This window comes from Acidobacteriota bacterium (assembly GCA_016195325.1).
Classification (GTDB): Bacteria; Acidobacteriota; Polarisedimenticolia; order JACPZX01; family JACPZX01; genus JACPZX01.
In genome coordinates this window covers 57672-115342 of the sequence record JACPZX010000018.1, presented here as the reverse complement: position 1 = coordinate 115342, position 57671 = coordinate 57672, and the positions used below count along the sequence as shown (strand labels likewise).

Sequence of the window (57671 nt, the reverse complement as noted above, 5' to 3'; positions counted from 1 at the left end):
GCCGAGCCGAGGCTGATCCGGCTGGAGGTCCGGGACAAGAAGACCGGCTCCATCACCGTGGCCGTCAATCTCCCGGTCGCGTTCGCGGAGGCGCTTCTCGGCTCGCTGTCGCAAATCGATCGGGGCCGCGTGACGGACGAGCTCCGCGTGCGCCACATCGATCTCGACAACCTGATGAAGTCGCTCAAGTCCCTGGGGCGGCAGACCCTCGTCGAGGTCGAGACCGAGGAGGCCAGGATCAAGGTCTGGCTCGAGTAAACCTCACCCCCCGCACTCCTTGCGCCCGGTCGCGATCGAATCCCTGACGAGCTTGTCGTGACTCGAGCCCGGCGCGAGCTTCAAGAACGCCTCCAGGTGGGGAATCGCCTCGCACCACCGGCCTGACGCGATGAGAAGTTTCGCGAGAGCGAAGCGGACGTCCGCGATCTGGGGGCCGAGGCGCACCGCGTCCGTGAGCGCCTCTTCGGACTCGGCGGAGCGGTGGAGCCGTGCCAGAACGGGCGCGCGATTGAACTCAGGCTCCCATCTCAGCGGGCTCAGCGCGCGGGCGCGGTCGAATTGCTCCAGAGCGTCGGAATCCCGTCCGAGCGCCTGCAGGGTCGACCCGAGGCCCATCCGGGACGCGAAGTAGTTCGGATCGATCGCGAGGGCCGCCCTGTACGAGTCGGCCGCCCCGGCCGCGTCGCCCATCGCGAGGCGAGCCGCCCCATCGCCGTCGTGGGCTTCCAGAAATGAGGGCGCGAAAGCGATCGAGGAGGCGAAGAGCTTCTGCGCCTCCGCCGACCGGCCGGCGAGCAGGGACTGGAACCCGCGGACGCAAGCCGCCTCGGCCCGTCGGGCGCGGACCTTCGCGAGATGGCCGACCATCGCCGCGCCCCCGACCATCAGCGCGATCCCCGCCGCGGCGACGGGCGCGCTCCAACGTCGGCGCCGCGGCGACGCCGGCGCCGGCGGATCGGACGGCGAGCCGGGCTCAGGCGCCTTCGCACGGAGCGTCTCGAACCCTCCGGTTCGCGCGTAGAGCGTGACGAGAACCACCGCGGGAAGAAGCTCGATGGCGAGGTGGGCCGCGAGCTCGTACGCCCACCGGTAGATCGAGGATTCCCACGGCGCGTAATGGCGGCCGGCGAAGGCCGTGAGGGCGTTCGCGTACGTGTTTTCGACGGTGACGAGGAGCGCGACGATCTGGAAGACGTACAGCCCCGCCAGGGTCAGCGCCGTGGCACGGGCGCGGCGCCGCACGCCGAGCCCCGGGTAGGCGATGACGAAGGCGAGGGAAAGGACGAGGTAGAACTGAAGGAGATCCGCCGAGTAGGACGTCGCGGGCAGGCCGTCGTCACGCAGCGCGCTGAATGCGTCGATGCGGCTACCGGCCGCGACCAGCGAGGTGACGCGATCTCCGGCCTCCATCAATCTCAGCGCGGCGTCGGCGACCGCGGTCACCGCCGCGCTGTAGGCCGGCTGCACGAATCCCCACACGAAATACAGCACCGGGACGAGCGCGGCCAGCTTGAAGAGGAAGAATGCGAGCCTACCCGCGAGACTTCCTGATCGCGAGCTCGGCCCAGAGGATCCAGCCGGCCATGGCGAGGATGATGACGAGGCTTTGCCAGACATGATAGTGAAAGCTCTCGAAGAGATCGGGATGGCGGGCGCCGATGTAATACAGGCTGACGATGCGTCCGACGTTGATGGTCTGAACGAACGGGATTCCGAGCGCGACGCCGAGGAGCTTGTGCCCGCGGGGGCTCGGGAACGCGAGGACCGCGGAGACAAAAATCGCGAGGACGTAGGCGCCGTTGCACCCCTTGAGGATGTTGATGGCGGGCGCGTTGGGCGACTCGATCACCGTGCCGTCCACGTGGGAATCGAAACCCAGGCCGCGGATGAACACGTTGCTGACGCGCGCGAGGCCCTCGGTCATCGGAAGGACCAGGTGCGAGTCGATCCATCCCACCTGGAACAGGATCGAAAAGACTCCGATCCACGCGCCGAACGAGAGGAGAAAGACGACGATGCGCCGGTTCGACCCCGGCCGGGCGGCGGGCGCCGCCGCGGGCAGTGCTCTCACCTCGGGCTCCTCCCCGTCCGCCGCCTCCATCGGGATACCGGAGCGGCCGATGCGGGCGCCAGTATAATGCGCGTTTCCCGGGAGGGTGGCTCGCGATGACAACCGCTTCGGCTCCGGCGCGGATCGATCTCGCCGGGGGAACCCTCGACATCTGGCCGCTCAACCTCCTTGTGGACCGGGCGACGACGGTGAACGTGGCCATCGATCGGCGCGCGTGGGCGCGGATCACCTCGATCCCCGGACGCGAGCATCGTCTTCGAGCGATCGACATCAGCGTGGAGGCGGCGCTCGACGTCGCCGGCCGCGCCGGACTCGCGCGTTCGGAGCGTTCCCGGCTCCCGCTGCACGAGGCCATCGTCCGTCACCAGGCTCCCACGACCGCGCTGAGCGTCGAGACCGAGAGCGCGGTCCCCGCAGGCTCGGGGCTCGGCGGCTCGTCGGCTCTCGCGGTGGCGCTTCTCGCCGCGACCGCCGCCCACGCGGGGCTCGAAGTCGATCGCGCGCGCCTGGGGCCGCTCGCCCGCGACATCGAGGCCGGCGTTCTCGAGATTCCGACCGGGACGCAGGACCACCTCGCCGCGATCCACGGCGGCGTCACCGCGATCCGCTACGAGCCGGGGGAGACCCGCCGCGTGCCCCTGGCCGTCGAGGCGCGGGATCTCGAATCGAGAGGCGTTCTCGCCTACCTGGGCGCCTCGCGGGCATCGGCCCGCGCCAACTGGGACATGGTGAGGCGGGCGCTCGACGGGGACGCGGCGACCCGGCGGGGTCTTCGCGCCATCGCGGACATCGCCCGGTCGATGGAGGGGGCGCTCGTCCGCGGCGATCTCGACGAGGCGGCGCGCCTCCTCGCCGCCGAGTGGAACGAGCGGCGGGGCCTCTCTCCGGAAGTGTCCACGCCCGACACCGACTGCGCTCTGGAGGTCGCCCGGCGCGCGGGGGCCGCCGGCGGGAAGATCTGCGGCGCGGGCGGCGGCGGGTGCCTCTTCGTCATGGGGCCTCCGGGCGCCCGGGCGGGAATCGCCGCGGCGCTCGAAGGGGAGGGGTTCCGAATCGTCGATTTTCACGTGGACAGCCGTGGGCTCTCGGTCGAGTCTTCCCCTCATCCGTCGCATCCGTAGCGCGGGCCTCGCGGCGGTGATCGTCGTCGCCGCCCTCGAGCTCGTCGTGGTCCTCCGCGGCCTCACCCCGGCCGGCCTCGCGGTCCCGCCGCGCGAGTCCTTCCAGCACGGGATGGTCCTCGGGCTCTTCTCCCGGACCGACCCGGAGCTCATCGGACGCGCCCTCGCGGAGCTGCGGGAGATGGGAGTCGACTCCGTCTCGATCGCCATCCCCTGGGCGACCCCCGACGCACGATCGATCCGCATCGCGCCGCGGCCGGACATGACGCCCGGCGACGCCTCCCTGCGGCTCGCCATCCGGGAGGCGCACCGCGCGGGAATGCGCGTCCTCCTCCTCCCGCTGATCTACGTCGACCGGGCGGACGAGGCGGACTGGCGCGGCACGCTGGCGCCCCCCGACTGGGGCGCGTGGTTCACCGCCTACGATCGGATGATCATCAGGTACGCGGCGCTCGCGGCGTCGGAGAAGGTCGAGTACTTCAGCGTGGGGTCGGAGCTCTGCTCCACCGAAGGGCGGCGGGACGACTGGCGGGTGCTGATCGCGAAGGTGCGGCGCGTCTATCGCGGTCTCGTGACGTACTCCGCCAACTGGGATCACCGCGACGAGATCACGTTCGGCGAGTCTCTCGATTTTCTGGGGATGAACGCGTACTTCCCGCTTTCCGCGAACCCCGACGCCACGCTCGAGGACCTGGCGATGGCCTGGACGCCCATCCGCGAGGAGGTCGAGCGCTGGCGCTCGAACCTCGGCCTGAAGGTCGTGGTGACGGAAGTCGGATACCCGTCCCGCCGCGGTGCCGCGTTGAACCCCTGGGCGTACGACGCGCCCGGCGCCGCGGACCCCGGCGTCCAGGGGCGCTGCTACGCCGCTTTTGCGCGCGCGTGGACGGGCTATCCGGCGCTCGCGGGCGTATATTTCTACATGTGGTGGGGAGATGGTGGTCCGGACGATACGGGCTATACTCCCCGGGGCAAGCCGGCGGCGGCGGTGCTGTCGCGGTGGTACCACGAGAGCCGGATCGGAGAGAAGCCATGAGCCTTCGTCGATCGTCCCCGTCGCGCCGCGTCGCTCCCTTCGCGTTGCTCTTCCTGCTGGCCGGCGCCCTCGCGGCCTCTCCGGCGCTCGCCGACAAGCTCATCCTCTTCAAGAACGGCAAGTCGATGCGGGCGAAGACCGCCAAGGAAGACGACAAGGGGTGGACGCGCCTCGAGCTCGAAGGCGGGCTGATGGGTGTGAAGACGAGCGAGATCGCCGCGATCCAGGACGCGATGGGCGGATCGGGCGCCCGCGTCGAGGCCCCGCCGAATCAGGCCTCCGGAGGCGGAGGTGGAGCGGGAGGCGGCTTCGTCTCGGGCGGCTACGTCGGCGCGGACACTCCGGCCGAAGCACCACCTCCTCCCGAGGACTATCAGCCGCCGCCTCCCGATCCGGGGCAGAACCAGTACCGCGGAAACCCGGGACTCCAGGGGAACACCCCGGCGCAGAGATCCATGGGAGGGCTCCCCGGATCGCCGCTAGGCCGGGGCTTCAGGGGGAACCAGAACGGGACGGCGCCTGGAGGCCTCAACGGTGGACGCTTCGGCGCCGGGCAGGGGCCCGGGGGCCTCTCGCGACCCGCGTTCGGCGGCCAGCAGCCGCAGCAGCCACCCCAGAACAACAACGGTGACCAGTAGCGCGCCGCCGCGCCTCGTCGTCGGTCTGACAGGTCCCAACGCAGCCGGCAAGGGGGAGGCGGCTCGCTGTCTCGTCGCGCGCGGATTCGCCTACCACTCGCTCTCCGACATTCTCCGTGAAGCCGTCGCATCCCGCGCCCTTCCGCCCACGCGGGAAAACCTCATCCAGATGGGGAACGAGATGCGGCGGGCCGGCGGCGCCTCGGTCCTCGCCGAGCGGGCGCTCGAGCGCCTGACGGGACGCGACGTCGTCGACTCCATCCGGAACCCTTCCGAGGTCACCGCGCTCCGCCGGGATCCCGCGTTCATCCTCCTCGCGGTCGACGCCCCGATCGAGGTTCGGTTCGAGCGGTCGAGGCGCCGGTCGCGGCCCGGGGACGGTCAGACTCTCGCGGAGTTCGCGGAGAAGGAGCAGAGGGAGCGGGGAAGCGACCCGGCGGCGCAGCAGATCCACCTGACGTTCGGGATGGCCGACCTCTCGGTGAGCAATCAGGGGACGATCGCGGATCTCGAGCGCGCGATCGTGGCGGCGCTGGGCGATCGTCTCTGACGGCTCGCGCCTCCCGCGCGACGCCGGCCCCCCGCGACATATCCGTTAGAGCCAGTCCCCTTCCGCCGGGGGAGCGCTCCGCCGCCGGCGCGGAAGGAACAGCCCCAGGAGGATCATCCCGGCGACGAAGCCTCCCACGTGGGCCGACCACGCGACGCCGCTCCGGCCCCCGGCGAGCGACGACGTGACCTGCACGACGAACCAGAGGCCGAGGACGACGAACGCGGGGAGCCTCACGAAGTAGACGAAGATGAAGGGAACGAGCGTCAGGATGCGCGCCTGCGGGAAGAGCAGGAAGTAGGCGCCGAGCACGCCGGCGATCGCTCCGCTCGCCCCGATCATCGGCAGCGTCGACCGCGGAAGCGCCGCGATCTGGGCCGCCGCGGCCGCGAGACCGCAGGTGAGATAGAAGACGAGGAACCGCCCCCGTCCCATCGCGTCCTCGACGTTGTTCCCGAAAATCCAGAGGAAGAGCATGTTGCCCGCGATGTGCAGCAGATCGCCGTGCAGGAACATCGACGTGAAGAACGACGCGAGCGTGAGCCCCTCGCCTCCGGGGGCGTGGCCGGCGGCGCCCGTGACGAACCCCGGCACGAGGCCGAACCGGAGCGCGACTTCCTGTTCCCGATGCGGCGGAAGCGAGAGCTGATAGGCGAACACGAGCACGTTCACGATGATGAGCCCGGCCGTCATGAACGGCGCCGATCGCGCCTTGATGTCGTCCTTGAGGGGGATCATCCCGATCCACACTAGCATCGCGGCGCGCGCGCCGGCCCGAGACTCGGTGGTGGTCAAGATTGCGGCGGGGGAGCGTGCGGGATGAGCCCGGGTACCCGATCGGGCGTCGGCGCCACCTGCTCCCAATCGACCTCGGCGCCGACCGAACGGGTGGGCGAACGAGCCCGAGGCCGAGCGCGATTGGTTCACGCGCGGAGGCCGACTCCCCAACCGCAATCTTGACCACCACCCGAGGCTCCGGATTCTTGACGCGCCGTCGGAAGGGCCTTTATAGTGGCCCGCCCGGCCCCTGCCCGAGCCTGGATTGAGATCGATTCCGCACCGCCACGATTCCCGAGGGAGCTCCAGATGAGCCAGCGGCCAGCCCGATCCCGATCGTGCGGCGTTCCGGGGGGCCGGCGATGACGCCGGCGCCCCGAAGCGGCCGCGTCGAAGGCGGAGGAGGAGAGTCCCTCCCTCCGTACACGCGCACTCCACGCTTCTCCGCCGCCGCCGGAGCCGCGGCGTCGGCGCGGGCGGACGCCCTCGTCGTCTACGCCATCCAGGGCGCTCACAGGATCGAGGGGGTGGAGCCCGGAAAGCTTCGCGCGAGCCTCGAGGCGCTGCTCAAGAGCGAGGGGTTCCGCGCGAGGCGGGGCACGACGCTGCTCTTCCACACGGCGGGGCTCTTCCCCGCGAAGCGCGTCATCGTCGCGGGGCTGGGTCGGCGGGAGGATCTCGATCTCGACGCGCTGCGTGCGGCCGCCGCCGCAGCGGCGCGGCGCGCCGACCAGGCGTCGGCGGCCCGGATCACCTTCGCTCCGCCGCCTGAGGTCCCGGGAGTCGGGACGCGCGAGCGCGTGAGGGCGGTCGTCGACGGGTGCCTTCTGGGAGTCTACCGGCTCCGCAAGTACTTCACCGGCGAGAAGGCGCAGGAGGACGGGTCGCTTCGGGACGCGGAGATCCGCGTGCCTGCCCGCGAGCTCGAGGCCGCGCTCGAGGGGGTCAGGGAATCCTCGGCGTTCTGCGCCTCGACGAACCTCGCGCGCGACCTCGTCAACGAGCCGGCCATCGTGATCACCCCGATCCGGATCGCCGCCATCGCCTCCTCTCTCGCGAAGAAGGCCGGCATCGAGTGCCGCGTTCACGACGAGAGGCAGCTCGAGAAGCTGGGCATGGGGGCGTTCCTCGGCGTCTCCCGGGGCAGCCACCAGCCGCCGCGCCTCATCCACCTCGTCCACCGTCCCCGCGGGAAGCCGCTCCGCAAGGTGGCGCTCATCGGCAAGGGGATCACCTTCGACAGCGGGGGCCTCTCGCTCAAGACCTCGAGCGGGATGGAGACGATGAAGCTCGACAAGGCGGGCGCGGTCGCGGTCCTCGCCACGATGCTGGCCCTTCCCGCCTTGAAGACGCGCGCCGAGGTGCACGGCTTCATGGGGATGACGGAGAACATGCCCGGGGGATCGGCGATCAAGCCCGGCGACGTCCTCCGCACGACGGGCGGCAAGACGATCGAGGTCCTCAACACCGACGCCGAAGGCAGGCTGGTCCTGGCCGATCTCCTCGCGCACGCGGAGAGCCAGAAGTTCGACGAGGTCATCGATCTCGCGACGCTGACGGGGGCGTGCATGGTGGCGCTGGGCCCCCTCGCGGGCGGGCTCTTCTCGAACGACGACGCGCTGGCGTCGCGGCTCATGAAGGCCTCGGCGGCCTCGGGCGAGAAGCTCTGGCGGCTTCCGCTGTACGAGGAGTACACCGACCAGCTCCAGAGCGAGATCGCCGACGTGCGCAACACCGCCGATCGCTACGGCAGCGCGATCACCGCCGCCCTCTTTCTGCGCGAGTTCATCGGTCCGAAGACTCCATGGGCGCATCTCGACATCGCCGGGCCGGCCTTCCTCGAGACCGCCTCGCACCCGTACATGCGGCGCGGCGCGACCGGGATGGGAGTGCGGACGCTGCTCGAGTACCTGTCCACGTACTCCTGAAGGGGGGGCGGGGGCGATGGGAGTTCACGAGCACAGGGCCTCGGCGCCGCACTCCGTGGGGTGCGCCGTGCTCACGATTTCCGACACGCGCACTCCCGACACCGACGAGTCCGGCCGCCTGATCCGCTCCATGCTCGAGGAGCGCGGCCACCGGGTGGTGCACACCGCCATCCTCCCGGACGACGCGGGCACTGTCGAGGGGGCGCTCCGGACGCTCCTCGCGCGCGACGACGTGCAGGCGATCCTCCTGAACGGCGGGACGGGCATCTCGCCGCGCGACCGGACCTTCGAGGCGATCGCGGCGCTCCTCGAGCGTCGGCTCGACGGGTTCGGAGAGATCTTCCGGCAGCTCTCCTACCGTGAGATCGGAGCGGCCGCCATGCTGAGCCGCGCGGTGGCGGGACTGGCCCGGGGGCGGGTGCTATTCTCGATGCCGGGTTCGACGCGGGCCGTGAGGCTGGCCATGGAGTCCCTCATCCTCCCCGAGATCGGCCACGTCGTCGGCGAGGCGGGAAAGCCGGAGCGAGCATGATGCGGGAGTGCCGGAGATGAGCAGCCGATCGTTCAGCCCGCTGCGCGTCATCCCTGGGAACGACGCGCGGACCGCGGAGGCGCAGGTCCCCGCGCACGCGCTGGCGGACACCTTCGGCCGGAGCATCCGGTACCTTCGCGTCTCGGTGACGGACCGGTGCAACATGCGGTGCGTCTACTGCATGCCGCACGGGATGGACTGGCTGCCGCGCCACGAGATCCTGTCGTACGAGGAGATCCTGAGGCTGGTCCGCATCTTCGCCGGGCTCGGCGTCACGCGCGTCCGCGTGACGGGAGGGGAGCCCCTGGTCCGCGCCGGGGTTCCGGATCTCGTGCGAGCCCTCGCCGCCATCCCCGGCCTCGACGATCTCGCGCTCTCGACGAACGGGCTGCTCCTCAAAGAGCACGCCGAAGCGCTCCGCGGCGCGGGGCTCCGCCGGGTCAACGTGAGCATCGACTCGCTCGATCCGGGGAAGTTCCGCGAGATCACCCAGGGGGGGGATCTGCGCAAGGTCCTCGGCGGGATCGACGCGGCGATCGCGGCCGGGCTCTCTCCGGTCAAGGTCAACGTCGTCGCGACGCGCGGGGTGAACGACGTCGAGGCCGCCGACTTCGGCCGGCTGACGATGGACCGGGCCGTCATCGTCCGGTTCATCGAGATCATGCCGCTGGGAGACTCGGCGGGATACCAGGACGCGAACTTCGTCTCGGCCGACGAGATCCTCGAGCGCCTGGCGGCCGTCGCCCCGCTGACCCCGTGCGACGACGTGGTCGGTTCGGGCCCGGCGCGCTACTACCGCTACGAGGGGGCGCGCGGCGCGATCGGGATGATCACGCCGATGAGCCACACCTTCTGCGAGAAGTGCAACCGCGTCCGGCTGACCTCGGTCGGGCACCTGAGGCTGTGCCTCTTCGGGGACCAGGAGGTCGATCTGCGCACCCCCATGCGCGGCGGCGCGAGCGACGAGGATCTGTCGCGGCTGATCCTTTACGGGATGACGATCAAGCCCGAGAGCCATCATCTCGTCCGGGGCGAGCCCGGGTGCGGGCTCAGAGCGCTCTCGCAGGTCGGGGGCTAGCGCGCGCGCCGCGGGCGTCCCTCGATCACCACGTACGTCTCAAGCTGCGGCCTCACGCGGCATCCCGCGAGCCGGCTCTCTCCGACCATCTCGGCCATCTCGGCGACCTTGAATGCGGCCCGGACGGAATCCGAGAAGAGCCTCAGCATCTCCCCCCGATAGAAGCGTCCGTGGCGCCGGATGTGGGCCTCGATGCGAGACGGGCCCGGCCGCCTGAGATCCCGCATGAAGACGCGCCCGCCCGGCGCCAGGACCCGGGCGATCTCGTCGAAGAGAGGCACGGGATCGGGGAGGTGGTGCAGGAGGGAGTTCGAGACGACCAGGTCGTACGCGCCGCGGCGGAAGGGGATCCGGCGCGCGCTTCCCGTGCGGACGCGGACGCGGCGGCCGAGCCTGGCGCCCCGAATTCGCTCGCGCGCGGCCCGCAGCATCTCCTCGGAGAGGTCGATGCCCGTCACCGTGACGTCGGGGCGCCGCAAGGCGATCTTGACGGGGATGGCCGCAGTTCCGGTGCCTATGTCCAGGATGCGGGCGCCGGGCCGGGCGAAGCGGACCGCCGCTCTCACGAACCCGTCGTCCATGCGATCGAGGTGGGCGGTCGCGACGCCGTCGAGATACGCGGCGACCTCCCCCGAGCCGTCCATCACCTCGGGCTCGAGGATGCGCCGCCCCGCGAACCGCGCCTCCTGGACCGTCCGTGGATCGATGGTGATGCGTCTGGCCATGCCCGGCCCTCGTCCGGCCCGCCGCTTTCGTCGCGCGGCGGGCTCGTTCCTCGCGTCTCGGGGCCGCGGACTATAGCAGAGCCGCCCGCCGCCGTCAGATCTCACGTAAGTCCGCGCTCCGCCTTGACTTTGGCGCGAGCGTCGCGGTATATGCTACACGTTCGTCGCGCGCGAGGACCGCGGCCCGAGCGAGCGGCGCCCCCACCATGAGCTCACTTCTCAACACGCGACTTTCGATCGACGCGACGGCCTACGTCGCCCCCGGGGCCACCCTGGTCGGAGAGGTTTCGGTCGGCGCGCGCGCGAGCGTCTGGTTCGGCGCCGTCCTCCGCGGCGATCTGGCGCCCGTCCACATCGGCGACGAGTCGAACGTCCAGGACAACGCGATCCTCCACGTCGAGGTCGACGGGCCGGCCCGCCTGGGACGCCGCGTCACGGTCGGTCACGGCGCCATCGTGCACGCCGCCGACGTGGGCGACGACTGCCTCATCGGCATCGGCGCCATCGTGCTCTCGGGCGCCAGGATCGGGCGCGGCTGCATCATCGGCGCCGGGGCCGTGGTGAAGGAAGGGTTCGAGATCCCCCCCGGCTCGGTCGTCTTCGGGGTCCCCGGGAAGGTCGTGCGGCCGGTGACGGCGGACGAGGCGAAGCGGATTGACGGGAACTGGAGGGCGTACGTCGCGTACGCCGAGGCCTACCGGTCCGGGCGGATGAACGGGAGCCCCGAGAGCGCCGCGCGATGAGCCGCGTCGACTGGGCTCCCCTCGTCGACAGGATCTCGCGCGCCCGTAGCATCGTCCTCACGACGCACATCAACGCCGACGGCGACGGGCTGGGCTGCGAGATCGCTCTCTCCCAGGCGATCGCCGCGAAGGGGATCACGGTCTCCGTGATCAACAACGAGGCCGTTCCGGCGCGATTCCGCTTCCTCAGGGGTTCGGACACGGTCGAAGCGTTCACGTCGGACGCCCACGCGCCGGTGATCGCGGGCGCCGACCTGATCGTCGTCATCGACAACAGCAGCGTGGAGCGCCTCGCGCGGCTCCGCCCGGCGGTCGAGTCGAGCCGGGCGTTGCGCGCGTGCATCGATCACCACTCGCTGATCAACCCCTACTGGACGATCAACTGCGTGGACGTCGAGGCGTGCGCCAGCGGCGAGCTCGTCCACGAGCTCATTCGCCGGCTCGACGTGGCCGTGACCCCCGCCATCGCGACGGCCCTCTACGTGTCGGTCATCAGCGACACGGGCTACTTCCGGTTTGCCAAGACGACGGCGGAATCTCACCGGCTCGCGGCCGCGCTCATCGAGATCGGCGGCCTGTCCCCCTCGGCCCTCCACACCGAGCTGTACGAGAGGCTTTCGCTCGCCATCAGCGTGCTGACCGGGCTCGCGATGCGCAGCCTGACGCTCGAGACGGGAGGACGGGTCGCGTGGATGCAACTCCGGCGCGACGACGTCGTGGCGTGCGGCGGTGAGGCGGAGGACACCGGCGATCTCGCCAACCTCGCGCTGGCCATCGACGGCGTGGCCATCGGCCTCCTCTTCCGCGAGATGGGCGGCGGCGAGACGAAGGTGAGCCTGAGGTCGAAGGGGTCGCTCGACGTGCACCGGGTCGCGTCGGCTCTCGGCGGGGGGGGGCACCGCAACGCGGCCGGCGTCCTCATGAAGGCCCCCCTCGATCGGGTGATCGAGATCGTGCTCGGCCGCGTCGCGGAGATCCTTCCGGGGGCGGTCCCCGTCGCGATCCGGGGAGGGGAGGGGCGGTGAAGATCGGCCTGCTCCTTTCGGGCTGCGGCATGTACGACGGCAGCGAGGCCGCCGAGGCGATCCTCTCGCTCCTGGCGCTCGATCGCGCCGGCGCGCGCGCGGTCTGCGTCGCCCCGGGCGTCGATCAGATGCACGTCGTCGATCACCTGAGCGGGGAGGAGGTCGAGGGGGAGCGCCGTTCCGTGCTGGCCGAATCGGCGCGCCTCGCCCGGGGCAAGGTCCTCTCACTCAGCGATTTCTGGAGCGGCGACCTGCAGGGTCTCGTCATCGCCGGCGGGTACGGCGCCGCCAAGAACCTCATGACCGGCTTCATGGACCCCGCGCGCCGGCGCGAGGTCATCCCCGAGGTTCGGGCTCTTCTCGACGATCTCACCGGCCGCGGCAAGCCGCTAGGGGCGATCAGCCTCGGCCGGACGGTGCTCTGCGCCTACTTCGACCAGGAGATGAAGGAGGACGATCTCTCGATGCCGGCGACGGAGGTCGCCGTCGACGAGGCGCGCAGGACCGCCTTCACCCCGGGATTCCTCAGCGCCGTGCGCGTCGCGGACGCCGCGCGCGGGATCGAAGGCCTCGTCTCCGCTATCCTGCGCATGGCGTCGGCACAGCTGCCGATCCTGCGATAGGTGCCCGAGTGTTCGTGACGATCAAGTTCTTCGCGTCGTACCGGGAGATCCTGGGGGAGGATCAGCTCCTCCTCGAGCTCGAGGAGGGGTACACCGTCGGGGACATCCTCGACATCCTCAAGGATCGCTATCCCGTTCTCAGGGAGCAGGGGTACATGCCGCTCACCGCCTGCAATCTGAAGCACGTCAGCAAGCGCCACGCCCTGGAGGACGGCGACGAGGTCGCCATCTTCCCGCCCGTCAGCGGGGGCTAGGCGTCGAAATCCGGAGGGAGCCTCGTCGGCATCCCGGGAGGTCGCGATGGCCGTGAGCGTCGAGTCGATGCGGGATGTCTGCTCCGTCGTCACCGAGCCCATCGACGTCGCCGCGCTCGCGGAGCGCGTCCGCACTCCCGGCTCGGGGGCCGTCGCCCTCTTCGCGGGGGTCGTTCGCGACGAGAATCGGGGCCGCCGCGTCGAGCGGCTCGAGTACGAGGCGTACGCGCCGATGGCCGAGAGCGAGATGGCGCGCATCATCGCCGAGATGCGGCGGCGGTGGACCGTCGAGGGAATCGCCATCGTGCACCGGACGGGGCGCCTCGAGATCGGCGAGACGAGCGTCGCCATCGCGGTTGCCGCGCCGCACCGCCGGGAGGCGCTCGAGGCCGTCTCCTTCGCGATCGATCGCCTGAAGGCCGACGTCCCGGTGTGGAAGAAGGAGCACGGCGAGGCGGGCGGCGACTGGATCCTCGGAAACGATCCTCCCAGGGGGGCCGGGGACGGAGCGGTCCCCGTCCGATCCTCGCGGCGCCGCGCGGACGCCTGACCGCCGATACCCGAAACCGCTCTCGCGTGTCCATTCTACAGGTCGAGACGAGGCCGGCCACCGATTGTTGACACCCGCGCGAGAGGATCGCTAGACTGCGCACTTCTCAGCCGACACGAGGGATCAGTTCACACCGGGACGAGCGCTCGCCGGCTCGGGGGCTCGGGCCGCGCGACCCTTCGCGCCGGCCCCGTGTCGTTCCGAAAAGGCATGGATCCAGCAGGGAACCAACACGTGTCCGCCGCACGGAGTCTGCGAATGAGAGGAATGGGAAACGCACGCGCGACGCGAGGCATCTCCACGTTGGGCCGGGGCGCCGCCGTCGCCTTTCTCGCGGCCTCCCTCACGGCGACCGGGTGCGGCATGGTCCAGGCCCGCATCGCGATGAAGGAAGGGAACGCCTTCTACAACACGAAGCACTTCGACGAGGCGGTCGAGCAGTACAGGAAGGTGATCGAAATCGACCCGACCTACCGGGACGCCTACACGAACCTCGGACTGGCGTACCTCTCCCTCTACCAGCCCGGCTCCACCCACGAGAAGGACATCGGCTACTCGAAGGGGGCGATCAAGGCGTTCAAGGACTATCTCGCGCTCGATCCCGAGAGCGAGAAGGTGAAGAACTACCTCGTCGAGATCTGCCAGAAGTCGAACAACACGGAAGAGGCGATCCAGTTCTTCCAGGCGGAGGTCCAGAAGCACCCCGACGACGTGCGCACGATCACGATCGTGGGCAACATGTACGCCAAGATCGGCAACATCGACGAGGCCCTCAAGTGGATGGACAAGCGGGTCCATGTCGAGCCGAACAACTCCGAGGCGTACTACACTATCGGCGTCAACTGCTGGGCCCGCTCGTACAATCACATGGATCTCGCGCTCGAGGAGCGCTACGCGATCCTCGACAAGGGGCTCGCGGCCCTCGACAAGGCGATTGAGTTGAAGCCCGATTCTTTCGAATCCTATACTTACAAGAACCTGATCCTGCGGCAGAAAGCGAGCTTCGACACCAGCCCGGCGCAGAGACTCATCTACGGCCAGCAGGCGGATCAATTCCTCAAGAAAGCGATGGAGCTCCAGAACGCGGCGAAGCAGGCGGCCGCCGCCTCCGCGGAAGGTTCGAAGGCCGAGGGGAAGTGAGGCCGTGACGCATGTTTGATACCCTTCTCGACTCGCAGGCCACGAAGAAGGCCGGGCGGAAGACCTGGTTCACCCTCCCGGTCTCCATCACCCTGCACGTCATCGCGCTCACCGCCGCCGTCGGCGCGACGTATCTGTCGGTCGGCGTCATCGAAGAGCCCCCCATCAATCTGCTGCTCGTCGCGGCGCCTCCGCCGCCGCCTCCTCCACCGCCACCGCCTCCTCCTCCGAAGTCCAGCACCTCGAAGCCCAAGACCGAGGAGAAGAAGATCATCCCGAAGGAGAAGCTCCCCGAGATGATCCAGCCCGAGGTCGTCCCCGAGAAGGTCCCCGATCCCGATCCGACCAACACCAACCCGGACGACGGGGTCGACGGGGGCGTCGAGGGAGGCGTTCCGGGAGGCGTCCCAGGCGGCGTCGTGGGCGGCGTCGTGGGCGGCGTCATCGGGGGTGTCATCGGCGGCGTGCCGGGAGGCATCGTCTCCGACGACGCGCCGATCTACCTGACGGGCGATGTCCGGCCCCCCGAGCTCATCACCAAGGTCCAGCCCGAGTACCCGGAGGTCGCGCGGCGCGCGCGCGCGGAGGGGAAGGTCATCCTCGAGATCGTCGTGAACCGCAACGGTGAGGTCGAGGACGCCAAGGTCTTGAAGAGCCATCCGCTCTTCGATCAGGCCGCGATCGACGCCGTCAAGAAGTGGAAGTACAACCCGGCCCTGCAGAGCGGCAGGCCGGTCAAGGTGTTCATCACAGTCGTCGTGGACTTCAAGCTCAAGTAGTCCGCGGGGTCTCGAGCCGGAGCGCAGACGCATCGAATTCGACAAGGAAGAAGGAGTCGCCGATGGAAGATACTTTCTCTCTGACCGGTCTCTGGGTTCACATGACGATTATGGGAAAGACGGTCGTCGTCATGCTCTTCGTCATGTCCGTCTACTCGATCTCCGTCATGTTCGAGAAGTTCTTCCTGTACAAGTCGGCCGTCAAGCAGTCGATCGATTACCTCCCCGTCGTCACCAAGTGCCTTAAAGAGGGGAACCTCAAGAAGGCCGTGGAGGAGGCGAAGAAGCACCCCAAGGGCCACCTGTCGCGCGTCATGTCGTCGGGGCTCCAGGAGTTCCTGAACCAGCAGGAGAACGCCGTGGCGTACGACGTCATCGGCGCCGTCAACCGCGCGCTCGAGCGCGAGAACGCGCTCGTGATGGCCGAGCTGAAGAGCAAGCTGGCCGGCCTGGGCACCATCGGATCGACGGCCCCGTTCGTCGGCCTCTTCGGAACCGTCGTCGGCATCATCGGCGCGTTCCGCGGCATGGCCGCGTCCGGATCGGGCGGTCTCGGTGCGGTCTCCGCCGGCATCGCCGAGGCGCTCGTCACGACGGCCGTCGGACTCCTCGTCGCGATTCCCGCGGTGTGGCTGTTCAACTACTTCACGAGCCGCGTCGAGCGGTTCCAGGTCGAGATGGGGAACTCCTCCTCCGAGCTCGTCGACTTCTTCCTCAAGAAGCACGGTGCGAGCGTGGGCGTCGGAGTCGGCGGCCAGAAGACCGCGGGCGCGCACTGACCGTGCCCCTCGGGCACGGCGTCGCGCGGCATCGGATGGACAGGGAGAGGTAGGAAGCCATGGGAATGGATTCAGGCGGCGGGGGCGGCGTCAAGTCGGACATCAACGTCACCCCTCTCGTCGACGTCGTGCTGGTGCTCCTGATCATCTTCATGGTGGTCACCCCCATGCTGCAGAAGGGGAAGGACGTCCAGCTGCCGACGACGTCGAACCCGGACACGAAGAAGAGCGACGACAAGAACGACGTCCTGGTGAGCGTCACGGCGGACGGCAAGGTCTGGCTCGACACCGCCGTCGTCAGCAAGGAGCAGCTCACCTCGATGATGGCCGAGACGTACGCGCGGAGCCCCGGGAAGAGCATCATCATCAAGGGGGACAAGCGCCTGACGTTCGGCGACGTCAAGGACGTCATGCTCATCGTCAATCAGGCCGGTTTCACGAACGTCGCCGTCATGGCCGACAGGGCCCTGGCCGGCGCAGCAGGACACTGAATTGTCCGGCGCGGCCGGGCATTAGGGGGTTGACGTGGGGATGGACGCAGGCGGAAAGGGCGGCATCAGGTCGGACATCAACGTCACGCCTCTGGTCGACGTCGTCCTCGTGCTGCTCATCATCTTCATGGTCGTCACGCCGATGCTGACGCGCGAGTACGAGCTCGACGTCCCCCAGAAGATGGAGAACATCGAGGTGCCCGACGAGGTGCTGGCCGATCAGCTCATCGTGACCTACACCGCCCAGGACGGCCTGTTCATCAACAAGGACAAGGTCGCCCGCGACGCCCTGGCGACCACTCTCCAGCAGATCCTCGCCGGGCGCCACAAGAAGAGCGTGTTCTTCGCGGCCGCGCGCGCGCTGAACTACGGCGAGGTGGTCCAGGTCCTCGACGTGGTCCGCAACTCGGGGGCCGAGGCCATCGGTCTCGTGACCGAGGACGCGCTGGCTCTGCCCCCGGACAAGCAGTCGGCCGCAGCCGCGGCCGCGCCCTCGGGGCAGTAGAACCTCCCGCGAAGAGGACTCCCGCCGGCCTGTGGCGGGAAGCCCTCCTGACGGCGCGACATTGATCGGCCGGGGAGCGGATGATACATTCCCTGCGGCGGCACGGAGTTCGGTCATGCCGCTCGGACGGGTACCCGCCCCGGCAGAATCTCCCGACCTGTCCCACATCCACGGGAAGGGCCCCGGCCCGGAGACAGAGGGCGCTCGCGCGACCGAGCCTCGAAGGAGGCCCGGCCGGGGGCGGCCCTCGGTGATGAAGTGGGAACGGCTCCGGTTGCACGAACGGACTGGCCTGCGGGGTCTCGTGGATCACGACTCGATGAATCCGACACCTCATCCGATCGTCGGGGGCGTCACGCCCCGTCGCGATCTCCCGCGCCCTCTTCCACCGACGTCTCCCCCCGAGCGCTGATCGGCCCGCGCCCGTCGCGTCGCGCCGGGCGGCTCCTCGCCCGGCTCGTCACGGCGGGCCGCCGCCCGTCGCGGGGCGAATGGTCGTCCCCCCGGCGCGGACCGGCCGGGCCGGCGTCGCCCTCACGAGCGTCCGCCTCCCGGATCGAGAGGGGAACTTCCACATGACGAGCATTCTGCTCTGGGTTCTGGCGGGATCCGCGGCGACCGGCGTCGCCGTCTGGGTCGCCGCCACGAGATTCGGCGCGAAGAGCGTCGAGACGGCGCGCACCGAGGCCGCCGACATCATCCGGGAGGCCCGGGAGGAGGGCGAGAAGGAGAAGAAGCAGGCCCTCCTCACCGCCCGCGAGAAGTGGTACAAGACGAAGACGCAGATGGAGAAGGACGCGCAGAATCGCCAGCGCGCGCTCCAGAAGCTCCAGAAGGACATCGAGGAGAAGGAGCTCGCGCAGCAGGAGGCCGCCAGCACGCTCAAGCGCCGCGATCAGTCGGTGCGGGATCGCGAGAAGCGGATCGCCGAGATGGAGACCGCGTCGAAGGACAGGAACGAGCGCCTGACGCGGCTGGTCGAGGAGGAGAACGCGAAGCTCGAGAGGATCAGCGGCCTCACCGCGGAGGAGGCCCGGAATCTCCTCCTCAACAACCTGAAGACGCAGACGCGGTTCGAGGCGGCGGCACTCATCAAGGAGATCAAGGACGAGGCGCAGGTCCAGGGGGACGCCGAGGCGCAGAAGATCATCGCCCTCGCGATCGAGCGGCAGGCGGCCGACTACTCGAACGAGCGGACCGCCACGTCGGTGCCGATCCCGAACGAGAAGATCAAGGGGCGCCTCATCGGCATCGAGGGGCGCAACATCAAGGCGTTCGAGAAGTTCACGGGCATCCAGCTCGTCGTCGACGAGTCCCCCGACAGCGTCATCCTCAGCGGGTTCAACCCCGTCAAGCGCGAGATCGCGAAAATGTGCCTCGAGAAGCTGCTGAAGGAGGGGAACATCACCCCGCAGCGCATCGAGGAGGTCTCGAACGAGATGAAGCGGAAGATGGTCCGGCAGATCCAGAAGATCGGCGACGAGACCCTGAAGGAGATGAAGATCGAGGGGGTGCACCCCGAGATGGTTCGGCTCCTCGGCCGCCTGCGGTACCGCACGTCGTACGGCCAGAACGTCCTCGAGCACTCCAAGGAGGTCGCCCGCCTCACCGAGATGATGGCGGTCGAGCTGAGGCTCGACGGCAAGCTCGCGAGGCGCGCCGGCCTCTTCCACGACATCGGCAAGGCGATCGACTACGAGAGGGAGGGAACGCACCCCGAGATCGGCTTCGAGGTCTCCAAGAAGTACGGCGAGCCCCCCATCGTCCAGAACGCCATCGCCTCGCACCACGAGGACGTGGAGGTCATCTCTCCGATCTCGGTCCTGGTGTCGGCCGCCGACGCGATCTCCGGCGCCCGGCCGGGGGCGCGGCGGCGCACGGTGGTCGACTTCGCGAAGCGCGTCGAGAAGCTCGAGGCCCTGGCCGACTCGATGGAAGGGGTCGAGCAGTCGTACGCCATCCAGGCGGGGCGCGAGATCCGCGTCATCGCCCGCCACGAGAAGCTGGACGACGCGCAGTCGGCGCTCCTGGCCACGTCGCTGGCGCAGAAGATTCAGCAGGAGATGGAGTACCCCGGAAAGATCAAGGTGACCGTCATCCGCGAGATGAAGGCCATCGACTACGCCCGATGATGACCGCGGAGGGTCCTTCGGTTTATCATGGGGCCCGCCCGACGGGATGCGGCGCCGGCGGGTAGCAGGGTTTCAGGGTTCTCGTCGCCCAGAGGCAGGGTGCGATGTCGAAGGCAGAGAAGCCGAAGGGAGCGGGGGACTTCATCGTCCGGTTCTGGGGGGTGAGAGGATCGTTCCCCGTCTCGGGCGAAAGTTACCTCCACTTCGGTGGGAACACGTCGTGCGTCGAGATCCGGGCGGGCGGGCGGCTCATCGTGTGCGACATGGGCACCGGGATGATCCGCCTGGGGAACGAGCTGCTGAGGGCGCATCTCCGCAGCGGCGCCGACACGAACCACCGCCAGCCGGTGGAGGCGGTCGTCCTCGTCAGCCACGCCCACCACGATCACACCCAGGGGTTCCCGTTCTTCAAGCCCGCGTACCTCGACTCCTCGGACCTGCACATCTTCGGCCCCCGCGTCTTCAACGAGGACTTCAAGGAGATCATGGCGCGCGCGATGATGGCGCCGCTCTTTCCCGTCGATCTCGCCGACATGCGCAGCCGCCAGGTGATCCGCAACGTGGAGGAGTCGGAGCTGATCATCCTGCGCCCGAACGAGGCGCCCGAGATGGTCAACACGACGCGCAACAACGCCAGGCTCGACGGGCACACCGTGTCGATCCGCGTCCTCAAGAACCTCGCTCATCCGAAGGGTGGCGTCGTCAACTACCGCGTCTCCTACGAGGGCCGGAGCGTCGTCTACGCGACGGACGTGGAGGGGTACGTCGGCGGCGACGCGAGGCTGGTGAACTTCGCGCGGGGAGCCGACCTGCTGATCCACGACGCGCAGTACCTCCCCGAGGAGTACACCGGGCTTCCGGTGCCGACGCAGGGGTTCGGGCACAGCACCTTCGAGATGGCGGCCGTCGTCGCGCGCGCGGCCGGCTCGAAGCGGCTGGCCCTCTTCCACCATGACCCCTCGCACTCGGACGACGACGTCCGCGAGATCGAGAAGCAGGCCGCCGCCATCTTCCCCGGCGCGTTCGCGGCGTACGAGGGGCTCGAGGTCTCGCTGTGACCGACGCGAGCGGCTGACCGTCGCGTGCGCCAGCCGCCGGCGCCGCGGGTCGAGTCGCTCCCGGGGTGGCGCGATCCACTCGATCTCCTCGAGGCCTCCCGGGGCCGCCGCCGCGTCGCGCTGCTGTGGAGCGGGGGAGATCACCCCGAGACCGCGCGGTTCAGCCTTCTCGTCGCCGATCCGTACCTCCTCCTCGCGTACCGGTCCGGGCGCGCGTCGATCGAGCGCGAAGGGGCCACGGAGTCCCTCGAGGTCGAAGACCCTTTCGCCCTGATCGGCGAGCTCCTCGCCCGGCACCCGTCGTCGCTCGCCCCCCCGTGGCCCTTCGCCGGCGGCGCCGTCGGCTTTATCGCCTACGACGCCGCGAGGTGCCTCGAGCGGCTTCCGGCGCGCGCGCTCGACGACCGCCCCCACGCGGAGATCGATCTCTCGTTCCACGGGTGGGCGATCGCGTGGGACCGGGCGGCCGCCACCTGGGCCGTCCTCGCGACCGGGGCCCCCGGGGACGGGGACGCCGAGCGCCAGGCGCTCGCGCGCGCGGCGTGCGAGCGCGAGGGGGCATGGGCGCTCCGCGCGTCGAAGGAGGACGCGGGCCCGCTCCCGAGGGGGGGAGCCCGGATGCCCGAGGGGGCCTCCTCCTTCAGCCGCGACGCGTACCTCGGCGCGGTGCGCGCCATCCAGCGGCGCATCGCCGCCGGCGACGTCTACGAGGTCAACCTCTCGCGCCGGCTCTCGGTGCCGGCGGCGCCCGACCCGAGGGCCCTCTTCGCCGCGCTCTGCCGGATGAACGCGGCCCCCTTCGCGTCCTTCATCGAGACGTCGAGCGGCGCCATCGTCTCGTCGTCGCCCGAGAGGTTCCTGAGGGTCCGCGGCGGGATGGTGGAGTCGTCTCCGATCAAGGGGACGGCGCGCCGGCACGCGGATCCCGCGGGCGACGCCGCGGCGGCGCGCGCGCTCCTCGGCAGCGCCAAGGACCGGGCGGAGAACGTGATGATCGTCGACCTCGTCCGCAACGATCTCGGGCGCGTCTGCCGGACAGGATCGGTCGAGGTCGCCTCCCTCTGCGCTCTCGAGTCGTTCGAGGGGGTGCACCATCTGGTCTCGACGGTGCGCGGGGCCCTCGCGCCCCGTCGGGGCGCGATCGACGCCGTGCGCGCGCTCTTTCCCCCCGGCTCGATGACGGGGGCCCCGAAGATCCGCGCGATGGAGGTGATCGACGAGATCGAGCCGGTGCGGCGCGGCCCGTACGCCGGCGCGGCCGGCTACCTCGCGTCGAGCGGCGACGCCGATCTGTCCGTTCTCATCCGGTCGTTCGTCCTCGGCGCGGGCCGGGTGGATCTTCAGACGGGCGGGGCCGTGGTCGCCGATTCGGATCCCGGGTCGGAGCATGACGAGGCCGTGACGAAGGGGGAGAGAGCGCTCGCGGCGCTCGCGGCGGTCTCAGAAGAGGGAGTCGCTCGCGCGGAGTGATCCGCTCCGCGAGGATGAGGTCAGCGCGGGCCGTGCGCCGCGGAGCCGGGGCTCCCGACCCCCGAGCCGTCGGCTCCCGGGAAGGCGAAGAGAGCGTCGTCCACGGGACCGTTGAACTTCGCCTCGATGACGTCCGTGACCGAGTAGCGCTGGTCGTTGCGGAACGTCTCCTGGTGAAAGGGGAGCCACATTCCCTGCACCGGGCGATAGTCGTCGTAGACCCTCATCCGCGAGATTGCGCCGGCGGGAGTGTCGAACTCGCCGATGACGAGCACGCGGCTGGTCGCCATGTCGACCATGATGTCCCGGGCGTACCCCTCGTGGTGCCACGAGAGCTTCTGGGTCATCCGCCCCTGCGGGTCCTTGGCGACGCTGAGGTAGCTGAGGTTCCCTTCGCCGTACAGGAGGGGCGAGTCGAGCTCGCGGATGCCTCGCTCCATCATCCTCGCGGCCAGGGGACCGAGCAGCGAGGCCCCCTTTCCCGAGTCGATCCACGCCCGCTCCCCGTCGAAGGCGCGGATCTCCTTCTTGTGGGGATACGTGATCTCCTGGCGGATCTTCAGCGGCCGCTTGAACCAGGTGGTGATGGTGCCGCTCACGGGCTCCGGGTAGTCGTAGTTCTTGATGCTGGTCTTCAGATAGATGGTCTGGCGCCCCGCGATCGTGTCCCGCCCCCCCTGCGCGTCGATGGCGGCCTTGAGCACCTGCTCGGCCCGGTCGTCGCGCCGCACGATCCCCTCGTTCGGGGGCGCCGACGGCATCCTCGGGGTCGCCCTGGGAGGCTCGGCGGGCTTGTCGGCGCCTCCCGTCTGCGGGGCGGCGCCGGCGAGGGTGACGGCCATGAGGGTCAGGACGATCTTGGGGCTGGATTTCACTCCGGTCATCCTCATCGGGAGAGCCGCGGCGATCTGCTAACCTGCGCGGGAGTTTCGCCTTCCGCCGGCGGTTGACCCGCGCGAAACATAGCCGGTTGACCGGGGCCGATCAAGGCGCGCCGCGGCGGCCCTCGCGCCGGCGAGGCGGTAGGCGCCGGCGAACCCTGGAGACAGCGTGCGCGATCCGCTCCTGGTCCTCGTGCTCACGACGATCACCACCGCGGTTTTCCACACGCTCATCCCCGATCACTGGCTCCCGTTCGTCCTCGTCGCCCGCTCCGAGGGGTGGGGGTCCCGCAGGACCGCGATCATGACCGCCGGATCGGCGATCCTCCACGTCGCGCTCTCCGTCGGCCTCGGCCTCGCGGCCTTCTGGGCGTCGAGCGGGGCCGCGTCCATCGCGGGGCTCGGTGCGTCGATCGGGAGGATCTCTTCCACCGTCATGGTCCTCTTCGGCGCCGTCTACGCCGGCTGGTTCTTCCTCGAGGGGGGGCACCATCACTCGTTCGGCGTGCACCCGCACCATGCCCCCGGCGTCGCGCACGAGCGGGGTCGCGCCCATCCTCACGACATGGAGGGGGCGACCGCCATGGCCGTGCCCCCGGCCGTCGGGCTGGCGGGAACGGCGGCTGTCGCGGGGCGCCGGGCGCGCCTGAGCGGCCTCGCGCTCGCCGGCATCGTCGGGTTCAATCCATGCCTGCTCGTCATCCCCTACATCCACTACGCCGGTTCGATGGGGACGGGGGCCCTCGTCGCCGTGTCGCTCGCCTTCGCCCTGAGCACCGTCGTCTGCATGGTGGCGGTGGCTCTGATCGGGCTGCGCGGCACGGCCCGTCTCGAGAGCCCGTTCCTCATCCGATATGGTGAGGTCCTCAGCGGCGCGCTCATCGCCGCCACCGGCCTCGTCGTCATGCTCTTCGGCGGTTGAGCCGCCGCGGAGATTGGGAGGTGCGCATGCCAGCGCCCGCGGAAGTCCAGGTGAAGATTCGTCCGCTCCGGGAAGGGGACGCCGAGGCGATCATCTCGATCGACGCCCTCGTCACCGGCGTCGAGAAGGCCGGGTTCTGGCGAGGGCTCCTGACGCTCTACGAGCCCGAGGAGAACGCGCCCCGGCCGGCGATGTCGTCCTATCTGTGCGAGGTGGCGGAGTCGGGATCGCGGGTCGTCGGGTTCGTCGTCGGCGACGTGCAGGCGTGGCAGTTCGGGATGCCCCGCTGCGCGCGCATCGTGGCGATCGGCGTCCACCCCGATTTCCGTCGCGCCGGGGTCGCCTCGCTTCTCGCGAGATCGCTCCTCGAGACATTCCGCAAGATGAACCTCGAGATCGTGCAGTGCCTCGTGCGCCCCGGGGATCCCCTCGGCGCGTTCTTCGCGTCGCTCGGCTTCGCGCCGTCGTCGTGGGTCACGCTCGAGAAGCCGATGCGCTGAGGGGGCGCGCGCCGGGCCGATTGGATGCAGCCATTCGCCGCGTGGCCGGGGGCGGATCCTGTTGACGCCTCCGGCGGGCTCCCTTAAGATGACGGCTCACCGCGCACGGAGCTCGACGACATGGGGCCGAACACCAACGCCAGGGGGACCACGATGGCGCTCTCCATTTACCTCAACGGCCAGTACCTCGACGACAAGGAGAGGGCGCAGATTTCCCTGTACGAGCACGGCTTCCTCTACGGCGACGGCGTCTTCGAGGGGATCCGCGCGTACCACGGCCGCATCTTCCGGATGCGCGATCACCTCGATCGCCTCTACAACTCCGCGAAGGCGATCCTCCTCGAGATCCCCCACGGCCGGGAGGAGCTGAACCAAATTCTGCTCGAGACGGTCCGCCGCACGGGGCTCGACGACGCCTACGTCCGCCTCGTGGTCTCGCGCGGCCCGGGCGACCTCGGCATCGATCCGCGCAAGTGCGCGAAGGCGGCCGTGTACATCATCGCCGGCGCCATCCGCCTCTACCCCGAGGAGAAGTACAAACAGGGGCTCAAGACGATCGTCTGCTCGACCCGGCGGAACCGCCCCGACGCGCTCAACCCGCAGATCAAGACCCTCAACTACCTCAACAACATCATGGGGAAGCTCGAGGCGATCCGCGCGGGCGTCGACGAGGGGATCATGCTCAACGACGCCGGGTACGTCACCGAGGGGACCGCCGACAACATCTTCGCCGTCGAAGGGGGAAAGCTCTTCACGCCGCCCACCCACGTCGGCATCCTCGAGGGGATCACGCGCAAGGTGATCCTCCAGATCTGCGCCGAGAAGGGGATCGACTGCGCGGAGCGCACGCTCGTCCAGTACGATCTCTACAAGGCCGACGAGGTGTTCCTCTGCGGCACGGGGGCCGAGCTGATCCCCGTCGTCGAGGTCGACGGCCGGGTGGTCGGGGACGGCCGGCCCGGGCCCGCCTTCCAGCGGCTCCTGGGCCTCTTCAGGGAGCGGACCGCCACCGACGGCGTCCCCTACCGGTAGGCCGCCTCACCCGTAACGGCCCCGCACGTCGGCGATCTTGATCCGCGCGAGATCCATAGCCGTCGCGGGAAGCCCCGAGACCATCCGCACGCTCGAACCCCCGCTCAGGTACCGGAGGCGCACGGGGACCTCGGCGACGCGCAACCCGAGGCCGCTCGCGATCACGAAGATCTCGACGTCGAAGAGGAACCGGCGCGTCACGAGGCGGCGGCGCACCTCCTCCGCGCCGCGACGCGAGAAGGCCTTCAGCCCGCACTGGGTGTCCGTCACCCCGAGACGGAAGAGCAGGTGCACGACGAGCCGGAAGGCGCTCCCGGCGATCCATCGCCTCACGAGATAGGGGAGAAGTCCGGAGCGCAGCTCGATGCGCGACGCGGGGTCGTGCCGGTTGCCCGTGGCGACGTCCGCCCCGCCCTCCACCGCCGCGATGACCGCGTCGAGATCCTCGAGCGCGTAGGAGAGATCCGCGTCCGTCGTCGCGATGATCGCCCCTCTGGCCTCGGCGAGACCGCGGATCACCGCCCCCCCTTTTCCCTGGTGCGCCTCGAGCGCGACGAGCCGCACGCGCGGGTCGCTTCGCGAGGCTTCGGTGACGCGTGCGCGCGTGTCGTCCGCGCTCCCGTCGTCGACGACGACGATCTCCCACGCCCCCCCGCGTGCCGAGAGGTGGCGTCCGAGGCGCTCGAGAGACGATGCGATCCCGGCGGCCTCGTTGTACGCGGGGAGGATCACGGAAAGGCGGATGGGGTCCACGGCATCACCACGCGAGGACGAAGGCGGCCGACCCATCCGGGTACCGGATCGTCCGCCGCACGGCGATCCCCTGTTCCGGCACCTCGTCGGGCTTCAACAGGAAGAGCGGCGAGAGTCGCCCCGGCACGAGTCCCCCCCCGTAGAATACCGGCTCGTCGAAGAGATACTTCGTTCCGGCGAACCGGGAGCGCTGGTATTCGGCCGGCGGGAAGGCGAAGAGGTAGAGCCGCTGGATGAAGGGGAAGTCGATGGTGCGCGTGACGTAGAAGCTGTCGTGGTCCGCCCCCACCGCCTCGATCTCGCGGTACGCCTCCTTCAGCCCGTACTCCCACGCGGGTCCCGACACCCGCGGGTAATCGACGAAGTAGCTCCGCAGATAGGCCGCCGACGAGACGAGGGCCGCCAGCGCGACGGCCGCAAGGAGCGCGCGCGATCGGCGCCGGGCGGGATCGAGCGGGCGGCCGGGGCGGAGGAGCGCGAACGCGCCGAGCCCCTCGAGCGCGTAGATCGGCGGGATCGCGCCGATCGCGCGGACGGCGTGCGCGGGGTCGGCGGCGAGCGCGGCGGGGAGGGGGGCGATCGCGAGCCACCAGAGGACGAAGAGATCGGCCGCGCCCCGCCGTCTCATCGCCGCCACGGCTCCGGCGCACAGGAGGAGCAGGTCGTGCGCGTGGAGCGCGCCGAATCCCGGGATCGAGTGTCGCGCGTTGGGGTCCCCGCGCGTCAGGAGGAACTCCGGGGTGAAGTAGGAGGCGTAGTTCGCAGCAAACCGCCACGCGGCCTCCCCCCCGGGGAAGCGGGACGCGAGGGAGACGTCCTGGTAGCGCGCCTGTCCCTGCGGCGTGAGCGCGAAAATCGCGACCGGCGCGGCGATGACGACGACCACGGCCGCAATCGCCGCCGCGCGGCCGGCCCCGATCGTCCGCAGCGAGGGGATCGCCGCGACCGCGATTCCGGCGAGTAGCAGCGGCACGAGGAACCGCGCGGCGACGTACGTGTAGAGCGCGAGGGCGAGGAGCGACGCGCCGGCGAGAAGCACTCCGAACCTCGGCCGCCGGCCCGCGGCCGCGTCGCCGCTCCCGTGGAGGAGCGCCGCCGCGCCCGCGGCGAGGAAGAGCGGCAGCAGCGACGCCTGGAACCCCGTCCGGCTGAAGTGAAACGCCCATGGGGAAACCGCCATGGCGAGCGCCGCCGCGGCGGCGCCGATCTCTCCGCCCAGCGGGAAGGCGAGGGCCGCCACCGCGGCGAGCGAAAGGGTCCCCGCGGCCGCGGCGACGGCGCGCGTCGCCGCCTCGGTGGTGCCGAGAATCTTCACCGGGATCGTGGTCAGGTAGACATAGAGCGGCTCCTCCCATCCGACGCCGAAAATGTCGAAGAAGAGGGGGGTGCGGACGCCGCGGCTGTCCGCGCCGGTCTCGACGAGCGAGTAGGCCTCGTACCCCTGGAACGCCTCGTCGCAGTACAGCGCGACCGGAACTTCGGAGAGGCGCCAGAAACGGAGGGCACCGCCCGCGGCAAGCGCGATCGTCAGGGCAACGACAAGTGGGCGCCGCATCGCGCGGCGAGTGTATCTGTTCCCGGCGAGCCACGTCGATCTTCACCGCGACGGCCGGATCGGCTATTTTGCCGCCCGAAGCGCCCGGGCCGCTCGAAGGCCCCAGGAAGCGCCATGGGAGTTCACACCGCGTGCTCGCGTCGAGGCTGTTCAACCGGATCCCCAGGCAGACGATCGAGGCGGCGCTCGCCGGGATGGGCGTGCGCCGGGGGGATTCCATCCTCGCCCTCGTCTCCCTCCGCAGCGTCGGGTACGTCGTCGACGGCGCGCGGGCGTTCGTGGAGGCGCTCGCCTCCGCGGTGGGGCCGGAGGGGAGCCTGATGCTTCCCGCGTTTCCCGCGGTCGATCCCCTGCCGGCGCCCCCCGAGTCGGGGGAGTTCGACGAGCTCGAGACGCCGTCCGCCGCGGGGCTCGTCAGCGAGGCCTTCCGGCTCCGCCCCGGCACGCTCCGGAGCCTGCACCCCGTCGGCTCCATGGCCGCGAGCGGTCCCCGCGCGGGCGAGTGGCTGCGGGGGCACGAGACGGGCAAGACCCCCTTCGGCGCCGGCTCGCCCATCGACCGCTTCGTCGCCTCCGGCGGGCGCCTGCTCATCGTCGGCGCCCACGCCGGGCCGATACTGCCCTACCTCCAGGAGAAAGCCGCGTTCCCCCACCTCTACCGTCCGGGCAAGCGGTCGGTGACCATCCGCACGCGCCGGGGCCAGACCTTCAAGATCGGCACCCCGGTCTTCCGATCGGAGTCGTGCCGCGTCGTCATCCTCCAGGGAGAGCGGCCGGAGACGCGCGACTACGTCGTGATGCGCGACTACGCGCTGGTCTTCCCCGCCGAGAGGGAGAAGCGCCTGGCGAAGGGGGGGTACGTCCGCCACAACCACGGCCGCCTCGTCGGGAGGCTGGAGCGGTTGAGACAGCGCAAGGTCGTCTCCTCGGGGACGATTGGATCCGCCGAGGCACTCCTCGTGGACGCCGGCCCTTTCTGCGAGCAGGTCGGGGCCGATCTGACGTGGGAGGTCGAGCGCTTCAAGGACGAGTACGATCCGGATCGGCTCCAGACCCTGGAACTGTCGTGAACGAGTTCGCCGCGGCGGCCCTCGACGCGGCGCGATCGAGCGGCGCGACCTACGCCGACGTGCGCGTCGCCCGCATCCGCTCGCAGCGTCTGATCTCGCGCGGCGGCGACGGTGCGGACACCTTCGAGTCCGAGCGCTTCGGCGCGGGGCTGAGAGTGCTCGTCGACGGGGGCCGGGGCTTCGCGGCGACTCCCCGCGTTGAGATCGCGGAGGCTCCGGCGCTCGCGGCGCGGGCCGTCTCGATCGCGCGCGCGAACCGGCAGCTCCGGCGCTCGGACGTCGTGCTCGCGCGCGCCGATCGCGTGCGCGGCGTGTGGCAGACCCCCATCACGAAGGATCCCTTCCGCGTCCCCCTGGAGCCGAAGATCGATCTGCTCCTCGCCATCTGCCGCGCCGCCCTCGAGGTGAAGGGGGCGACTTTCTGCGAGGCGGGGATGGGCTTCGTTCGGGAGGAGATTGAGTTCGCCTCCTCGGAGGGGACGACCACGCAGCAGGTGGTGGTCCGCTCCCACCCCTGGTTCCTCGTGACGAGCGTCGACCCCGCCACCGGCGAGTGCCAGACGCGGCGGAGCCTTGCGCCTCCCTCCGGGCTCGGGTACGAGGGGGTGGAATCGTACCCGTGGCTCGACGAGGCGCGCACGGCCGCCGAGGAGGCGGTCATGAAGCACGAGGCCGCGACGGTCGAGCCGGGACGGCGCGCCGTCGTCCTTCACCCGTCGAACCTGTGGCTGACGATCCACGAGTCGATCGGGCACGCCACCGAGATCGATCGAATCCTCGGCTACGAGGCGAACTTCGCGGGGACGAGCTTCGTGCGCCCCGAGGACCGGGGCTCGCTCCGGTACGCGTCCGAAATCGTCAACGTCGACGCCGATCGCGTGCAGGAGGGAGGGCTCGCGACGGTGGGGTTCGACGACGACGGCGTCCCGGCGCGACGCTGGCCTCTCATTGAGGAGGGCGTCCTCGTGGACTTCCAGTCAACGCGGGAGGAGGCGGGGGCGCTGGGCCTGCCCGCCTCGCACGGCTGCAGCCACGCCGCGTCGTGGGATTCGGTTCCCCTCCTCCGGATGCCCAACGTCTCGCTGAGGCCGGGGAGCGCGCCGATCGGCATCCCGGAGGCCATCGCCGCGACCGAGGACGGGATCTACATCGTCGGCGACGGATCGTTCTCCATCGACCAGCAGCGACGGCGCTTCCAGTTCGGGGGCCAGACGTTCTGGGAGATCCGCGGCGGGCGCATCGCCCGGATGCTGAAGGACGCCGCCTGCGAGTCTGGGACGCTCGACTTCTGGCGCTCGTGCGATCTCATCGGCGGGGAGGCGAGCTACGAGCTCGGCGGCGCGTTCGCCGACGGGAAGGGGGATCCCGAGCAGCCCCACGCCGTCAGCCACGGCTGTCCCGTCGCCCGCTTCCGCGGGGTGAGCGTCGTCAACACCCCGGCGGGAGGCGCCCGCCGATGATCCCGGGGGACGCGGAGATCCGCGCCACGCTCGAGCGTTCCCTCGCCGCCTCGCGCGCCGATGCGTGCACCGTCGCCTGCTCGGGGCACGACGGGGGGCATCTCCGTTTCGCCCGCGGGGAAGCGACGACTTCGGCCGAGACCTCCGGGGCGACGCTGAGGGTGACGAGCACCCTCGGCAGGCGCACCGCGACCTTCGAGACCGATGGAATCGACGCCGCGTCGATCGATGCCGCGGTTCGCGCCGCCGAGCAGCTGGCCCGCTACGCCCCCGAGCAGCCCGGCTTCCTGCCCCCCCTCGGTCCGCGCGAGTTTCCGCGCGTGAGCGCGTGGGCCGAGCCGACGGCCCGCGCCGGCGCGGAGCGCCGGGCCGCGCTCGTCGCCGGCTTCCTCGCCCCGGCCCGAGCGCACGGACTCACCGCAGCCGGCCTCTGCGAGACGCGCTCGTGGTTCACCTCCATCGCGACGAGCGCCGGCCTTCGCGCCGCGCACCGGGGGACGCACGCGTCGCTTCACGGATCCGCGCGCGCCGAAGGGGGGGGCGCCTCCGGATGGAGCGGCACCGTGTCCACGGACGTCGACGCGATCGACGCGGGGGAGCTGGGCGCGATCGCGGCGTCGAAGGCCCTGGCATCGGCAGACCCCGTGGCGATCCCGCCGGGGCGCTACACCGTCGTCCTCGAGGCGGCGGCCGTCGCCGGCCTGTTCGAGCTGATTCTGCCGGCCTTCGACGCGCGGGCCGTGGACGAAGGGCGGAGCCCGTTCTCGCGCCCCGGGGGGGGATCGGCGATCGGGGATGCGGTCGCCTCCGCCGTCATCACGCTCGAGAGCGATCCTGCGGATCCACTGGCGCCCTCGCCGCCGTTCGGCGAGGATGGCGCCCTGCTCGAGAAAGTCAGCTGGATCGACCACGGCACGTTGAAAAACCTGCCGGCTTCGCGATACTGGGGCGCCCGCTCCGGCGGCTCCGCGCGCCCCCGGCCTTCGAACCTGATCCTGCGCGGCGGCCCCGATTCGGTCGAGTCGATGGTGAAGGCCACGAGGCACGGGCTGCTCGTGACGCGATTCTGGTACATTCGCCCCCTGGCCCCTCGACGGATGCTGTCGACGGGGGTGACGCGGGACGGCCTCTTCCTCATCGAGGACGGGCGCGTCGCGGGGCCGGTCGGGAATCTGAGGTTCGATGAGGAGCTCCTCGGCATGATCGAGCGCGCCGACATGGCGGGGCCCGCGCGGAGGTTCGACGCGGGCGCGGCCGGGATGGGGCTGGCGTTGGCCGTCCCGCCGTTGCGGGTTCAGGAGTTCGCCTTCACCGGCGCGACCGGCGCGGTTTGACGCGCCCCGACGCCCGCGCCTTTGTTCACGGTCTCATGGCACGCCCCGCGAGGCTTCATGACGGATGGAGGTTTCATATGACGACGAGTTGGATCCGTTACACGCTCCTCGCGGCGGCGCTGGTCGGCGCCGCCTCCCCCGCGGCGCTGGCCCAGGCGGCCGCCGCCCCCGCACCGCCCGCGGCGGCCCCCGCGGACAGAAACGAGGTCCGTCTCTTCCAGCGCTTCATCGAGGATGGCGCGGTGACGGAGGGGACGTGGATCGAGCCGCAGCTCAGGCTTCAGCGGTTCGGAGGTCGGGACGTCTACGCCTTCGGACCGATCGTCGCGGTGACGGTGGCCGAGGACATCGAGCTCGGCGGGCGCATCAACCTCCAGACGATCAACCTGAACCCCGGCGGGACCGAGACGGGTTTCTCCGACATGGAGGTCTACGGGAAGTTCCGCCTGACCACGAAGCCGAGCCAGATCTCCCTGGGCGCCCTCCTGAAGTTTCCCACCGGCGAGACGAACAAGGGGCTCGGGACGGGGGAGATGGACGTCGCCTTCTTCCTCGGCTATCGGCGCGATTTCAAGTCGGTTTCGTTCGTCGGCAACGCGGGGCTCCGGATCAACCAGGACCCGGACGTGCCGCCACTTCCCTCGGGGCGGCCCGCGATCGAGGGGTCGACTTCGGTTCAGCTCGGCGGCGCCGCGATCTTCCCGGTCGCCTCGAAGAGCGCTGGGATCATCGAGGGCTCCTACGAGACCGAGCGCTTCAACCATCAGGGCGCAGACCTGAGGCTGACGCTGGGGGCGCAGCACCGCTTCACCGAGGCTCTGACCGGACGCGCCGGCGTAGCGTGGGGTTTCGGCGACGGCGCCCCGAACTTCGAGATCATCGCCTCGGGGGTCTTCTTGTTCTGACGGGTGCGATCGTTGGGGTTCGGCATTGGCGGTTAGATCATTGTTTTGTTGGAGTTGCGCGTGATCGCCTCCTCGAAGAAACCCCTTACCCGCGCGCGGGCCTCGGGGTATAATTCCGGCATCCAACGGACCGTCATCCCTGCCGGGCCCGGATCCATCTCATCGAGAGTTCGGAAGCGACGCGTCGAGCGTCCGGAGGAGCTACGTGGGCGCGGAGGAAATCCGCCGGCGGCTGTCACGCCATACGGGCAAGGTGATCGTGCTGACGATCACCGACAACCGCTGCAGCGTCGTGTACGTGTCGCCGGGGAAGTCCGGCGTCGTGAAGCTGCGCCTGCACCACATGTTCCTCGAGGCGTCCCCGAACGTTCTGAAGGCTCTCGCCCAGTTCATCCGCCGCCCGACGCTGGGGTGCCGCGCGGCCCTCAACGCGTACACGAGACAGAATCGCCATCTGATGGGGGGGAAGCCGCGGAGCCGGACGCACGTGAACCTCACGCACCGGGGGTTCCACTTCAATCTCAAGGAGATCTTCGATCGCCTGAACGAACGGTACTTCGAGGCGAGGCTCGACGTCCCGATCACCTGGGGACGCAGCCGCGCGGGGACGCGCCGCTACTCCATCGACTTCGGCTGCTACGACCCCTACGATCGCATCATCCGCATCAACCCTTCCCTCGATCGTCCGTGGGTGCCGAAGATCTTCGTCGACTCGATCGTCCACCACGAGATGCTTCACGCCAGCCTCGGAATCCGCGCGCTGGCCAACGGGCGCCGCGAGATCCACTCCACGCGCTTCCGCGAGGAGGAGGAGAAGTTCCGCTTCCATCGGTGGGCCGCCCGCTGGGAGCGGGGGAACCTCTGGCGCTTCCTGCGCACCACTTGAGATCCCCTCCGCCCGGGCGGTCGACCCGTTGATCCCCCCCAGGCCCTTCGATCACCTCACGGAATCCGATCTGGCGAAAGTCCTCGAGGCCGCCCGCGAATCGGGGGCGGACTTCGCGGAGATCTTCCTCGAGCGAACCTCGGAGCGCTCGATGCGCCGGGAGGACGGCGCGCTGCGCGGCGCGACCGCCTCGCTTCAGGCGGGGGCGGGGATCCGCGCCGTCTCGGGGGAGGGGACGGGGTACGCGTACGTCTGCCAGCCCGATCTCGCCGGGATGATCGCGGCCGCGCGCCGCGCCGGGCGCATCTCCGGCCGGGGGGGAGGCGGGGAGGCGGTCCTGTCCCCGCTCGCGCTGCGCCGCGAGGGAGGCTCGCTCGCAGCGCCGGGAGCATCGATCGAGCCGCAGGCCGCCGACATCGCGACGCGGTCCGCCCTTCTCGAGGAGATCGACCTCCTCGCGCGCCGGAGCGATCCGCGCGTGTCGGAGGTCAGCTGCTCGATCCACGAGGAGGGCAGGTCGATCCTCGTGGCGAACTCCGACGGGGTGCGGGCGGCGGATCAACAGATTCTGTCGGGAGTCTCCGCGACCGTCTACGTCCGCGCCGGCGGCCGCACAGAGCGCGGCAGCGCGGGCGGCGGCGGGAGGGAGCACCTCGAGACGCTCGTCGCCGGCCGGCTGGCCCCGGAGGCGGTCGCCGCGGAGGCGGTCCGGCGCGCGGTGGTCCTCCTCGATGCGGTCGAGGCGCCGACGGGGGAGTGGCCGGTCGTCGTCGGGAACGGCTGGGGCGGAGTCCTCCTGCACGAGGCGGTCGGCCACGGCTTCGAGGCGGATTTCGTGCGGCGCGGGACCTCGGTCTACACGGGGCGCATGGGCCTCAAGGTCGCGTCGCCACTGTGCACCGTCGTGGACGATGCGCGCGTCGCGGGCCGGCGCGGGAGCTACCGCATCGATGACGAGGGGACGCCGTCGCAGCGCACTCCGCTGATCGAGAAGGGGATCCTCGTCGGATACCTGCACGATCTCGTCTCGGCGCGCGCGCTCGGGAGAGCCCCCACCGGAAACGGCCGCCGGCATTCGTTCCGGACCCCGCCGATACCGAGGCAGAGCAACATCTTTCTCGAGGCCGGCGGGGACTCCGCCGCGGAGATCCTGCGCTCGGTGCGCCGCGGGCTGTACGCGAAGAACCTCGGCGGCGGGCAGGTGGACATCGTGAACGGCAACTTCGTGTTCCAGGTCACCGAGGGGTACCTGATCGAGGACGGGCGCGTCACGGCTCCGGTCATCGGGGCGTCTCTCATCGGCGTCGGGCACGAGGCCCTCTCGCGCGTGACGCGCGTCGGCGCCGATTTCGAGTTCGATCCAGGGGTCGGGACCTGCGGCAAGGACGGCCAGAGCCAGCCGGTCGGCGTGGGGCAGCCGACCGTGCTCGTCTCCGCGATGACCGTCGGAGGGACGCGCCTTTGAAGGCCGCCGATCTTCTCGAACGCGCCGACCAGGTCGCGCGGATGGCCGGTCGCGCGGGGGCCGACGCCGCGGAGGCTTGCTTCGAGTGGTCGCACGAGATCGAGATCAAGGTGATCGCGGGGCGGCTCGAGCGGACCACCGAGGCCGTGGACCTCGGGTGCGGGCTCCGGGTCCAGAGACGGGGCAGCCCGGGGTTCGCGTCGACGACCGATCTCTCCGCGGACGGCCTTCGCGCGCTCGTCGACGCGGCGCTCGCGATCGCCGCGCGCGTCGATGCCGACGAATCCGCGTCGCTTCCCGATCCCGACGCCGCCTCCCCCAGGCCCCTCGAGCTGCTGGACCCCCGCCTCGACGAGCTCCCGTGGGACGACGGGGTCGCGCTCGCGCGCCGGGTCGAGCAGGGGGCCCTCGCGGCGGGCGGAGGGGTCACCGCCGGGGAAGGGAGCGCGTTCGCGCGCGCGCGCGGCGCCTTCGCGGTCGCCAGCACGCGGGGAGTGCGCGCGGCGTACGACGGCACGCACTGCGTTCTCCGGAGCGCGCCCGTCGCGGTGAGAGGCGGCGAGCGGCAGCGGCAGACGTGGCAGGAGGGACGGAGATTCCTCGCGGATCTCCCCGCGCCCGAGGAGGTCGGCGCCGCGGCGGCGCGCCGGGCTCTCGGCATGATCGGCGCGCGCGCGATCGCTCCGGGGAAATACCCGGTCGTCTTCGATGCGCCTGAGGCCACGCGATTCTGGAGCGGCCTCGCGCCCGCGCTGCTCGGCGACTCCGTGCGGCGGCGGATCTCATTTCTCGCGGAGGATCTCGGCCGGACGATCGCCAGCCGATCGGTGACGCTCGTCGACGACCCGTGCGTGGATCGCGCCTTCGGCTCCCGCCCGTTCGACGGGGAGGGGCTGCCGGCGAGACGGACCTCGCTGATCGACGGGGGAGTCCTGTCGGGATTTCTCTACGACACGCGGACCGCGCGTCGCGCGTCGGCCGTCACCACCGCGAGCGCGCAGCGGGGGTACGGCAGCCCGCCGTGGCCCGGCCCGCACGCGCTGCAGCTCGTCCCGGGGGACGCCACTCACGACGAGCTCCTCAGGGATGCGGGGCGGGGGCTGTACGTCACGAGCCTTCTCGGGTTCGGCGTGAACCTCTCGACCGGCGACTACTCGAGGGGGGCCAACGGCTGGTGGTTCGAGGGGGGTGAGATCGTCCACCCGGTGCACGAGGTGACGATATCGGGGAACCTCAGGGGGATCCTTCAGGGGGTTTCCCGGGTGGGCGCCGATCTCGTGCGCCGCACCTCCCACGCCTCCCCGGAGTTCCTGATCGAGGGGATGACCCTCTCCGGCGGCCGAGAGCCGGTGCGCTGATCCACTCTGGACACCATCCGTGATGACTTGTATTCTTGAGAGTTTCCGCGTCCGAGCAGTCGATGGGGGTGTGATGACGAGATCCGTCCGGAAGGCGGCCGCCCGCGCCCGATTCCGTGGGTTCGTCCTGCTCGCGCTTTCGACGGGAGCGGCCGCTGCCGCAGGCGAGGTCCCCGCACCTCCCTCGCAGGCCGGTTCCCCCTCCGCCCAGCCGACGGTCGCGGATCTGGTGGCGCGGGCCGATCGCGAGATCAAGGCGGGGCGCATCTTCGACGCGATCGGCACCCTCGAGAGCGCGGTCAAGCTCGCCCCCGAGCGGACCGACGTGCGGCTGCACCTCGCCGCCCTCGAGAAGCAGCGGGGGATGTGGCTGCGGAGCGCCGAGCAGTACAGGGCGGTTCTCGCCGCCAACCCTTCCAACGCCGAGGGGAAAATCGCCTACGCGGAGCTGCTGCTCGCGGAGTATCAGTTCCGCGCCGCCGCCGACGAGTTCCGCGGGGCGCTCGAGCTGCGCCTCGAGGCGATCCCGCGCGATCGGGCGCTCGTCGGCCTCGGGAACGCGCAGTTCGGCATGGGGCGGTACGACGAGGCGAGCGACACCTATCGGCTCCTTCTCTCGCGAAAGCCGGACGAGCCGACCGCTCTCGCGTTCCTGAACATCGCCCGCCGGAAGATCGGCGATCTCGACGGCGCCATCGAGGGGTGGAGGCGCTTTCTCGTCAAGCAGCCCGACATCGTCCGCGCGCAGGTCCTCCTCGCCGAGGCGGAGACCCTGCGGGCGTCCATCGTGCGGCAGAAGGATCTCGTGGCGGCGCACCCCCAGGACGTCGCGTTCCAGCTGCAGCTCGCGAGCCTGCTTCAGCAGCAGCCGGATCTCGCCGGAGCGGCGAGCGCGTACCGCGCGGCCCTGGCGCTGCGCCCGAATGACCCCGCCGGCCGGATGAAGCTCGCGGCGGTGCTGCGCGACGCGGGCGACTACCCCGCGGCCGCGAAGGAGTTCCAGGCGCTCCTGGCGGACGATTCTCTCGGCGACCTCGCGTGCGCCAATCTCGCGTACTGCGCGCGGCGGGCCGGCGACGCGGCGCTCGAGGTGAGCGCCTGGCGTCGCGCGCTCGAGCTCAACCCGCGCGACGCGTACGCTTACCGCCTCTACCTCATCGCGCTCGGCCGCGCCGGAAGGGTGGCCGAGGAGGCGGCGCTCGTGACGAAGGCCATCAAGGAGCGCCCGGCCGACCCGTTGCCCAGGATCGAGTACGCCCTGCTCGCCCGCGCCGGGGGGGCCGAGGAGGAGAGCCTGCGCGCGCTGCTCGACGCCCTCGTCATCGAGCCCAACGACGCGTACGCCCGATCGGAGCTCCGCTCGGCGCTGGCGCTCCAGCCCGCCCGCGCCAGGAAGCTCCTCGACGAGGTGAGCGCGGCCTCCGGGAAGGAGCCCGACCCGACCATCGGCGCGCTCCGGAGGGCGGCGGTCCTCCGCGCGGTCGGCCGCGACACCGAGGCCGAGGGGGTGCTGGCGGCCGCTGCCGCCGGGGGGCCGGGCGACGCCAGGCTTCTCGTGGCGCTGGCGGTCAGCCATCGGGACGTCGGCGCGCCGCCAGCCGACGTCGCCGCGGAGCTCGGCCGCGCGCGCGACATTGCGCCCGACTATTTCCAGGCGCGGTTCTACCTCGCCTCGACGCTGCTCGCGATGTCGCGGTTCGACGAGACCGCCGCCGAGGCCCAGGCCGCGGTGCGCCTCGTGCCGAACAGCGCGGAGGCGCTGGCGATCCTGGGCGCGGCATGGCGGGGGGCCGGCGGGGAGGAGAACCTCTCCCGCGCCCGCGGGGCCCTGAGGCGGGCCCTCGAGCTCGATCCGATGGACACCGGCGGGGCGACGCGCTTCCTCCTCGCGAAGGTCGCCTGGCAGCTCGGATACGCGGACGAGGCGAACGCGGCCCTCAAGGGAGATCTTCCCGTCGAGCCGGACGAGATGTACCGGCTCGCCTGGGAGAGCGTGCGGGACAACTACTTCGATCGCACGTTCAACGGCCAGGAATGGGCGCGATGGCGCGATCGGTTCGCCGGCAAGCTCGAGACGGAGTCGGACGCGCTCGGTGCGATCGCCCTCATGCTGGCCAGCCTCGACAACCGCGACACACGGCTGCGAAGCGCCGATCAGACGGCGAATCTCTTCTTCACCCCGCGTGCGACCACGATCCAGCGCGATCCCCTCGGCAAGAACACCGTGACCAGCAAGACCGTCGCGACCAGCACGGTGGAGGGGAACGTGGGCTACGTCGCGATCAGCAACATGGCCGACCCCAAGCTCGTCGGCGAGGTCTCGAAGGCGATGGGGGAGATGAAGGAGAAGGACGCGGTCATCCTCGATCTGCGCGGGAACCCGGGGGGAGGCGAACGGGACGTGGAGGATGTGACCGCCATGCTCGTGAAGCCGGGAACGCCGACCGGCAAGGTCATCACCGCCGATGGGTCCACGACCTCCGAGAGCCACGGCCAGAAGGCGCCGATCATCCCCGACAAGCCGGTCGTCGTGCTCATCGATCGGAACACCGGGTCCTCGGCCGAGGCGCTCGCCGGCGCTCTCAAGGAGTCCCATCGCGCCGTGATCGTCGGCGAGCCGACCTACGGCAAGGCGGGGATCCAGTTCCCGCGGCTCCTTCCCGACGGCACGACGCTCCTCGTGGCCGTGGCCGAGAACGCGAACCTCGCGGGCGTGCCGTACACCGGCGTCGGGATCCAGCCGGACGTGCCGGTCGATTCGGCGATGCCCTCTCAGGATCCGTCAGGTGACGCGGCGATGAACAAGGCGAAGGAAATCCTCGGCAAGGAAAGATCTCGACGGCGCCCGGCGCCGCAGCCGGCGCCCGCGCCGTGACGCCGCAGGGAAGCATGCCTCGATTCGCGCCGCTGCTCGGAATCGCTCTGGTCGTGCTCGGGGCAGCCCTGTACCTCCCGGCGGCCGGCGGCCCGCCGCTGATGGACGAAGGCGAAAGACTCGCCGGGCTCTCCGCGGGGACCCCGGGCGACGCCGCGGTTCACCGGGACGCCCCCGACGAGTTCCGTCCGGCCGCGAACCTCGCGACCCACGCGCTCCTCGCGTTGGGCGGTGAGGCGGTGTCGATCCGGATCGCGGCGGCGGTGCTCCACGGCCTCTCCGCGCTGATCCTCTTCCTCCTGGTTCGCCGCCTCGTCGGAGCGGACGACGAGGGGGCGGCGCCGGCCACCCTCTTCGCTCCCGCCGCCGCCGCGGTGCTCTTCGCGGTGCACCCTCTCGGATCCGAGGCGATCCTCGCGCACGCGGCCTTTCCGACGGTTCTCGCGACGCTCCTGGCGATGTCGTCCCTGCTCCTGGCGGCGCGCGCGGGGGACGACGAGGGGGGCGTGCGTCTCTTCGCGTCGGCGTCGTTCTACCTGGCGGGGCTCCTCGCGGACGCCTCCATCTGGCCGGTCGGCCTCCTCGCGGCGTCGCTGGCCCGCGGGACCGGCGTCCAGGGAACCGCGATGCCGGCCCCGGCGTGGCGAAGACACCTCCCGTACGCCGTGTCGCTCGGGCTCTTCTACGCCGGTTGGATGGCTCGGACGTGGCCCGGCCTGTCTCCCTTTCCGCTGCACCGCCCCTGGAGCCCCGGCGCCGGGCTCGCCTCCCAGGCGGCCGCGTTCTGCCTGGAGCTGAAGCTCCTTGTCCTCCCGATCGGTCTGAGCCTCGATCACGGCACGCCGGCGCTCGGGGGGACCTGGAACCTCCAGGCGATCGCCGGCGCCGGGCTCCTCGCCGGATTCCTTCTCGCGGGCCTCGCCCTCGGGCGTCGGCGCGGGGCGGCGTCCCTGGCGATCGGCTGGTACTCGCTCCTCCACCTTCACGCGCTGCTCGCGCCGCCCGAAGATCCGCTGGCCGAGCGCCGCGTGTACGCCGTGACGATCGCCTTCGGCCTCGCCGCCGCCGCCGCGGGCCGCGATCTCGAGCGCCGGGGCGCCGGCCGCGCCGCGCTGGCGGGGACGGCGATCGTCTCGATGCTCCTGGCGTTGGGAACGGTGGGCCGCGTGGCCCTCTGGCGCGATCCCGAGGCGCTCTGGCGCGCCGCCTCCGAAGTGAACCCGGTCAGCCCGCGCCCGCAGATCGCCCTCGCCAACCTCGCCGCGTCGCGCGGCGACCTGGATGGGGCGCTGCAGTCGTTCGAGGCGGCCGTCGCGAGATCTCCCCGCAGCGCCCCGATCCAGGGGGGGGTGGCCGAGATCTACTTCCGGAAGGGCGACTACCAGCGCGCGCTGCAGGAGGTCGACAAGGCGATGAGCCTCGATCCCTCCTACTTCCCGGCGTACATCACGGCGGGGAACGCCTTCATGATGCGGAACCAGCCACGGGACGCGTTCCTCGCCTTCAACGCGGCCCTGCGGCTCCGGCCGGAGGATCCGTCGGCGCTCTTCAACATGGGGGTCCTGCTCTTCGAGCAGAACCGGTTCGGGAAGTCCGCGGAGTTTCTGCAGAAGGCGTCCGCGGCGCGGCCGCGCGACGCGGAGATCCTGTTCCGGCTCGGCATGGCGAGGCTGAACACGTCGGATCTCCCGGGTGCCGCGGAGGCGCTCAGGGGATGCCTCGCCGAGGCCCCGGACCGGGTCGATGCGAAGCTCAACCTCGGGACCGTGATGACCCAGATGAAGCATTTCGAGGAGGCCGGCCAGATCCTCTCGGGGATCCTCGCCGCCGATCCGGAGAACGCGAAGGCGCTCAACGGCCTGGCCGTCCTCGCCTCCGTCCAGGATCGCTGGGACGTCGCGAGGGATCTGTTCGAGAAGGCGTGGAGCGCCGACCCGAACGATCTTCGCGTGCTCTACAACCTGGCCGGAGCGTACGAGAGACTCGGGGATCGCCCGAAGGCGATCGAGAGCTACCGGAAGTTCACCGCGGAATGGAAGGGCTCGCTGGACGCCTCGGAGGAGGCGCGGGCCCGCCTCAACGCTCTCGAGGCGCGGCCCGCGCGCTGATCCGGAGGGGGGCTACCGGCTCGACGGCGCCGCGCCGCCGGGCGAGGCGCCGAGGATCCCGTCGATCATCGCCTTGATCGTTGGGAAATCCCGCTTCGGAAGGCGCTTTCCATTGATGAAGACCGACGGCGTGCCCGAGACCGCCGCCTTGCGCCCGTCCTCGACGTCCTTGTCGACCGTCGTCCTGTACGCCTCGCTCTTGATGGCGCTCTCGAGGGCTTTCTCGTCGAGGCCGAGCTGCTTCGCATACCCCTTGTAGACGTCGATGATCTGGTCCGGAGTGCTCTTGTTCATCGCCTGATTGTTCTGGAAGAGCAGATCGTGCATCTCCCAGTACTTGCCGTGCTCCTTGGCGAAGAGCGCGACCATGGAGCCCGACTTCGCGTTCTGGTGGAACGAGAGCGGGAACTGCTTGTAGACGAACCGGACCTTGTCCGGGTAGGTCGACATGACCTGCTTCCAGAGCGGCTCGGCGCCGGCGCAGTAGGGGCACTGGTAGTCGCTGAACTCCACGATGGTGACCGGCGCGCCCACCGGTCCGCGCACCGGAGCCCCGGTGATGTCGATCTGGTAGACCTGGTTGGGGTCGGGCTGAGCCGGACGCATCGCCGCGGTCATTTGCCCGGCGATCGCCGGCACGTCGCCGCCGGACTTCGACGCGTCGATGAGCTTCTGCACCGTGCCGAAGTCCCAGTTCGGGGACTGCACGCCGTCGACGTACATCGTCGGGGTCCCCTGGACGCCGACCTTCGTCCCCTCGAGCATCTCCTGCTCCAGGAACCTCGCCGTCTCGGGGTCGGCGGAGTCCCTGTCGAACGCCGCCATGTCCAGACCGAGGCTCTCCGCGTACCGGCGGATCGACGCCGCGTCGAGCGCGCGCTGGTTCGTGAAGAGGAGGTCGTGCATCTCCCAGAACTTCTTCTGCTTGCCGGCGGCGATCGCGGCGAGCGCGGCCGGCCGGGCGTTCGGGTGGATCGAGACGAGGGGGAACTCCTTGAAGTAGAACTTCACGTCGTCCGGATACGCCTGCATGATCTGCTTCACCACGGGCTCGGCGCGCCCGCAGTACGGGCACTGGAAGTCGCTGAACAGGACGACGGTGACCTTCGCGGAGGCCTTGCCCATCATGGGCGCCACGGCCAGGTTGATGTCGTAGCGCTTCGCGGGACCCGCGGGTCCGCCCGCGGCCGGGGTCGGCGCCGCCTGATCCCGCATCGCGTTGAGGGCCGCGACGATCTGCTGATCGGTCTGGCCGGTCTTCACCGCAGCGACCACCGCCGCCGCCATCCCGGGGCTCTTGGGGCAGGACTTGTCCTCGACGCGGCACTGGGCGATGGACATCCCGCACGGGCAGGCGCACTTGTTGCCGTTCATGATCTGGAGCGCCCGCTCCTTCTGGACGGAGTCCAGACCCGATAGATCGACCCCCGACAGGCCTTCCCGATAAAAGGTGGCGCCCGCCTGGGCGGCCGGCTTGGCGGCCTGATCCTCGCGCGCCGAGGGCTGTCCGGAGGCGCACGCCGCCACCACGAGCATCAGCAAGAGACTCAGTTTCTTCATTTGTGGGTTCCCCGCGGTTCGGTCCGGACACGAGGCCGCCTGCTGCCGGTGGGTCACGGACCAGAGTGAGCGAAAAGAGGATGGGATCATACCGCGGGTCGGATCCTTGTCAAGGAAACCGGCCGGCGCCGCGGCCCGCCCGCGCTCTCGCGAGCATGCATATATGTTACCTCTGTCTTGACACTTCGGATTGACGAAATATACATACCATCCAAGTCGTAGTCGAACATTTGACGTTTCTGGATAGGGTATGGGTTCCGCGTAGGTGGGCCCACCCGCGACCTGACGGAGGATTGGTATGAAGAGCCGTGGATTCCTGGCCGCGCGATGGGGGCTCGTCGCCGCCCTCTTTTTGATCGCGTCGGTGAGCCCGTCCCACGCCCAGGCGAACATCACCGGGACCGTGCGCGGGTACGTCGCCGACGACTCAGGCAACTTCCTGCCGGGGGCCAGCGTCACGATGTTCGGTGAATCGCTGGGCACCGCCGGGAGGACCGCCATCACCGATCTCGAGGGGGCTTTTAGCTTCGACGCCGTCCCCGTCGGGACGTACTCCCTGAAGACGGTGATGATCGGGTACCGCCCGTACGAGATCGTGCAGATCGTCGTCAACCCGGACGAGACCCGCACCTTCAACGTCGTGCTGGTGGAGGGGCTGACCGAGCGCGTCGTCGTCGTGGCGGAGCGCACGGCGGTCGACACAACCAACACCTCGACCCATGAGGTCCTCGACGCCTCGTACGTCAACAAGCTCCCCCTCATCTCGCGCCGGTACCAGCAGATTCTCACCCTGTTCCCCGGGGTGAGCAACGCCGGCGGGTACACGCTGGCCCAGTACCACGTCAACGGCGGCCGCGAGACGCAGAACGGGTTCCGGCTGGACGGCGCGAACATCAACGATTTCGTGACCGGCACGTTCGGCCTGAACATCAACCAGAACGCCATCGAGAGGTTCGAGCTGAACACCTCCGGCTACCAGGCGGAGTACGGCGAGCAGTCGGGCGGCATCGCCAACATCGTCACCAAGTCGGGGACGAACACCTTCGAGCTGCTCTACTCGGGCTTCTACCGCAGCGACGCCTTCTCGGCCAACACGCCGGGGGCGCGCCAGCTCTGGAAGACCTCCGACGCTGACGGCACCACCTCCAACAACCACCTCGCACGCCCGGAGACGCAGGACTGGCAGGAGCTGGCGGTCGGCGGGCCGCTCATCAAGAACAAGCTCTTCTTCTTCACCTCGTTCCAGTACTGGCAGGAGGACATCGGCTCCCTCTTCAACAACTCGATGCGGCAGGGGGATCGCTACCACGGTCAGTTCAAGCTGACGTGGCAGGCGACGCCCACGAACACGGTCGTGGCGAACGTGGCCACCGACCCGTCGCAGTTCAAGAACCTGATCACCGACGCCCGCTACGCGGAGGGGACGAACTTCAACCAGTCGCAGGGGGGCTACTTCGTCCAGGTCCGCGACACGCAGAACCTCAGCTCGAGGACTTTCCTGGAGTCGCAGCTCTACGTCCAGCACGGCTACCTGGCCGTGCGCCCGGCGGACACGGGCCTCGGCACCTACACGATCACGTTCGATCCCAGCGCCCCGACGACCTTCACGGGGACCTACCCGAACGATCAGGATCGCACCACGTACCGCTCGCGCGCGAGCAGCAGCATCACGACGCAGATGGGGTCGCACCGCCTCAAGTCCGGGTTCGACTACTCGTGGATGGAGTTCAGCGGCGCGAACCGGACGAACAACACGGTCATCGACGCCAGCGCCTACCTCGGCCCCGGCAACACGCTGACCTACACGTACGATTACAACAAGACCGACCGGACGCACCGGAAGGACAGCGAGCTCGGCGCCTTCGTCCAGGACACCTGGATCCTCGACGAGCACTGGACCGTCGAGGGAGGGCTGAGGCTCGATCACCAGAGCGTCCTCGGCCAGTCGAACGTCGCGCCGCGGCTCGGCGTCGCCGTGGACCCGGCCGCCAACGGCAAGTCGAAGATCTACGGCAACTGGGGCCGCTTCTACGACAACGTCTTCACCAGCTTCATCGACTCGCAGCGCGCCGACGGCTACACCGTGCGCCAAACGTTCGTCCAGCCGCCGACCACCTACCAGTACAACGTCGTCACCGCGGTGGTCGAGTACGCCGCCGACGGGAAGCTCCAGGCCCCCTACAAGGACTCGTACACCCTCGGCTACGAGCGTGAGCTCCCGTGGGACATGCGCATCGGCGCCAGCACGACGCACTGGAAGGGCTACGACCAGCTCCGCGTGACCCAGACCAACGACCTCGCCAGCGTCCCCTCGTCCGTGAACCTCTCTCCCTCGGCGACCGGGGCGATCATCTTCGACTCCCTGGGGCGGAACCAGTACGACGACTGGAAGGTGATGGTGAGGAAGGCGTTCAGCCATCGCCTCGAGGTCCTCGCGTCGTACACGAGGTCGCGCGCCCTCGGCGACTCCAGCGCCGACTTCGGCCTCGAGAACCGCGCCGATCAGCGCTCGCTCGACTACACCCGCCTGAGCTACGACCGGCCGAACCTGATGAACCTCTCCGCGTTCCTCTCGCTGCCCTGGGGGATGGAGGTCACGGGGATCGCCCGGTACCAGTCGGGCCGGCTCTACAGCCCCGTCGTCTTCCAGAGCGGCGGCTTCGTCATCGACACCGCCGTCGGCGGCAAGAACTCGCAGCGGATGCCGGCCGTCGAGTCGCTCGACATGTCGATCTCCAAGCGCCTGCAGTTCGGCGGGTCGCAGCTTCGCCTCACCGCGCAGTGCTTCAACGTGACCAACCATCTCAACGCCGTCGCCGTCGAGACGAACCCGAACGCGAAGGGGTTCCGGAGCCCGGTCGACACCGACTTCGGGAGGATCTTCCAGTTCGGCGCCGAGATGCGTTTCTAGGGCCATGATTCGGGTGCGGCGGCCCCGGGGGAGGGGACGTCGGTTCCGGCGGGGTGCCTCCGGGCGCCCCGCCGGCGCCTATGAGTTCGACAGGAGCCGGTCGTGCGCATGATGCGGATGAGGTATCTGCTCCAGGCGATGCTCGTCTGCGTCGTCGTCGTGACGGAGCTCGTCCCGGCCTTCTCCCTCGGGCCCACGACGATCGCCGTCGTGCTGAGCCGCGACATCGCGCCGTACCGGGAAGCGCTCAAGGGGTTCCAGTCCGCCCTCGAGTCGGCCCGGGTCCCCATCCGGATCGTGGAGTACAACCTCGAGACGGCGAGCCACGATCCCGCGGGCTTCGTCGAGAGGATTCGATCCCGGCGCCCCGCCCTCATCCTGACCCTCGGCAGCTCGGCGACCAGCCTCGTCTCCGCGTCGGTGCGCGACGTCCCGGTGGTCTTCTCGCTCGTCCTTCCCTCGAGCCCCGCGGAGTCGATCGAGGCGCTGCGGTCCGCGCATCCGAACGTCGCGGGCGCCTCCATGCAGATTCCGGTTCACACCCAGTTCTCGAAGATCCGCGAGATCCTCCCCTCGGCGAAGCGCGTGGGCGTCCTGTACGACCCCAAGAACTCCTGGCAGGAGGTCGAGGCGGCCCAGAAGGTCGCCCTCAGCATGGGCCTCGAGCTGGTCGCGCTGCCGGTCACGTCGGAGGAGGGGATCGTCCAGCGGATGGACGAGGTCGCCGGGCGCGTGGACATCCTCTGGTCGGTGGCCGATTCCACGGTCTTCTCGCCGCAGGGGCTCAAGCACATCCTCCTTTCGACGCTGAGGGGCCGCATCCCGTTCGTCGGCCTGAGCCCCGCCTTCGTGAAGGCGGGGGCGCTCCTGGCCCTCTCGTGCCGGTACGACGACGTCGGACGCCAGTCGGGCGAGATCGCCTCGCGCATCCTCGCGGGCGACGATCCGGCCCGGATCGTGACCGCGGTCCCGCGCGAAGTCTCGCTGAGCGTGAACATGAACACGGCCAGGCAGATCGCCGTCGGGATCAGCGACGACGTACAGCGCATGGCCGAGGTCTTCTTCTAAGCCATGAAGCGATCGGGCCTCGCGCTCCGGTTCACTCTCCTCACCTCCCTACTCGTCCTCATGACGGCGGGCGCGCTGAGCCTGTTCGCGCTCTGGGACTACCAGGTGAGCCAGACCGCGGCGATCCGCCAGCGCGGCATCACGCTCGCGCGGAACCTCGCGTACAACAGCGAGCTGGGCGTCCTGACGAAGAACCGCAGGCTCCTGGGCGAGCTGGTCGCGGGGATTTTCCAGGAATCCGACATCGTGGAGGTCTCGGTCACCGACCTTTCGGGGGAATCGCTCCTCGACAACCGCCGGGAGGGATACAGCCCGAGCGGCCAGATCCCGCTCCGGGATTCCGAGAGCGTCGCCGTCGGCGCGGGGATCGCCCGGATCACCGGCCTCGCGCGCCAGGCCGGAGAGCGCGCCGAGGTCCTCTCGGTCTCCTACCCTGTCTTCACGCGCCGCGGGACGAGGACGAACGAGGAGATCGGCTTCCTCCTCGAGGAGGAGGAGTCGAGCAGCAACAAGCTCGAGACGATCGGCGAGGTGAAGATCGGGTTCAGCCTGGAGCCGACGCGCCTCGAGCTCGCGAAGCTCCGATCGATCTTCGGCATGCTCACCCTCGCGGTCATCGCGTTCGGCCTCCTCGCGACGGCTCTCCTCGTGCGCATCGTCGTCCGCCCCATTCGGTCGCTCGTTGCGGCGACGCAGCGCATCGCGCACGGCAGCCTCGACGAGGTGGTGGAGGAGCGCTCGGGCGACGAGATCGGCGATCTCGCGCGCTCGTTCAACCGGATGACCTTCGAGCTCAGGAAGTCGCGGAAGGAGCTCGAGACCTATTCCGCCGATCTCGAGAAGCAGGTTCGGCTGCGGACCCGGGAGCTGGAGGAAGCGCAGAGCCAGCTCGTCCAGGCCGAGAAGATGTCGGCCGTGGGACTGCTCGTCTCCGGGGTCGCGCACGAGCTGAACAACCCGCTGGCCGGCGTGGTCGGCTACTCGCAGCTCCTGCTCAAGGAGGACGCCGGCGAAAAGGTCCGCCGCGGCCTCGAGAAGATCAATCGCGAGGCCGAGCGGTGCAAGAAGATCGTCCAGAACCTCCAGACCTTCGCGCGCAAGCGGACGCCGCAGAAGGAGTACATCGGCGTCAACGGCATCGTGGAGTCGAGCCTCGAGCTCCGCTCGTACCAGCTCCGCGTCGACAACATCGGCGTCGAGACCGATCTCGATCCCGGCCTTCCGAAGACGATGGGGGACTTCCACCAGCTCCAGCAGGTCTTCATCAACATCCTCGTCAACGCGCACCAGGCGATGATGGAGAGGGGCGGGGGGAAGCTGAAGATCACCTCGCGCGAGGTCGATGGCTTCGTCCGCTTCGAGATCCGGGACGACGGCCCCGGGATCTCCGAGGAGAACCTCTCCCGGATCTTCGATCCCTTCTTCACGACGAAGGAGGTCGGCCAGGGAACGGGGCTGGGCCTCTCGATCTGCTACGGGATCATCGAGGAGCACCACGGGCGGATCTCGGCCCGGAACCATCCCGAAGGGGGCGCCCTCTTCACCGTGGAGCTGCCGATTCTCGCGGCCCCGGAGGCGGCGCCGGAGAAGACGCAGCCCCGGGTCTCGGCCGCCGCGGCGCTCTCCCCCGGGGGCGGGGCGGTCCTCGTCGTCGACGACGAGCTGACGATCGTGGACATCCTCTACCAGGTGCTGAAATCGGACGGCTACCGCGTCGACACCGCGCTCAGCGGCGCGATCGCCCTCAAGAAGCTCGAGAAGGAGCGCTACGATCTGATCATCAGCGATCTGAAGATGCCCGGGATGAGCGGGCAGGAGCTCTACGAGCGCGTGCGGCATCTCGACGAGCGACTCGCGCGGCGGATCATCTTCTCCACGGGAGACGTCGTCAGCTCGGACACGCGCGCCTTCCTCGAGAAGACCGGCAACGCCTACCTCCAGAAGCCCTTCGGCATCGACGCGATGCGGCAGGCCGTCATGGCCGCGATGCAGGCCGCCATGTTAGAGTCGGCCCCCGCGCCGCGCTGAGAGGGCGGGCCGTCACGCCGCCGCCCGTCGAGGACGCCGCGTCGCACCCACCGATGAGCCAAACCGGGAGCCCCGCCGGAGCCTCGAGAGCCCTGAGGCGCACCCTTCTCGGCGTCGCCGCGATCGCCGTGGCGGCCGGAGCCGCGGCGCTCCTCCACGTCTCCCGACCCGGCGCGCCGGCCGTTCCCGAAAGCTCCGGCGCCCCGCCGGATCTGGCGCGCACGCTCGCGCACCCCATCGTCCTCATCGGCCTCGACGGCGCCGACTGGCAGATCGCCGGGCCGCTCATCGACGCCGGAAAGCTCCCGAACCTCGCACGGCTCCGCCGCGACGGGCTCTCGGGCTCGATGCGCTCCGCCCCGCCGCTCCTCTCGCCCCTCCTGTGGACCACCGCGGCGACGGGCAAGTCCCCCGAAAAGCATGGCATCGTCGACTTCCTGGTCCCGGACGAGGCGACCGGGGAGAAGGCGCCGATCTCGTCGAAGTACCGGCGCGTGAAGGCGCTGTGGAACATCTTCTCGGAGCGCGGTCTCTCCTCCGCCTTCGTCGCCTGGTGGGCCACCTGGCCCGCCGAGCCGATCCGCGGCGCCATCGTCTCGGATCGCGTGGCCTACTCGCTCTTCGACGTCCGGGACGTGGGACGCGGCGACGCCGCGCTCGTCTCCCCGGCCGCCCTCGGGCCTGCGGTGCGCGCGCGCGTGGTGCGCCCGGCCGACGTCACCGACGCGGAGATCGAGCGCCTCGCCGCGGTCGGCCCCGAAGAGATCCGGGCCGCGCGGGCCGCGGCGGCGCGGGGAGGCGACGACGCCTCCCGCGACCGGCTCGTGCACCTCCTGCGGATCGTCGCCGCCGCGCGCACCTACCACGCGGTGGCCCTCGACATCCTCCGGCTCGGGCAGCCCGACCTCTTCTCGATCTACTACCAGGGGATCGACGAGGTGTCGCACCGGTTCGAGCACTGCTCGGATCCGCCGCTGCCGGCGTGCGGGGCCGCCGACGCCGCGAGGTACGCGCGGACCGTCGGCGCCTACTACGAGGTCCAGGACGCGATGCTCGGCGAGATCCTCGCCGCCGTCGATCCCGCGTCGTACGTCCTGGTGATCTCCGACCACGGCTTCCGCAACGGGGGGGACCGGCCGAAGGACGACACACCCGACATCGCGGGGAAGCCCGCGAAGTGGCACCGCCCCTACGGCATCGCGGCGCTCGCGGGGCCCGGCATCTCGGAAGGATCGCTCGAGAGCGTCACGCTCATGGACATCGCGCCGACGGTGCTCGCCCTCGCGGGGCTTCCGGCCGCCGCCGACATGCCGGGGCACGCCCTGGTCTCGCTTCCCGGCGCCGCGAAGGCCGCGCCCATCCCGAGCTACGGCCCGCTCGACCGCGCCCCCGCCGTGGCCGCCGCGGCCCCGGCGGGCGACCAGGAGGACGCCGAGGGGCGCGAGGCGATGCTCGAGAACCTCCGCTCGCTCGGCTACATCGGCAGCGCCGGGAAGGGGAGCGGCACCGCCGAGGCGGGCGCCGCCCCCGGCGGGGAGATCGATGGTGCCACCCCCGAGACGCTCACCGCCCACACGAACGTCGGCGCCCTGCACCTCCAGAAGAATGAGACCGCCGAGGCGGCGCGCGAGTTCGAGGCGGCGCTGAAGCTCAAGGACGACTACCCGCCGGCCCTGATAGGCCTCGCGGGCGTCCGCGTCAGGGAGGGAGAGATCTCGGAGGCCGAGGCGCTGACCCTTCGCGCCATCGAGTCGAGCCCGAGCGTCGAAGGGGGCCTCTACATCCAGTACGCCGGGCTCGCCATCCAGACGCATTCGGCCGCGGGCGCCCGCGGGACGCTCGAGCGTCTCGGAGCCGCGCGCCCCGCGGTCTCCGAGATCCCGGTGGCGCTGGCTGTCCTCGCCCTCGACTCGGGAGGGGTGGGCGAGGCCGAGGCGCTGCTCAGGGAGGGGCTGAGGCTCGAGCCGACCTCCACCGAGGCGATGACGCGCCTCTTCCAGATGAAATTGCGCGCGGGCGCCGAGCCCTCCCTCGAGGGGGATCTCCGCCGCGCGCTCGCGGAGAATCCGGCCAGCGTGCTGCACCACAACTGGCTCGGGCTGATCCTCCAGAAGAGTGGAGACGCCGCCGGGGCCGAACGGGAGTTCAAGGCCGCGCTTGCGACCGCCCCCGACTTCGGCGGCACGATGGCGAACCTCGGGGCGCTCTACGGGAGGACGGGAAGGCTCGCGGAGGCCGTGGACGTTCTCTCTCGCGCCCTCCGCATCGATCCCGGAGACCTCGAGTGCCGCGTCAACCTCGGCGCGGCGCTGGGAAAGCTCGGCAGGACCGACGAGGCGCTGGCCGTCCTCCAGAAAGGCGTCGCCCCGGGTGACGCCCCCCCCGCCCCCGAGCTCCTCGACGCGATGGCGGTCGCGTGGGCGCAGAAGGGTGAGGTGCGCCGGGCCGCGGATCTGCTCCGCCAGTCCCTCGCGCTCAACCCGGACCAGCCGAGGGTCTGGGAGATGCTGAAGGAGCTGGCCGGCGATCGCTGACGGTCCGGCACACCTCCAGGGCCGGTCACCCTCGTCGGGCAGCGCCCCGAGGGGCTCACGGACGAGCCCCCCCAAGCTCCGCGCCGCCGCGCCCTAGGGCGCGGCGCTCGCGGTGACGGCCGCCGCGCCGGGAGCGGTGCGGGACGCGGACAGCATCGATCCCTCCCGTTCCCCAGGCGCTTGCCGGCGGGCGCCGTCGTCGTCCGTGTCGGGCATGAACCGGCGAAAGTGAGTCCATGCCGCGGGCTGCCGTTCGAGAATGAAGGCCCGTATGGCCTGAAAATGTCGCTCGTAGATCGCGCGAACTTCCCGCGTTTCGGCCGCGGTCAGCTCGCCGTAGGTCCCGCGCGCGGCCCGCTCGCGGACGTACCCCCACGCCGCGGCCTCGTAGAAATCGTGCGTCGCCGCCGCGTCGCCGAAATCGACCAGCGGGACGCTCCACCCCCGCGCGAGGTGCCTCGCGTGGAAGTACTCGTGGTCGAGGATCAGCCGTCGCCACGCGTCGGACCGCGCCGGATCGAGGGCTGCGGGGAAGAGGACGATGTCGTTGCGCGCCCCCCATCCGCTCGCGGGGGCGTCTTTCTTCTCGCGAGGATCGGCTCCCCCCGATCGAACCAGCCCCGAGTAGAGGGACTGCGCCGACGGGGCCGCGGCATCGCCGCGGATCACCCTCACCGCATGAATGTAGGAAGCGTAGTCGGGATGGAGCTCCCCAAGCATGGCGCCTGCGTCCTCCGGAGCCCGCACCCTCGGCGCCGGAGAGGCCCCCCACGATGGGCGCGCGTCCGCCGACGCGAGCGCGACGGCGAAGATCGCGGCGCTGATCTTCAGACCTGGCCGGATCGGCAACCTCGGGAACTCCCGGTCCGCCGGGGCGCTGCAGGAGAGCGCCCCACGATGGCGCGGACGTGGGCGAAGTGTACGGTGAATTCGCGGGACGGCCACGCGGAATCGAGCGACCCCTCGCCGACGGGCGGGCCGAATCGTCACTAGCCCAACTGATTTCACGATTCCGGACGGATGGTCAGCGACCGTGCCTGGTGATCCACGCGAGCCCGGCGGTGATCCCCCAGCGCGACGAGTCGCCATCGAAACCTCGAAAAAACGACAGCGATCCGGCGATCCCCTCCCCCGAGGCCCGCCGGTAGGCTCGACGCACCCCGAGGTGAAAGTAGCCGGACGAGTTGTGGAAGCGCGAGAAGATCTGCCCCTCGATCTCCGTCGTGACCGAGAGCGACTCCTCGGGGCCGAGCCAACCGCCGAGGCCGTACGTCACGACGTCATCCTGCGAGCCGTGGCGGAGCGGATTTCCGAGAAGGAGGAGCCCGGCCGAGCCGAAAATCCCCGAGCCGCGAGTCCTCGCTCCGGAGGTCAAGGAGAATCCGACGTCCGCCTCGTCGGTCCCGCCGCCGTGCCGGTCGGGGGCCGTGGGCACCTTCGCGAGAAAGTGGAAGGCCGAGGCGACCCCCGTGTCCTCCCGGCCGTCGTGCGCGTACCCGAGATCCACCCTCACGTCGGTGGGCTGGGGGTGCCCCGCGGAGTCGTTCCCGTACGATCCCTGGAGCCCGTACCGGAGCGACGCCTCGACGCGATCGCCGAGCCCGCGCGAGGCGAGCGCCTGCATCGAGACGCGGGTGCGATCGAGCGCTCCCGCGCTCAGGTCACTGAAGGGGGACCGCTCGTGATCGATCCACGATCCCTCCGCGCCGAGCTCGGTGCTCCCTTCGCCGAGGATCCACGGCTGCGCCGTGACGAACGGGAAGGAGACGCGATTGGGAGCGCCGGAGAGGGGAGCCGCGGCCGACTCGGAAAAACCGAGTGCCGCGGCCACGAGGGCGAGCGGCAGGCAGGCGGAGGGGGCTCTCATGGCCGCGGCAGTCTAACAGTTCGACGCGGCGCGGCCCCGTGTTAGACTGCCCGTCGATCGCCTCCATGGGAGCCCACAGCATGGTGAATCTGCGAGGCCTCTTCCCGCCGATCCCGACCGTCTTCGAAGGCTGGCGCATCTCGGCCGCGCACATCGCCGAGAACATCGCCCGGTGGAACGACGAGCCGCTCGACGGATACGTCGTGCTCGGGTCGAACGGCGAGGCCCCCCTCCTCGAGGAGGGGGAGAAGCGTGAGGCGATCGGCGCCGCCCGCCGGGCCGCCGAGAAGGGGAAGAAGCTCCTCCTCGTCGGAACCGGGCGCGAGTCGACCCTCGCCGCCGTCCGCGCGACGCGCGAGGCCTTCGATCTGGGGGCCGACGCGGTCCTCCTCGGCGCCCCGACGTACTACAAGCCCGAGTACACCGACATGGTCCTCGAGAAGCACTTCCGGAGCGTCGCCGACGCGTCGCCCGGCCCGGTCATCCTCTACTCCGTCCCGCAGTTCACCGGCGTCCCGCTGTCGCCGGCGCTCGTCGCGAAGCTCGCCGCCCATCCGAGAATCGTCGGCATCAAGGACAGCGGCGGCGATCTCGAGAACGTCAAGTCGCTCGTGGCAGTGCGTCGCGAGGGGGGAGCCCCCTTCCACGTCCTCATCGGCAGCGCGCGCGTGTGGGCGGACGGGCTCCTCGCCGGAGCCGCCGGCGGCGTGCTCGCGGTGGCGAACGTCGCGCCGCGCCTGTGCACGGACATCGGCACCGCCGCGCGCCGCGGCGACGCGACGGCGGCGCGGTCGGGCAACGAAAAGCTGATGCCCCTCGCCGCGGCCGTGACGCGGCTGCACGGGATCGGCGGGCTCAAGGCGGCCCTCGATCTGCTGCACTACCACGGCGGCGACCCGAGGCCGCCGCTTCCCCCCGCCACCCCCGCCGCGAGGCTCGAGATCGCGACACACCTGCGAGCGCTCGGTCTTCTGACTTGAAGCTCCTCGTCCTCGGCGGCACCCGTTTCATCGGCCGGCGCCTCGTCGAGGCCCTGCTGGCGCGCGGCCACAAGGTCACGCTCTTCAACCGGGGGCAGAAGCTCGACCCGTTCGGAAATCGCGTCGGCCGCGTCCTCGGGGATCGCGGGAGCCCCGGAGATCTCGCGCGCGCCGCGCACGCGGGGCGCGACGGGATCTTCGACTTCCTGGCGTACGACGCCGCCGGCGCGGCCCTCGCCGTCGACGCCTTCGCCGGCCGGACGGCGCACTTCATCCACATCTCGACGTGCAGCGTCTACTGGTGCACCGGCGACTTCCCCTGCCCGGTCGGCGAGGAGGACTTCGAGCGCCTCTCGGATTTCGAGGAGCGGCCGTCGAGCATCGAATACGCGTACGGCTACGCGAAGCGCAAGGCCGAGGAGGTCTACGCCGCGGCCGGCCGCGAGAGGGACTTCCCCTTCACCGCGATCCGCATGCCCATCGTGGGGGGGGAGGCCGACCCAACGCTGAGGCACATCTCGTACTTCCAGCGGATCGACGACGGCCGCCCTCTCGTCCTTCCCGACGCCGGCGTCGCCTGCTTCCGGCAGATGTACGTCGGGGACGCCGCCGAGACGCTGGCGGACCTCCCGGGAAAGTCCGTCGCGCTCCGGCGCGCCTACAACCTGGCGTGCGGCGAGATCCTCGAGCTGCGCCGCGTCGTCGAGATGTCGGCCGGCTTCCTCGGCCGCCCCGTCGAGACGATCCCGATCCCGCTCTCGGCCCTCGACGCGCGGGGCCTCGACCGCTCGTTCTCGCCGTTCACGCAGCCGGTCAGCCAGATCCCGTCGATCGATCGCGCGAGGGCGGAGATCGGCTACGCCCCCACCCCGTTCGCCGTGTGGCTCGAGCGGATCGCGCGCTGGTACCGCGACCTGTACCGCGCGGGGGCGCCCCCGCAGTACGCCCACAGGGATCTCGAACTCGCGATCGCCGCGGAGTACACGGCGGCGCTCCGCACCGGCGCGCCGTGAACCCGGGCGCGGTTCTCCTCGACGTCGACGGCACCCTCCTCGACGGCGAAAGGGCTTTCCCGGGAGCAGCCGAAGCGGTCGCGAGGGCCCGCGCGCGCGGCCTCACCGTGCGGTTCACGACCAACACCACGCGCCGCCCGCGCGCGGCGACGGCCGCAGCGCTTTGCGATTCGGGGATCGCCGCGCACCGCGACGAGGTGCTGATCCCCGCGAGCCTCGCGCGCGCGAGCATCGTCGGTTCGGGACTGCGGCGCGCCTTCGCCCTGGTCCCGCCGCAGGCTCTCGAGGACTTCGACGGCATCGAGATCGTGGAGGAACGTCCCGACTGGGTCGTCGTGGGGGACATGGGCCCCGGGTTCACCTATGACCTTCTCAACCGCGCCTTCCTGCACCTTCGCGGCGGTGCGAAGCTCCTCGCCCTCCACAAGAACCGCTTCTGGCACGCGGGCCCGGTGCGCGGGGTGGTTCTCGACGCCGGCCCCTTCGTCGCCGCGCTGGAGTACGCGACCGGGATCACCGCGGAGGTGGTCGGGAAACCGTCGCGCCGATTCTTCGATCTGGCCTTGGCCGACGTGGGGCTCCCCCCCGATCAGGTCCTTGTCGTGGGGGACGACATCGTCAACGACATCCTCGGCGGCGCCGCGGCGGGATGTCGGACCGCGCTGGTGCGGACCGGCAGGTACGAGCCCGGCGCCGCCGAGGCCGCCGGCGCAAGACCGGACCTGACTCTCGATTCGATCGCCGACCTTCTTCCGGATTGACCCGCGAAGCCACTTCGGACCGCGCGCGGGGATCAAGGTGGGCGACCCTTCAAGCGCAGGCGCCGGGACCCGTCCTGACGAGTGGGCCGGCTGGAGTCGCCCAGCGGCGTGATGCCCCAAGCGAGCGATCCGCAACCTCGACGGGCGCGGAAGCCGGCCCGCGAGTCATGGAACGGGTGGCGCCGGAGCGGGGTGAGCCCACCTTGATCCCCGCGCGCGGTCCGGGCACCGCGAGGCAAAAAAAAGGAGGCCCGCGATGACGCGAGCCTCCCGCATTCGAACGGAAAAAACGATCGCCTAGAAGTCGACGATGATGTTCTGGTTGAAGCCGCAGGTGTCCACGGAGAACCCGACGGTCTTCGATACCTTCTTGCCGTTGACGTTCGCGCTGACGGTCACCTGGTAGGAGCCCGGCAGGAGCTGGATCGGGTTCGACACCGTCCCGTACTCGCGGTGGAACTGGAACGGCGCGCAGGGCGCGCCCGGCACGACCGTCTGAAGCGCCGCGTTGAACACGACGTCGTTCGTGTCGAGCAGGTTCTTGTTCCGATTGGCGTTGATCCGCTGGAGCTGGATCTTGGTGACCACCGCCAGCGGCACGCCACCGGCCCGGACGAGGACCCTCGCGCCCGTCCTCACCGCCTCGCCGCACATCGCGCGCGTGACGCTCTGCGTGGCGTGCGTGATCGGATCGGACTCGTACGTCACCGTCACGTTTCCGGTCCGCGCCCTGTCGAGCGTGACGGGCCCGAAGACGTCCTGAAGCGCCCCGTCGCCGGCCACGTGCCCCGGCTGCAGGATGATCGGGAACGACGGCACCGCGGCGAGGGAGTACTCCGCCGGATCGTTCGTGATCGCGAAGTTCGTGATGTTCAGGTTGCACTGCCCCTTGTTCGAGACGGGGAAGGGCTCGGGGGTCTTGCACGCGCCCACCGACTGGATGACCGTCGCCGGGAATCCGAGATCCGGCGGCACGTCGATCGAGGCGACGGGGGTGTTCGCTGTCACGGTGAGAGACTTCACCGGCGTGACCGGATCGTCGCCCATGATCACCAGGGTGCAGCTCTTCGGCCCCGCGGACGTCGGCGTGAAGCGGATGACGACGCCGAGACAGAAGTCGTGGCTGACCGTCGCCGGGAACGGGTTGTTGACCAGCGTGAAGTCGGCGCACGCCGGTGAGAAGGCCACGCTGGTGACGTGGAGATCGCACGACCCGGTGTTGCAGACCGACAGCGTCTTCTCGGCCTGCGCGCCCGCGCAGACGTCGCCGAAGTCGGTGGAGCCGGTGACCGTCATCGTGCCGGAGGGAGCGCGGCCCGAGACGTTGACGGTCCGGATGGAGTTCACCGGATCGGAGGTGGCGAGGGTGATCGTCCCCGTCTTCGCGCCGAAGGTCGCCGGCTGGAAGCGGATGAAGATCTGCACCGACGCGCCCGGCGCCACGGTGATCGGCAGCGTCTGCGCCCCCGCGACGAGGAAGTCCGCCGAGGAGGAGCTGAGCCCGCTGATCGTGAGCGGGCAGCCGCCGCTGTTGTTGACCGTCAACGCCAGATCCTTGAACGATCCGATGCAGACGTCTCCGAAGTTCCCGGAGTCGGCGATGAGCGTGTCGGCCACCGGGGCGAGCGAGTTGCATGTGGCGGTGAGATCGATGGACGGCTGATCGACGTCGTTGGTCTTGACGGTGATCTTGGCCGTCTTCGTCCCGGAGGAGGCCGGGGCGCAGCGGGCCGTGAAGTCCACGTGCGCGTCGGCGCTGATGTCGAGTGGCGTCGCCGGGTTCGGATCGACCGTGATGGAGCTGCTCCCCGAGGTCTGGGAGACGCTGTTCACGATGAGA

The 57671-nt window shown here is 70.3% G+C and carries 51 protein-coding genes (2 of these 51 cut by a window edge); 40 read left to right on the top strand and 11 right to left on the bottom strand.

The genetic code is table 11. The annotated features are described in order from the left end of the window. Nucleotides 1-258: the final stretch of a hypothetical protein gene (locus HY049_04090; GenBank protein ID MBI3448089.1), read on the top strand. 621 nt of this gene lie to the left of the window's left edge; only the last 258 of its 879 coding nucleotides appear in the window; the start codon falls outside the window, past its left edge; its stop codon occupies nucleotides 256-258. Nucleotides 259-261: 3 nt separating this feature from the next. Here the strand turns inward: HY049_04090 and HY049_04085 are convergent, their stop codons facing one another. Continuing rightward, a complete protein-coding gene (locus HY049_04085; protein MBI3448088.1) occupies nucleotides 262-1491 on the bottom strand; it encodes a tetratricopeptide repeat protein in 1230 nt (409 codons plus the stop codon). Nucleotides 1492-1531: 40 nt separating this feature from the next. Continuing rightward, entirely contained in the window at nucleotides 1532-2071 is a 540-nt protein-coding gene (gene xrtH / locus HY049_04080) for an exosortase H (GenBank protein ID MBI3448087.1), read from the bottom strand. Nucleotides 2072-2166: 95 nt separating this feature from the next. Between xrtH and HY049_04075 the strand changes: the two genes are divergently transcribed. Genes HY049_04075 through HY049_04060 form a run of 4 tightly spaced genes read left to right on the top strand, consistent with a single transcriptional unit; the run spans nucleotide 2167 to nucleotide 5416 of the window. Beyond that, nucleotides 2167-3192 (top strand): hypothetical protein, encoded by a 1026-nt coding sequence (locus HY049_04075; GenBank protein ID MBI3448086.1) that lies wholly within the window; start codon nucleotides 2167-2169, stop codon nucleotides 3190-3192. Nucleotides 3193-3208: 16 nt separating this feature from the next. After that, complete coding sequence (locus HY049_04070) at nucleotides 3209-4228, top strand: hypothetical protein (protein ID MBI3448085.1); 1020 nt, start codon at nucleotides 3209-3211, stop codon at nucleotides 4226-4228. Next, nucleotides 4225-4866 (top strand): hypothetical protein, encoded by a 642-nt coding sequence (locus HY049_04065; protein MBI3448084.1) that lies wholly within the window; start codon nucleotides 4225-4227, stop codon nucleotides 4864-4866. The genes HY049_04070 and HY049_04065 overlap by 4 nt, the downstream gene beginning before the upstream one ends. Next, nucleotides 4856-5416, top strand: a complete 561-nt coding sequence (locus HY049_04060) for a hypothetical protein (GenBank protein ID MBI3448083.1) — start codon at nucleotides 4856-4858, stop codon at nucleotides 5414-5416. Before HY049_04065 ends, HY049_04060 begins: the two co-directional genes overlap by 11 nt. Before the next feature lie 45 nt (nucleotides 5417-5461). On the opposite strand, the gene HY049_04055 is transcribed toward HY049_04060, so the two are convergent. Further along, entirely contained in the window at nucleotides 5462-6154 is a 693-nt protein-coding gene (locus HY049_04055) for a rhomboid family intramembrane serine protease (protein ID MBI3448082.1), read from the bottom strand. Between the two features lie 401 nt (nucleotides 6155-6555). Here HY049_04055 and HY049_04050 point away from each other — a divergent pair, with 401 nt between their 5' ends. The 3 genes from HY049_04050 (at nucleotide 6556) to moaA (ending at nucleotide 9731) form a co-directional block, all read left to right on the top strand. Then, entirely contained in the window at nucleotides 6556-8121 is a 1566-nt protein-coding gene (locus tag HY049_04050; GenBank protein MBI3448081.1) for a leucyl aminopeptidase, read from the top strand. A 16-nt stretch (nucleotides 8122-8137) separates the two neighbouring features. Beyond that, nucleotides 8138-8653 carry a MogA/MoaB family molybdenum cofactor biosynthesis protein gene (locus tag HY049_04045; protein ID MBI3448080.1) on the top strand — a complete coding sequence of 172 codons (516 nt, stop codon included), beginning with the start codon at nucleotides 8138-8140 and terminating at the stop codon, nucleotides 8651-8653. Between the two features lie 100 nt (nucleotides 8654-8753). Beyond that, nucleotides 8754-9731 carry a GTP 3',8-cyclase MoaA gene (moaA, locus tag HY049_04040; protein MBI3448079.1) on the top strand — a complete coding sequence of 326 codons (978 nt, stop codon included), beginning with the start codon at nucleotides 8754-8756 and terminating at the stop codon, nucleotides 9729-9731. Here moaA and HY049_04035 read toward each other — a convergent pair. Then, the gene (locus HY049_04035) at nucleotides 9728-10456 is read right to left on the bottom strand and encodes a class I SAM-dependent methyltransferase (GenBank protein ID MBI3448078.1); all 729 of its coding nucleotides are present in this window, start codon (nucleotides 10454-10456) and stop codon (nucleotides 9728-9730) included. The two genes, moaA and HY049_04035, sit on opposite strands and share 4 nt — an antisense overlap. A 206-nt stretch (nucleotides 10457-10662) precedes the next feature. Between HY049_04035 and HY049_04030 the strand changes: the two genes are divergently transcribed. From HY049_04030 to HY049_03970, 13 genes are all read left to right on the top strand, one after another. After that, complete coding sequence (locus HY049_04030; GenBank protein MBI3448077.1) at nucleotides 10663-11199, top strand: gamma carbonic anhydrase family protein; 537 nt, start codon at nucleotides 10663-10665, stop codon at nucleotides 11197-11199. Next, entirely contained in the window at nucleotides 11196-12224 is a 1029-nt protein-coding gene (locus tag HY049_04025; GenBank protein ID MBI3448076.1) for a DHH family phosphoesterase, read from the top strand. Before HY049_04030 ends, HY049_04025 begins: the two co-directional genes overlap by 4 nt. Beyond that, nucleotides 12221-12847 (top strand): isoprenoid biosynthesis protein ElbB, encoded by a 627-nt coding sequence (locus tag HY049_04020; GenBank protein ID MBI3448075.1) that lies wholly within the window; start codon nucleotides 12221-12223, stop codon nucleotides 12845-12847. Before HY049_04025 ends, HY049_04020 begins: the two co-directional genes overlap by 4 nt. A 14-nt stretch (nucleotides 12848-12861) precedes the next feature. Further along, entirely contained in the window at nucleotides 12862-13101 is a 240-nt protein-coding gene (locus HY049_04015; protein ID MBI3448074.1) for a MoaD/ThiS family protein, read from the top strand. A 67-nt stretch (nucleotides 13102-13168) separates the two neighbouring features. Continuing rightward, the gene (locus tag HY049_04010) at nucleotides 13169-13651 is read left to right on the top strand and encodes a molybdenum cofactor biosynthesis protein MoaE (protein MBI3448073.1); all 483 of its coding nucleotides are present in this window, start codon (nucleotides 13169-13171) and stop codon (nucleotides 13649-13651) included. Between the two features lie 267 nt (nucleotides 13652-13918). Continuing rightward, the gene (locus HY049_04005; protein ID MBI3448072.1) at nucleotides 13919-14791 is read left to right on the top strand and encodes a tetratricopeptide repeat protein; all 873 of its coding nucleotides are present in this window, start codon (nucleotides 13919-13921) and stop codon (nucleotides 14789-14791) included. A gap of 11 nt (nucleotides 14792-14802) precedes the next feature. Further along, complete coding sequence (locus HY049_04000) at nucleotides 14803-15570, top strand: energy transducer TonB (protein ID MBI3448071.1); 768 nt, start codon at nucleotides 14803-14805, stop codon at nucleotides 15568-15570. A 101-nt stretch (nucleotides 15571-15671) separates the two neighbouring features. Beyond that, nucleotides 15672-16349: a MotA/TolQ/ExbB proton channel family protein gene (locus HY049_03995; GenBank protein ID MBI3448070.1), complete on the top strand. Its 678-nt coding sequence runs from the start codon at nucleotides 15672-15674 to the stop codon at nucleotides 16347-16349. A gap of 59 nt (nucleotides 16350-16408) precedes the next feature. After that, nucleotides 16409-16840, top strand: a complete 432-nt coding sequence (locus HY049_03990; protein MBI3448069.1) for a biopolymer transporter ExbD — start codon at nucleotides 16409-16411, stop codon at nucleotides 16838-16840. Nucleotides 16841-16880: 40 nt separating this feature from the next. After that, on the top strand, nucleotides 16881-17345 hold the full coding sequence (locus HY049_03985; GenBank protein ID MBI3448068.1) for a biopolymer transporter ExbD: 465 nt from the start codon (nucleotides 16881-16883) through the stop codon (nucleotides 17343-17345). 575 nt (nucleotides 17346-17920) lie between these two features. Further along, the gene (gene rny, locus HY049_03980) at nucleotides 17921-19477 is read left to right on the top strand and encodes a ribonuclease Y (protein ID MBI3448067.1); all 1557 of its coding nucleotides are present in this window, start codon (nucleotides 17921-17923) and stop codon (nucleotides 19475-19477) included. A 104-nt stretch (nucleotides 19478-19581) separates the two neighbouring features. Next, entirely contained in the window at nucleotides 19582-20535 is a 954-nt protein-coding gene (locus tag HY049_03975) for an MBL fold metallo-hydrolase (protein ID MBI3448066.1), read from the top strand. 24 nt (nucleotides 20536-20559) lie between these two features. Continuing rightward, nucleotides 20560-22005: an anthranilate synthase component I family protein gene (locus HY049_03970; GenBank protein MBI3448065.1), complete on the top strand. Its 1446-nt coding sequence runs from the start codon at nucleotides 20560-20562 to the stop codon at nucleotides 22003-22005. A 20-nt stretch (nucleotides 22006-22025) separates the two neighbouring features. Here the strand turns inward: HY049_03970 and HY049_03965 are convergent, their stop codons facing one another. Beyond that, nucleotides 22026-22880, bottom strand: coding sequence for a hypothetical protein (locus HY049_03965; protein MBI3448064.1), 855 nt, complete (start codon nucleotides 22878-22880; stop codon nucleotides 22026-22028). A gap of 175 nt (nucleotides 22881-23055) precedes the next feature. On the opposite strand from HY049_03965, the gene HY049_03960 reads away from it, so the two are divergent. The 3 genes from HY049_03960 to ilvE all read left to right on the top strand — a co-directional run bounded on the left by HY049_03960 (nucleotide 23056) and on the right by ilvE (nucleotide 25340). After that, nucleotides 23056-23808 (top strand): hypothetical protein, encoded by a 753-nt coding sequence (locus HY049_03960; GenBank protein ID MBI3448063.1) that lies wholly within the window; start codon nucleotides 23056-23058, stop codon nucleotides 23806-23808. Between the two features lie 26 nt (nucleotides 23809-23834). After that, a complete protein-coding gene (locus HY049_03955; protein MBI3448062.1) occupies nucleotides 23835-24308 on the top strand; it encodes a GNAT family N-acetyltransferase in 474 nt (157 codons plus the stop codon). A 153-nt stretch (nucleotides 24309-24461) separates the two neighbouring features. After that, nucleotides 24462-25340, top strand: coding sequence for a branched-chain-amino-acid transaminase (ilvE, locus tag HY049_03950; GenBank protein ID MBI3448061.1), 879 nt, complete (start codon nucleotides 24462-24464; stop codon nucleotides 25338-25340). Nucleotides 25341-25346: 6 nt separating this feature from the next. Here ilvE and HY049_03945 read toward each other — a convergent pair whose 3' ends face one another. Beyond that, complete coding sequence (locus HY049_03945) at nucleotides 25347-26093, bottom strand: glycosyltransferase (GenBank protein ID MBI3448060.1); 747 nt, start codon at nucleotides 26091-26093, stop codon at nucleotides 25347-25349. Between the two features lie 4 nt (nucleotides 26094-26097). Beyond that, a complete protein-coding gene (locus HY049_03940; protein ID MBI3448059.1) occupies nucleotides 26098-27648 on the bottom strand; it encodes a hypothetical protein in 1551 nt (516 codons plus the stop codon). A 131-nt stretch (nucleotides 27649-27779) separates the two neighbouring features. Between HY049_03940 and HY049_03935 the strand changes: the two genes are divergently transcribed. The 9 genes from HY049_03935 (at nucleotide 27780) to HY049_03895 (ending at nucleotide 41109) form a co-directional block, all read left to right on the top strand. Further along, nucleotides 27780-28718, top strand: a complete 939-nt coding sequence (locus HY049_03935; protein ID MBI3448058.1) for an AAC(3) family N-acetyltransferase — start codon at nucleotides 27780-27782, stop codon at nucleotides 28716-28718. After that, nucleotides 28715-30178: a TldD/PmbA family protein gene (locus HY049_03930; protein ID MBI3448057.1), complete on the top strand. Its 1464-nt coding sequence runs from the start codon at nucleotides 28715-28717 to the stop codon at nucleotides 30176-30178. Before HY049_03935 ends, HY049_03930 begins: the two co-directional genes overlap by 4 nt. After that, nucleotides 30175-31512 (top strand): TldD/PmbA family protein, encoded by a 1338-nt coding sequence (locus tag HY049_03925; protein ID MBI3448056.1) that lies wholly within the window; start codon nucleotides 30175-30177, stop codon nucleotides 31510-31512. Before HY049_03930 ends, HY049_03925 begins: the two co-directional genes overlap by 4 nt. A 77-nt stretch (nucleotides 31513-31589) precedes the next feature. Further along, entirely contained in the window at nucleotides 31590-32417 is an 828-nt protein-coding gene (locus HY049_03920) for a hypothetical protein (protein ID MBI3448055.1), read from the top strand. Between the two features lie 205 nt (nucleotides 32418-32622). Next, complete coding sequence (locus HY049_03915) at nucleotides 32623-33303, top strand: hypothetical protein (GenBank protein MBI3448054.1); 681 nt, start codon at nucleotides 32623-32625, stop codon at nucleotides 33301-33303. Nucleotides 33304-33331: 28 nt separating this feature from the next. Continuing rightward, nucleotides 33332-34768: a metalloprotease TldD gene (gene tldD, locus HY049_03910; GenBank protein ID MBI3448053.1), complete on the top strand. Its 1437-nt coding sequence runs from the start codon at nucleotides 33332-33334 to the stop codon at nucleotides 34766-34768. Further along, entirely contained in the window at nucleotides 34765-36126 is a 1362-nt protein-coding gene (locus tag HY049_03905) for a TldD/PmbA family protein (GenBank protein ID MBI3448052.1), read from the top strand. The genes tldD and HY049_03905 overlap by 4 nt, the downstream gene beginning before the upstream one ends. 73 nt (nucleotides 36127-36199) lie before the next feature. Then, a complete protein-coding gene (locus HY049_03900; protein ID MBI3448051.1) occupies nucleotides 36200-39001 on the top strand; it encodes a tetratricopeptide repeat protein in 2802 nt (933 codons plus the stop codon). Nucleotides 39002-39015: 14 nt separating this feature from the next. Continuing rightward, complete coding sequence (locus HY049_03895) at nucleotides 39016-41109, top strand: tetratricopeptide repeat protein (GenBank protein MBI3448050.1); 2094 nt, start codon at nucleotides 39016-39018, stop codon at nucleotides 41107-41109. A 12-nt stretch (nucleotides 41110-41121) separates the two neighbouring features. Here the strand turns inward: HY049_03895 and HY049_03890 are convergent, their stop codons facing one another. After that, on the bottom strand, nucleotides 41122-42669 hold the full coding sequence (locus HY049_03890; protein MBI3448049.1) for a thioredoxin domain-containing protein: 1548 nt from the start codon (nucleotides 42667-42669) through the stop codon (nucleotides 41122-41124). Between the two features lie 298 nt (nucleotides 42670-42967). Here HY049_03890 and HY049_03885 point away from each other — a divergent pair, with 298 nt between their 5' ends. The 4 genes from HY049_03885 to HY049_03870 all read left to right on the top strand — a co-directional run bounded on the left by HY049_03885 (nucleotide 42968) and on the right by HY049_03870 (nucleotide 51210). Then, nucleotides 42968-45580 (top strand): TonB-dependent receptor, encoded by a 2613-nt coding sequence (locus HY049_03885; protein ID MBI3448048.1) that lies wholly within the window; start codon nucleotides 42968-42970, stop codon nucleotides 45578-45580. Between the two features lie 108 nt (nucleotides 45581-45688). Next, a complete protein-coding gene (locus HY049_03880) occupies nucleotides 45689-46648 on the top strand; it encodes an ABC transporter substrate-binding protein (protein ID MBI3448047.1) in 960 nt (319 codons plus the stop codon). Between the two features lie 3 nt (nucleotides 46649-46651). Continuing rightward, nucleotides 46652-48676, top strand: a complete 2025-nt coding sequence (locus HY049_03875) for a response regulator (GenBank protein MBI3448046.1) — start codon at nucleotides 46652-46654, stop codon at nucleotides 48674-48676. Between the two features lie 53 nt (nucleotides 48677-48729). After that, nucleotides 48730-51210: an alkaline phosphatase family protein gene (locus HY049_03870; GenBank protein ID MBI3448045.1), complete on the top strand. Its 2481-nt coding sequence runs from the start codon at nucleotides 48730-48732 to the stop codon at nucleotides 51208-51210. Between the two features lie 93 nt (nucleotides 51211-51303). On the opposite strand, the gene HY049_03865 is transcribed toward HY049_03870, so the two are convergent. Together HY049_03865 and HY049_03860 are read right to left on the bottom strand one after the other, a co-directional pair. Then, complete coding sequence (locus HY049_03865) at nucleotides 51304-52059, bottom strand: hypothetical protein (GenBank protein MBI3448044.1); 756 nt, start codon at nucleotides 52057-52059, stop codon at nucleotides 51304-51306. Between the two features lie 175 nt (nucleotides 52060-52234). Continuing rightward, nucleotides 52235-53077, bottom strand: coding sequence for a hypothetical protein (locus HY049_03860; protein MBI3448043.1), 843 nt, complete (start codon nucleotides 53075-53077; stop codon nucleotides 52235-52237). 80 nt (nucleotides 53078-53157) lie between these two features. Here HY049_03860 and HY049_03855 point away from each other — a divergent pair, with 80 nt between their 5' ends. Genes HY049_03855 through HY049_03845 form a run of 3 tightly spaced genes read left to right on the top strand, consistent with a single transcriptional unit; the run spans nucleotide 53158 to nucleotide 55831 of the window. Then, entirely contained in the window at nucleotides 53158-54057 is a 900-nt protein-coding gene (locus HY049_03855) for a dihydrodipicolinate synthase family protein (protein ID MBI3448042.1), read from the top strand. Beyond that, a complete protein-coding gene (locus HY049_03850) occupies nucleotides 54054-55070 on the top strand; it encodes an NAD-dependent epimerase/dehydratase family protein (protein MBI3448041.1) in 1017 nt (338 codons plus the stop codon). The genes HY049_03855 and HY049_03850 overlap by 4 nt, the downstream gene beginning before the upstream one ends. Further along, nucleotides 55067-55831, top strand: coding sequence for a TIGR01458 family HAD-type hydrolase (locus HY049_03845; GenBank protein MBI3448040.1), 765 nt, complete (start codon nucleotides 55067-55069; stop codon nucleotides 55829-55831). Before HY049_03850 ends, HY049_03845 begins: the two co-directional genes overlap by 4 nt. A 297-nt stretch (nucleotides 55832-56128) precedes the next feature. Here HY049_03845 and HY049_03840 read toward each other — a convergent pair whose 3' ends face one another. Continuing rightward, on the bottom strand, nucleotides 56129-57671 hold the 3' end of the coding sequence (locus tag HY049_03840; protein ID MBI3448039.1) for a M36 family metallopeptidase. It continues 2237 nt past the right edge of the window; 1543 of the gene's 3780 nt are visible here — the last part of the coding sequence; the start codon falls outside the window, past its right edge; its stop codon occupies nucleotides 56129-56131.

Coding starts and splice junctions, on each gene's coding strand:
- HY049_03885 (MBI3448048.1), top strand. CDS start 42,968: ATGAAGAGCCGTGGATTCCTGGCCGCGCGATGGGGGCTCGTCGCCGCC.
- HY049_03880 (MBI3448047.1), top strand. CDS start 45,689: ATGATGCGGATGAGGTATCTGCTCCAGGCGATGCTCGTCTGCGTCGTC.
- HY049_04030 (MBI3448077.1), top strand. CDS start 10,663: ATGAGCTCACTTCTCAACACGCGACTTTCGATCGACGCGACGGCCTAC.
- HY049_03995 (MBI3448070.1), top strand. CDS start 15,672: ATGACGATTATGGGAAAGACGGTCGTCGTCATGCTCTTCGTCATGTCC.
- HY049_04065 (MBI3448084.1), top strand. CDS start 4,225: ATGAGCCTTCGTCGATCGTCCCCGTCGCGCCGCGTCGCTCCCTTCGCG.
- HY049_03985 (MBI3448068.1), top strand. CDS start 16,881: ATGGACGCAGGCGGAAAGGGCGGCATCAGGTCGGACATCAACGTCACG.
- HY049_04075 (MBI3448086.1), top strand. CDS start 2,167: ATGACAACCGCTTCGGCTCCGGCGCGGATCGATCTCGCCGGGGGAACC.
- HY049_04050 (MBI3448081.1), top strand. CDS start 6,556: ATGACGCCGGCGCCCCGAAGCGGCCGCGTCGAAGGCGGAGGAGGAGAG.
- HY049_03925 (MBI3448056.1), top strand. CDS start 30,175: ATGATCCCGGGGGACGCGGAGATCCGCGCCACGCTCGAGCGTTCCCTC.
- HY049_03975 (MBI3448066.1), top strand. CDS start 19,582: ATGTCGAAGGCAGAGAAGCCGAAGGGAGCGGGGGACTTCATCGTCCGG.
- HY049_03855 (MBI3448042.1), top strand. CDS start 53,158: ATGGTGAATCTGCGAGGCCTCTTCCCGCCGATCCCGACCGTCTTCGAA.
- HY049_03875 (MBI3448046.1), top strand. CDS start 46,652: ATGAAGCGATCGGGCCTCGCGCTCCGGTTCACTCTCCTCACCTCCCTA.
- HY049_03895 (MBI3448050.1), top strand. CDS start 39,016: ATGCCTCGATTCGCGCCGCTGCTCGGAATCGCTCTGGTCGTGCTCGGG.
- HY049_03940 (MBI3448059.1), bottom strand. CDS start 27,648: ATGCGGCGCCCACTTGTCGTTGCCCTGACGATCGCGCTTGCCGCGGGC.
- HY049_03900 (MBI3448051.1), top strand. CDS start 36,200: ATGACGAGATCCGTCCGGAAGGCGGCCGCCCGCGCCCGATTCCGTGGG.
- HY049_03990 (MBI3448069.1), top strand. CDS start 16,409: ATGGGAATGGATTCAGGCGGCGGGGGCGGCGTCAAGTCGGACATCAAC.
- ilvE (MBI3448061.1), top strand. CDS start 24,462: ATGGCGCTCTCCATTTACCTCAACGGCCAGTACCTCGACGACAAGGAG.
- HY049_03870 (MBI3448045.1), top strand. CDS start 48,730: ATGAGCCAAACCGGGAGCCCCGCCGGAGCCTCGAGAGCCCTGAGGCGC.
- HY049_04005 (MBI3448072.1), top strand. CDS start 13,919: ATGGGAAACGCACGCGCGACGCGAGGCATCTCCACGTTGGGCCGGGGC.
- HY049_04025 (MBI3448076.1), top strand. CDS start 11,196: ATGAGCCGCGTCGACTGGGCTCCCCTCGTCGACAGGATCTCGCGCGCC.
- HY049_03860 (MBI3448043.1), bottom strand. CDS start 53,077: ATGAGAGCCCCCTCCGCCTGCCTGCCGCTCGCCCTCGTGGCCGCGGCA.
- HY049_03955 (MBI3448062.1), top strand. CDS start 23,835: ATGCCAGCGCCCGCGGAAGTCCAGGTGAAGATTCGTCCGCTCCGGGAA.
- HY049_04010 (MBI3448073.1), top strand. CDS start 13,169: ATGCGGGATGTCTGCTCCGTCGTCACCGAGCCCATCGACGTCGCCGCG.
- HY049_03890 (MBI3448049.1), bottom strand. CDS start 42,669: ATGAAGAAACTGAGTCTCTTGCTGATGCTCGTGGTGGCGGCGTGCGCC.
- HY049_04055 (MBI3448082.1), bottom strand. CDS start 6,154: ATGATCCCCCTCAAGGACGACATCAAGGCGCGATCGGCGCCGTTCATG.
- HY049_03920 (MBI3448055.1), top strand. CDS start 31,590: ATGACGACGAGTTGGATCCGTTACACGCTCCTCGCGGCGGCGCTGGTC.
- HY049_04045 (MBI3448080.1), top strand. CDS start 8,138: ATGGGAGTTCACGAGCACAGGGCCTCGGCGCCGCACTCCGTGGGGTGC.
- HY049_04035 (MBI3448078.1), bottom strand. CDS start 10,456: ATGGCCAGACGCATCACCATCGATCCACGGACGGTCCAGGAGGCGCGG.
- HY049_04000 (MBI3448071.1), top strand. CDS start 14,803: ATGTTTGATACCCTTCTCGACTCGCAGGCCACGAAGAAGGCCGGGCGG.
- rny (MBI3448067.1), top strand. CDS start 17,921: ATGACGAGCATTCTGCTCTGGGTTCTGGCGGGATCCGCGGCGACCGGC.